Origin of the sequence: Streptomyces sp. NPDC005728 (assembly GCF_040630895.1) — a bacterium.
Classification (GTDB): domain Bacteria; phylum Actinomycetota; class Actinomycetes; order Streptomycetales; family Streptomycetaceae; genus Streptomyces.
The window spans coordinates 1-53671 of sequence record NZ_JBEXYL010000025.1 but is presented as its reverse complement, the minus strand read 5'-3'; the positions used below and the strand labels follow the sequence as shown (position 1 = coordinate 53671).

The 53671-nt window shown below is 71.6% G+C and carries 58 protein-coding genes and 3 pseudogenes (1 of these 61 cut by a window edge); 26 read left to right on the top strand and 35 right to left on the bottom strand.

Features of this window, described 5'->3' with window-relative positions; genetic code table 11:
* From ABZ471_RS19000 to ABZ471_RS18990, 3 genes are all read right to left on the bottom strand, one after another.
* Positions 1–9, bottom strand: the start of a protein-coding gene (locus ABZ471_RS19000; RefSeq protein ID WP_359067912.1) for a fused MFS/spermidine synthase. 837 nt of this gene lie to the left of the window's left edge; only the first 9 of its 846 coding nucleotides appear in the window; it begins with the start codon at positions 7–9; the stop codon falls past the left edge of the window.
* Positions 10–147: 138 nt separating this feature from the next.
* Positions 148–1320 carry an elongation factor Tu gene (gene tuf / locus ABZ471_RS18995; protein WP_359067911.1) on the bottom strand — a complete coding sequence of 391 codons (1173 nt, stop codon included), beginning with the start codon at positions 1318–1320 and terminating at the stop codon, positions 148–150.
* Positions 1321–1601: 281 nt separating this feature from the next.
* On the bottom strand, positions 1602–2324 hold the full coding sequence (locus tag ABZ471_RS18990) for a DNA alkylation repair protein (RefSeq protein ID WP_359067910.1): 723 nt from the start codon (positions 2322–2324) through the stop codon (positions 1602–1604).
* A 49-nt stretch (positions 2325–2373) separates the two neighbouring features.
* Here ABZ471_RS18990 and ABZ471_RS18985 point away from each other — a divergent pair, with 49 nt between their 5' ends.
* On the top strand, positions 2374–3153 hold the full coding sequence (locus ABZ471_RS18985) for a VTT domain-containing protein (protein ID WP_359067909.1): 780 nt from the start codon (positions 2374–2376) through the stop codon (positions 3151–3153).
* 4 nt (positions 3154–3157) lie between these two features.
* Here ABZ471_RS18985 and ABZ471_RS18980 read toward each other — a convergent pair whose 3' ends face one another.
* Complete coding sequence (locus ABZ471_RS18980; protein WP_359067908.1) at positions 3158–4327, bottom strand: thiolase family protein; 1170 nt, start codon at positions 4325–4327, stop codon at positions 3158–3160.
* Between the two features lie 107 nt (positions 4328–4434).
* Between ABZ471_RS18980 and ABZ471_RS18975 the strand changes: the two genes are divergently transcribed.
* On the top strand, positions 4435–4905 hold the full coding sequence (locus ABZ471_RS18975) for a helix-turn-helix domain-containing protein (RefSeq protein ID WP_359067907.1): 471 nt from the start codon (positions 4435–4437) through the stop codon (positions 4903–4905).
* Between the two features lie 69 nt (positions 4906–4974).
* On the opposite strand, the gene ABZ471_RS18970 is transcribed toward ABZ471_RS18975, so the two are convergent.
* Genes ABZ471_RS18970 through ABZ471_RS18960 form a run of 3 tightly spaced genes read right to left on the bottom strand, consistent with a single transcriptional unit; the run spans position 4975 to position 7822 of the window.
* Positions 4975–5697, bottom strand: coding sequence for a cupin domain-containing protein (locus tag ABZ471_RS18970; protein WP_359067906.1), 723 nt, complete (start codon positions 5695–5697; stop codon positions 4975–4977).
* Positions 5691–6620: a PmoA family protein gene (locus tag ABZ471_RS18965; protein WP_359067905.1), complete on the bottom strand. Its 930-nt coding sequence runs from the start codon at positions 6618–6620 to the stop codon at positions 5691–5693. The genes ABZ471_RS18970 and ABZ471_RS18965 overlap by 7 nt, the downstream gene beginning before the upstream one ends.
* On the bottom strand, positions 6617–7822 hold the full coding sequence (locus tag ABZ471_RS18960; protein ID WP_359067904.1) for a Gfo/Idh/MocA family oxidoreductase: 1206 nt from the start codon (positions 7820–7822) through the stop codon (positions 6617–6619). The genes ABZ471_RS18965 and ABZ471_RS18960 overlap by 4 nt, the downstream gene beginning before the upstream one ends.
* 222 nt (positions 7823–8044) lie before the next feature.
* Between ABZ471_RS18960 and ABZ471_RS18955 the strand changes: the two genes are divergently transcribed.
* The 7 genes from ABZ471_RS18955 (at position 8045) to lnt (ending at position 14410) form a co-directional block, all read left to right on the top strand.
* A complete protein-coding gene (locus ABZ471_RS18955) occupies positions 8045–8920 on the top strand; it encodes an undecaprenyl-diphosphate phosphatase (RefSeq protein WP_359067903.1) in 876 nt (291 codons plus the stop codon).
* Between the two features lie 20 nt (positions 8921–8940).
* Positions 8941–9462: a DUF1877 family protein gene (locus ABZ471_RS18950; protein ID WP_359067902.1), complete on the top strand. Its 522-nt coding sequence runs from the start codon at positions 8941–8943 to the stop codon at positions 9460–9462.
* A gap of 92 nt (positions 9463–9554) precedes the next feature.
* Entirely contained in the window at positions 9555–9734 is a 180-nt protein-coding gene (locus ABZ471_RS18945; protein WP_359067901.1) for a hypothetical protein, read from the top strand.
* Positions 9735–9963: 229 nt separating this feature from the next.
* A complete protein-coding gene (locus ABZ471_RS18940; RefSeq protein WP_359067900.1) occupies positions 9964–10662 on the top strand; it encodes a hypothetical protein in 699 nt (232 codons plus the stop codon).
* 47 nt (positions 10663–10709) lie between these two features.
* Entirely contained in the window at positions 10710–12104 is a 1395-nt protein-coding gene (locus ABZ471_RS18935) for a hypothetical protein (RefSeq protein WP_359067899.1), read from the top strand.
* A gap of 172 nt (positions 12105–12276) precedes the next feature.
* A complete protein-coding gene (locus ABZ471_RS18930; protein WP_359067950.1) occupies positions 12277–12759 on the top strand; it encodes a nuclear transport factor 2 family protein in 483 nt (160 codons plus the stop codon).
* Between the two features lie 76 nt (positions 12760–12835).
* The gene (lnt, locus tag ABZ471_RS18925; protein ID WP_359067898.1) at positions 12836–14410 is read left to right on the top strand and encodes an apolipoprotein N-acyltransferase; all 1575 of its coding nucleotides are present in this window, start codon (positions 12836–12838) and stop codon (positions 14408–14410) included.
* On the opposite strand, the gene ABZ471_RS18920 is transcribed toward lnt, so the two are convergent.
* On the bottom strand, positions 14328–15239 hold the full coding sequence (locus ABZ471_RS18920) for a Gfo/Idh/MocA family oxidoreductase (RefSeq protein WP_359067897.1): 912 nt from the start codon (positions 15237–15239) through the stop codon (positions 14328–14330). The two genes, lnt and ABZ471_RS18920, sit on opposite strands and share 83 nt — an antisense overlap.
* A gap of 318 nt (positions 15240–15557) precedes the next feature.
* On the opposite strand from ABZ471_RS18920, the gene ABZ471_RS18915 reads away from it, so the two are divergent.
* Positions 15558–16070: a DinB family protein gene (locus ABZ471_RS18915; protein ID WP_359067896.1), complete on the top strand. Its 513-nt coding sequence runs from the start codon at positions 15558–15560 to the stop codon at positions 16068–16070.
* 115 nt (positions 16071–16185) lie between these two features.
* The gene (locus tag ABZ471_RS18910; protein WP_359067895.1) at positions 16186–16650 is read left to right on the top strand and encodes a hypothetical protein; all 465 of its coding nucleotides are present in this window, start codon (positions 16186–16188) and stop codon (positions 16648–16650) included.
* 84 nt (positions 16651–16734) lie between these two features.
* On the opposite strand, the gene ABZ471_RS18905 is transcribed toward ABZ471_RS18910, so the two are convergent.
* The 7 genes from ABZ471_RS18905 to ABZ471_RS18875 form a co-directional block, all read right to left on the bottom strand.
* Positions 16735–17256 carry a hypothetical protein gene (locus ABZ471_RS18905; protein ID WP_359067894.1) on the bottom strand — a complete coding sequence of 174 codons (522 nt, stop codon included), beginning with the start codon at positions 17254–17256 and terminating at the stop codon, positions 16735–16737.
* Positions 17257–17373: 117 nt separating this feature from the next.
* Positions 17374–18057 carry a uracil-DNA glycosylase gene (locus tag ABZ471_RS18900; RefSeq protein ID WP_359067893.1) on the bottom strand — a complete coding sequence of 228 codons (684 nt, stop codon included), beginning with the start codon at positions 18055–18057 and terminating at the stop codon, positions 17374–17376.
* 82 nt (positions 18058–18139) lie between these two features.
* Positions 18140–19717, bottom strand: coding sequence for an ABC transporter substrate-binding protein (locus ABZ471_RS18895; RefSeq protein WP_359067892.1), 1578 nt, complete (start codon positions 19715–19717; stop codon positions 18140–18142).
* 199 nt (positions 19718–19916) lie between these two features.
* Positions 19917–20681: an SDR family oxidoreductase gene (locus ABZ471_RS18890; protein ID WP_359067891.1), complete on the bottom strand. Its 765-nt coding sequence runs from the start codon at positions 20679–20681 to the stop codon at positions 19917–19919.
* Positions 20682–20710: 29 nt separating this feature from the next.
* Entirely contained in the window at positions 20711–21472 is a 762-nt protein-coding gene (gene fabG, locus ABZ471_RS18885) for a 3-oxoacyl-ACP reductase FabG (protein WP_359067890.1), read from the bottom strand.
* 124 nt (positions 21473–21596) lie between these two features.
* Positions 21597–22046, bottom strand: coding sequence for a DUF3037 domain-containing protein (locus ABZ471_RS18880; RefSeq protein WP_359067889.1), 450 nt, complete (start codon positions 22044–22046; stop codon positions 21597–21599).
* A complete protein-coding gene (locus ABZ471_RS18875; RefSeq protein WP_359067888.1) occupies positions 22043–22807 on the bottom strand; it encodes a HipA family kinase in 765 nt (254 codons plus the stop codon). The genes ABZ471_RS18880 and ABZ471_RS18875 overlap by 4 nt, the downstream gene beginning before the upstream one ends.
* A 171-nt stretch (positions 22808–22978) precedes the next feature.
* Here ABZ471_RS18875 and ABZ471_RS18870 point away from each other — a divergent pair, with 171 nt between their 5' ends.
* Positions 22979–23473, top strand: coding sequence for a Rieske (2Fe-2S) protein (locus ABZ471_RS18870; protein WP_359067887.1), 495 nt, complete (start codon positions 22979–22981; stop codon positions 23471–23473).
* 6 nt (positions 23474–23479) lie between these two features.
* On the opposite strand, the gene ABZ471_RS18865 is transcribed toward ABZ471_RS18870, so the two are convergent.
* Entirely contained in the window at positions 23480–24124 is a 645-nt protein-coding gene (locus tag ABZ471_RS18865; protein ID WP_359067886.1) for a cysteine hydrolase, read from the bottom strand.
* A 150-nt stretch (positions 24125–24274) separates the two neighbouring features.
* On the opposite strand from ABZ471_RS18865, the gene ABZ471_RS18860 reads away from it, so the two are divergent.
* Positions 24275–24742 carry a pyridoxamine 5'-phosphate oxidase family protein gene (locus ABZ471_RS18860; RefSeq protein ID WP_359067885.1) on the top strand — a complete coding sequence of 156 codons (468 nt, stop codon included), beginning with the start codon at positions 24275–24277 and terminating at the stop codon, positions 24740–24742.
* Between the two features lie 36 nt (positions 24743–24778).
* On the opposite strand, the gene ABZ471_RS18855 is transcribed toward ABZ471_RS18860, so the two are convergent.
* The gene (locus ABZ471_RS18855) at positions 24779–25258 is read right to left on the bottom strand and encodes a PPOX class F420-dependent oxidoreductase (RefSeq protein ID WP_359067884.1); all 480 of its coding nucleotides are present in this window, start codon (positions 25256–25258) and stop codon (positions 24779–24781) included.
* 84 nt (positions 25259–25342) lie between these two features.
* The gene (locus ABZ471_RS18850) at positions 25343–26245 is read right to left on the bottom strand and encodes a LysR family transcriptional regulator (protein WP_359067883.1); all 903 of its coding nucleotides are present in this window, start codon (positions 26243–26245) and stop codon (positions 25343–25345) included.
* A gap of 74 nt (positions 26246–26319) precedes the next feature.
* On the opposite strand from ABZ471_RS18850, the gene ABZ471_RS18845 reads away from it, so the two are divergent.
* Positions 26320–27261 (top strand): DMT family transporter, encoded by a 942-nt coding sequence (locus ABZ471_RS18845; protein WP_359067882.1) that lies wholly within the window; start codon positions 26320–26322, stop codon positions 27259–27261.
* 48 nt (positions 27262–27309) lie between these two features.
* Here ABZ471_RS18845 and ABZ471_RS18840 read toward each other — a convergent pair whose 3' ends face one another.
* Positions 27310–28641, bottom strand: a complete 1332-nt coding sequence (locus ABZ471_RS18840) for an aminotransferase class I/II-fold pyridoxal phosphate-dependent enzyme (protein WP_359067881.1) — start codon at positions 28639–28641, stop codon at positions 27310–27312.
* Between the two features lie 35 nt (positions 28642–28676).
* Here ABZ471_RS18840 and ABZ471_RS18835 point away from each other — a divergent pair, with 35 nt between their 5' ends.
* Entirely contained in the window at positions 28677–29360 is a 684-nt protein-coding gene (locus ABZ471_RS18835; protein WP_359067880.1) for a pyridoxamine 5'-phosphate oxidase family protein, read from the top strand.
* A gap of 17 nt (positions 29361–29377) precedes the next feature.
* Here ABZ471_RS18835 and ABZ471_RS18830 read toward each other — a convergent pair.
* The 3 genes and pseudogenes from ABZ471_RS18830 to ABZ471_RS18820 form a co-directional block, all read right to left on the bottom strand.
* Positions 29378–29863, bottom strand: a pseudogene (locus ABZ471_RS18830) (DMT family transporter); the annotation flags it as partial.
* A gap of 160 nt (positions 29864–30023) precedes the next feature.
* Positions 30024–31028, bottom strand: a complete 1005-nt coding sequence (locus ABZ471_RS18825) for an EamA family transporter (protein ID WP_359067879.1) — start codon at positions 31026–31028, stop codon at positions 30024–30026.
* Between the two features lie 75 nt (positions 31029–31103).
* On the bottom strand, positions 31104–31715 hold the full coding sequence (locus ABZ471_RS18820) for a Clp protease N-terminal domain-containing protein (RefSeq protein WP_359067878.1): 612 nt from the start codon (positions 31713–31715) through the stop codon (positions 31104–31106).
* A 205-nt stretch (positions 31716–31920) separates the two neighbouring features.
* On the opposite strand from ABZ471_RS18820, the gene ABZ471_RS18815 reads away from it, so the two are divergent.
* Positions 31921–32349, top strand: a complete 429-nt coding sequence (locus ABZ471_RS18815; RefSeq protein ID WP_359067876.1) for an SRPBCC family protein — start codon at positions 31921–31923, stop codon at positions 32347–32349.
* A gap of 90 nt (positions 32350–32439) precedes the next feature.
* On the opposite strand, the gene ABZ471_RS18810 is transcribed toward ABZ471_RS18815, so the two are convergent.
* Positions 32440–33075, bottom strand: coding sequence for a PadR family transcriptional regulator (locus ABZ471_RS18810; RefSeq protein WP_359067874.1), 636 nt, complete (start codon positions 33073–33075; stop codon positions 32440–32442).
* Positions 33076–33199: 124 nt separating this feature from the next.
* Positions 33200–33565, bottom strand: coding sequence for a MerR family transcriptional regulator (locus ABZ471_RS18805; protein ID WP_359067872.1), 366 nt, complete (start codon positions 33563–33565; stop codon positions 33200–33202).
* Positions 33566–33658: 93 nt separating this feature from the next.
* Here ABZ471_RS18805 and ABZ471_RS18800 point away from each other — a divergent pair, with 93 nt between their 5' ends.
* Positions 33659–34102: a hypothetical protein gene (locus ABZ471_RS18800; RefSeq protein WP_359067870.1), complete on the top strand. Its 444-nt coding sequence runs from the start codon at positions 33659–33661 to the stop codon at positions 34100–34102.
* Positions 34103–34147: 45 nt separating this feature from the next.
* Positions 34148–34960, top strand: a complete 813-nt coding sequence (locus tag ABZ471_RS18795; protein ID WP_359067868.1) for a PhzF family phenazine biosynthesis protein — start codon at positions 34148–34150, stop codon at positions 34958–34960.
* A gap of 16 nt (positions 34961–34976) precedes the next feature.
* Here ABZ471_RS18795 and ABZ471_RS18790 read toward each other — a convergent pair whose 3' ends face one another.
* Both ABZ471_RS18790 and ABZ471_RS18785 read right to left on the bottom strand, forming a co-directional pair.
* Complete coding sequence (locus ABZ471_RS18790) at positions 34977–35771, bottom strand: type II CAAX endopeptidase family protein (RefSeq protein ID WP_359067866.1); 795 nt, start codon at positions 35769–35771, stop codon at positions 34977–34979.
* A 102-nt stretch (positions 35772–35873) separates the two neighbouring features.
* Positions 35874–37391 carry a glutamate--cysteine ligase gene (locus ABZ471_RS18785; RefSeq protein ID WP_359067864.1) on the bottom strand — a complete coding sequence of 506 codons (1518 nt, stop codon included), beginning with the start codon at positions 37389–37391 and terminating at the stop codon, positions 35874–35876.
* Between the two features lie 567 nt (positions 37392–37958).
* Here ABZ471_RS18785 and ABZ471_RS18780 point away from each other — a divergent pair.
* Together ABZ471_RS18780 and ABZ471_RS18775 are read left to right on the top strand one after the other, a co-directional pair.
* Positions 37959–38543: a hypothetical protein gene (locus tag ABZ471_RS18780; protein WP_359067862.1), complete on the top strand. Its 585-nt coding sequence runs from the start codon at positions 37959–37961 to the stop codon at positions 38541–38543.
* A 364-nt stretch (positions 38544–38907) separates the two neighbouring features.
* Positions 38908–39114, top strand: a complete 207-nt coding sequence (locus ABZ471_RS18775) for a DUF5999 family protein (protein ID WP_359067949.1) — start codon at positions 38908–38910, stop codon at positions 39112–39114.
* 122 nt (positions 39115–39236) lie between these two features.
* Here ABZ471_RS18775 and ABZ471_RS18770 read toward each other — a convergent pair.
* The 7 genes and pseudogenes from ABZ471_RS18770 to ABZ471_RS18740 form a co-directional block, all read right to left on the bottom strand.
* Positions 39237–39643, bottom strand: a pseudogene (locus ABZ471_RS18770) (hypothetical protein); the annotation flags it as partial.
* 30 nt (positions 39644–39673) lie between these two features.
* On the bottom strand, positions 39674–40465 hold the full coding sequence (locus tag ABZ471_RS18765; protein ID WP_359067948.1) for a carbohydrate ABC transporter permease: 792 nt from the start codon (positions 40463–40465) through the stop codon (positions 39674–39676).
* Positions 40466–40497: 32 nt separating this feature from the next.
* Positions 40498–41496: a sugar ABC transporter permease gene (locus ABZ471_RS18760; protein WP_359067860.1), complete on the bottom strand. Its 999-nt coding sequence runs from the start codon at positions 41494–41496 to the stop codon at positions 40498–40500.
* Between the two features lie 6 nt (positions 41497–41502).
* Positions 41503–42798: an extracellular solute-binding protein gene (locus ABZ471_RS18755; RefSeq protein ID WP_359067947.1), complete on the bottom strand. Its 1296-nt coding sequence runs from the start codon at positions 42796–42798 to the stop codon at positions 41503–41505.
* 167 nt (positions 42799–42965) lie between these two features.
* A complete protein-coding gene (locus tag ABZ471_RS18750) occupies positions 42966–44456 on the bottom strand; it encodes a glycoside hydrolase family 43 protein (RefSeq protein ID WP_359067858.1) in 1491 nt (496 codons plus the stop codon).
* A 178-nt stretch (positions 44457–44634) separates the two neighbouring features.
* On the bottom strand, positions 44635–45975 hold the full coding sequence (gene lysA / locus ABZ471_RS18745) for a diaminopimelate decarboxylase (RefSeq protein WP_359067856.1): 1341 nt from the start codon (positions 45973–45975) through the stop codon (positions 44635–44637).
* A complete protein-coding gene (locus tag ABZ471_RS18740) occupies positions 45972–46334 on the bottom strand; it encodes an SAV_915 family protein (RefSeq protein ID WP_359067854.1) in 363 nt (120 codons plus the stop codon). Before ABZ471_RS18740 ends, lysA begins: the two co-directional genes overlap by 4 nt.
* Before the next feature lie 318 nt (positions 46335–46652).
* Between ABZ471_RS18740 and ABZ471_RS18735 the strand changes: the two genes are divergently transcribed.
* From ABZ471_RS18735 to ABZ471_RS18725, 3 genes are all read left to right on the top strand, one after another.
* On the top strand, positions 46653–47183 hold the full coding sequence (locus ABZ471_RS18735; RefSeq protein WP_359067852.1) for a universal stress protein: 531 nt from the start codon (positions 46653–46655) through the stop codon (positions 47181–47183).
* A gap of 123 nt (positions 47184–47306) precedes the next feature.
* Complete coding sequence (locus ABZ471_RS18730; protein WP_359067850.1) at positions 47307–47864, top strand: hypothetical protein; 558 nt, start codon at positions 47307–47309, stop codon at positions 47862–47864.
* 694 nt (positions 47865–48558) lie between these two features.
* Positions 48559–50511 carry an amino acid transporter gene (locus ABZ471_RS18725; protein ID WP_359067848.1) on the top strand — a complete coding sequence of 651 codons (1953 nt, stop codon included), beginning with the start codon at positions 48559–48561 and terminating at the stop codon, positions 50509–50511.
* Positions 50512–50578: 67 nt separating this feature from the next.
* On the opposite strand, the gene ABZ471_RS18720 is transcribed toward ABZ471_RS18725, so the two are convergent.
* On the bottom strand, positions 50579–51175 hold the full coding sequence (locus ABZ471_RS18720; protein ID WP_359067846.1) for a DUF1707 domain-containing protein: 597 nt from the start codon (positions 51173–51175) through the stop codon (positions 50579–50581).
* A gap of 125 nt (positions 51176–51300) precedes the next feature.
* Here ABZ471_RS18720 and ABZ471_RS18715 point away from each other — a divergent pair, with 125 nt between their 5' ends.
* Both ABZ471_RS18715 and ABZ471_RS18710 read left to right on the top strand, forming a co-directional pair.
* Entirely contained in the window at positions 51301–51696 is a 396-nt protein-coding gene (locus tag ABZ471_RS18715) for a helix-turn-helix transcriptional regulator (protein WP_359067844.1), read from the top strand.
* 87 nt (positions 51697–51783) lie between these two features.
* Positions 51784–52110 (top strand): annotated as a pseudogene (locus ABZ471_RS18710) (aldehyde oxidase); the annotation flags it as partial.
* Here the strand turns inward: ABZ471_RS18710 and ABZ471_RS18705 are convergent.
* Complete coding sequence (locus ABZ471_RS18705; RefSeq protein ID WP_359067842.1) at positions 52025–52513, bottom strand: molybdopterin-dependent oxidoreductase; 489 nt, start codon at positions 52511–52513, stop codon at positions 52025–52027. The pseudogene ABZ471_RS18710 and the gene ABZ471_RS18705 sit on opposite strands and share 86 nt — an antisense overlap.
* Before the next feature lie 203 nt (positions 52514–52716).
* Here ABZ471_RS18705 and modA point away from each other — a divergent pair, with 203 nt between their 5' ends.
* On the top strand, positions 52717–53538 hold the full coding sequence (gene modA / locus ABZ471_RS18700) for a molybdate ABC transporter substrate-binding protein (protein WP_359067840.1): 822 nt from the start codon (positions 52717–52719) through the stop codon (positions 53536–53538).
* The last annotated feature ends 133 nt before the right edge of the window (positions 53539–53671 follow it).

The window sequence follows — 53671 nt, the reverse complement described above, 5'->3', positions numbered from 1 at the left end:
TTCACTCACGAACCCATTGTCGCCGGTACGGGCCGTCACCGGGCGCAGAGACGTACTTCACGGGCGCGGGGCGGTATCGATCTGCGGCTCCGCCGCGTGGGCGCGACCGGCCACAACCGGCCCGCAGTTCCCCACGCACCTCAGCCTCTACGAGCCGACGGAGACGACCGTCCCGGCGCCCACAGTCCTCCCGCCCTCACGGATGGCGAACCCGAGCCCCGGCTCCAACGGCACCTCCCGCCCCAGCTCAACGGTCATTTCCACCGTCTCCCCGGGGCGCACGACCGCCACCTCGCCGAGGTCGACGTCCCCGACCACATCCGCCGTACGGATGTAGAACTGCGGCCGGTACCCCGTGGACACCGGTGTCGTACGACCGCCTTCGCGCCCGGACAGCACGTACACCCGCGCCGTGAAGCGGCGACTGGGCACGACACTGCCCGGCGCGGCCACCACGTGCCCCCGCCGGACGGCGTCCCGCGGCACTCCCCGCAGCAGCACCGCCACGTTGTCCCCGGCCTGCGCCTCCTGCATCGGCTTGCCGAAGGTCTCCAGCCCGGTGACGACGCTCTCCATGTCGGCGCCGAGCACCGACACCCGGTCCCCCAGACGGAGCGTCCCTCGTTCCACGGCACCGGTGACGACCGTGCCCCGCCCGGTGATGGTGAGCACGTTCTCCACCGGCAGCAGGAACGGCGCGTCCAGGTAGCGCTCGGGCATCGGCACGTAGGTGTCGACCGCGTCGAGCAGCGCCTCGATCGACGCCGTCCAGCGCGGGTCGCCCTCCAGGGCCTTCAGCCCGGAGACCCGCACGACGGGCACGGCCTCCCCCGGGTACCCCTGCGCGGTGAGCAGGTCGCGGACCTCCAGCTCGACCAGGTCGGTCAGCTCCTCGTCGCCGGCGTCGGCCTTGTTGAGGGCGACGACGATGTGGTCGACGCCCACCTGCCGGGCGAGCAGCACGTGTTCGGCGGTCTGCGGCATGATCCCGTCGAGCGCGGACACGACGAGAATCGCCCCGTCGAGCTGCGCGGCGCCGGTGACCATGTTCTTGACGTAGTCGGCGTGGCCCGGCATGTCGACATGGGCGTAGTGCCGGGTGTCGGTCTCGTACTCGACGTGCGCGATGTTGATGGTGATGCCACGGGCGGCCTCCTCCGGGGCCCGGTCGATGCGGTCGAACGGTACGAAGGTGCCGGTGCCGCGCTCGGCGAGGACCTTGGTGATGGCGGCGGTCAGGGTGGTCTTGCCGTGGTCGACGTGACCCATCGTGCCGATGTTCAGGTGCGGCTTGGTGCGCACGTATGCCGTTTTGGACATGGCGGTACCTCGAAGCCTCTCAGGCGTACGGAAGGACGGGACCCCGAGTACCGGCCGACCCTCCCCCTGCGGGGTCCGCCGGACAATCCGGAGAGGGTCAGCTTCGGGCGCCGTCGACAGCGGCCAGGAGGATCGGGACGGCAGCCTTCGGGGCATCCGCGACCGCGGATGCTGCGAGGAGGAAGGCGTACCGGAACATGTCGACGATCATCGCCGACGGTTTGTCCGGCGTCGAATGGTTTTTCGCGGTACGCGGGTCGAGGACCGCCGGACGAGGTCCCTCAGGAGCCGATGTTCTTCAGCGCCTCGCGGACCGTCAGCGGGGCGAACCGGCCCCGCTCCCGCGCCACGAAGCTCCGTACGGCCTCGGGGTCGGTCTTGGCGTACTCGCGCAGGGCCCAGCCGATGGCCTTGCGGATGAAGAAGTCGGGGTGCCCGGACTGCAGCAGACAGTAGGCGAACAGCCGGTCGGCGTCGGTGCGTTCCTTGTGGCCGAGCTGGTGCAGCAGGGCCGTACGCGCCACCCAGAGGTGGTCGTCCGTGATCCAGGCGTCCATGTCGGCCGTGAGCCCGGGGTCGGCCGCGACCAGCGCGCCGACGACGTGCGCGGCGAGCAGGTCGACGGTGTCCCACCACGGGACGGTGGTGAGCAGGTACCGGGCGACGGGCAGGAAGGCGGAGGAGCAGCGGGCCGTGTGCCGGCGCAGGTAGTCGACGGCGAAGTACTGGTACTCGCGCTCGGGCAGCCACCAGCAGCGCAGGGCGATCGCCGTGCAGTCTTCCTCGTCCGGACGGGGCGTACCGGCCAGCACCGTGCGCGACAGGGCGCGGCGGGCGGGGGTGGGGATGCCGAGGAAGGGCGCCACGTCCTTCATGTACGCCCGCATCGCGACGGCCCGGTCCGCATCGGCCGCGGCCGCGTACGTGGCGGTCAGCCGCTCCAGCACGGCATCGGCGAGAGCGCTGCGCGGCACGTTCGGCGGGGCCGCCCCTGTGACGGTCATGAGACGAACCATACGGCGATCACACACGCTCGTCGGCTACTGTCGCCGGATGCTCGATGCCAACCGCTCTGGCACCGCCACGGCCCCGCCACGGGCCGCCGCCACGGAGCTGGCCGTCCCCGCGGCCGTACCCGTCCTGTCCCTGCCCCGCGCAGGGTTCGCCACCCGCTGCACGCGCGCACTGCTGTCGCCGTACGCGCGGCTGTCGCTGCTGCTCGCGCTGCTCGCGGGTGCGGCGAGCTGCGTGCTGCTGTTCGAGCCGCAGCAGCTGCTGACGCACGGCTGGCCGCCGCAGCTGGGCGGGGCCGCGGCGGCGGTCGTGTTCGCGGTGGCGTACGGGCTCTGCACGGTGGCGTTCGTACCGCGCCCGCTGCTGAACCTGGCCGCGGGTGCGCTGTTCGGCTCCCAGCTGGGTCTGGCGACGGCGCTGGCGGGCACGGTGCTCGGGGCCGGGGTGGCCTTCGGGCTGGGCCGGCTGCTGGGGCAGGACGCGCTGCGGCCGCTGCTGCGGGGCCGCTGGCTGAAGGCGGCCGACGGGCAGCTCAGCCGGCACGGGTTCCGGTCGATGCTGGCGGCGCGGCTGTTCCCCGGTGTGCCGTTCTGGGCGGCGAACTACTGTGCCGCCGTGTCCCGGATGGGCTGGCTGCCGTTCCTGCTCGCCACGGCGCTCGGCTCGATCCCGAACACGGCCGCCTACGCGGTCGCCGGCGCCCGTGCCTCGGCGCCGACGTCGCCCGCCTTCCTGATCGCGATGGCCTGCATCGCCGCACCGGCGCTCGCGGGCACGGTGGTGGCCTGGCGCAAGCGCCACCACCTGCGCGGCCACTGAGCGGTCAGACCCCTTCCAGGATCATCGCGTTGGCCAGGCCGCCCGCTTCGCACATGGTCTGCAGGGCGTAGCGGGCGCCGCGCTCGCGCATCGCGTGGACCAGTGTGGTGGTCAGACGGGTGCCGCTGGCGCCCAGCGGGTGGCCGAGGGCGATGGCGCCGCCGTGCACGTTGACCTTGGCGAGGTCGGCGCCGGTCTCCTGTTGCCAGGCGAGGACCACGCTGGAGAAGGCCTCGTTGATCTCGACGAGGTCGATGTCGTCGAGGGTCAGCCCCGCCCGGCCCAGGACCTTCTCGGTGGCCGGGATCACGCCGGTGAGCATCAGCAGTGGGTCGGAGCCGGTGACGGCGAAGCTGTGCAGGCGGGCGAGCGGGCGCAGGCCGAGCCGGGCCGCGGTCTCGCTGGAGGTGATCAGCACGGCGGAGGCGCCGTCGTTGATGGGGCTCGCGTTGCCCGGGGTGACGTTCCACTCGATCTGCGGGAAGCGCTCGGCGAAGCCGGGGTCGTAGTAGGCGGGCTTGAGGCCGGCGAGGATCTCCGGGGTGCTGCCGGGCCGTACGCACTCGTCGCGGGTGACGCCGTCCAGCGGTGCGACCTCGGCGTCGAACAGGCCGGCCTGCCACGCGGCGGCGGCCTTGTGGTGCGAGGAGACCGCGAACTCGTCCATCCGCGCGCGCGTGAGGGACCACTTGGCGGCGATGAGTTCGGCGCTGATGCCCTGCGGGACCAGACCCTCCGGGTAGCGCTCGGCGACGCCCGGGCCGAAGGGGTCCTTGCCGGCCGGCACGTTGGACCACATCGGGACCCGGCTCATCGACTCCACGCCGCAGGCGACGACGAGGTCGTAGGCGCCCGAGATGACGCCCTGTGCGGCGAAGTGCACGGCCTGCTGGGAGGAGCCGCACTGGCGGTCCACGGTGGTCGCCGGGACCGTCTCGGGGAGGCCGGCCGCGAGCACGGCGTACCGGGTGGTGTTCATGGCCTGCTCGCCGACCTGGTCGACGGTGCCGCCGATGACGTCGTCGATCAGCGCCGGATCGACACCGGAGCGGTCGACGAGGGTCCGCAGGGTGTGGGCGAGGAGTTGCACGGGGTGGACGTGGGCGAGGGAGCCGTTCGGCTTGCCCTTGCCGATGGGGGTGCGTACGGCTTCGACGATGACTGCGTCTCGCATGGTGCGGGCCTCCCGCGATGACCGGAGCGATTACTGGTGAGTAGGAAATCCGAACTCACCATAACTCCATGCGTTGGAAAATCAAACCCTCCTCTAGACTGACCCGCATGGCCGCCACGAAAGACCCGCGCCCCTGCTCCATCGCGGACGCCCTCGCCCTGGTGGGCGAGAAGTACTCCCTGCTCGTCCTGCGCGAGGTGTGCCTGGGCAACAGCCGCTTCGACCAGCTGGTGCGCAACATCGGCGCCCCGCGCGACGTCCTGGCCACCCGGCTGCGCCGGCTCGTGGACGCGGGGATCCTCACCAAGCGCGCCTACAGCGAGCGCCCGCAGCGCTTCGAGTACCGGGCCACGCAGGCGGGGCTGGAGCTGGAGCCGGTCCTGATGACCCTCAAGGAGTGGGGCGACCGGCATCTCCGCAAGGGCGCCGACCTTCCCATGGTCGTCGAGCACAGCTGCGGCAACGAACTGGTCCCCCAGGTCATCTGCCGCGCCTGCGGCGACCCGGTACGGCACGAGGACCTGACGGCCCACCCCCAGGCCCCGGGCTGGACCGTGTCGGGACCGACGGCCGTCTAGCGCCTGTCCGACGGTTCACGCCGCCGACGGATCACGTCACTGACGGACACGGACCACGTCACTGACGGATCACGCCTCCGGCGCGTACACGTCCAGCCGCCCGCACATGCCGAACCTCCCCCGTTCCGAGGGGCGTCGAGCGTGCACCCGGGCCTCGGCCAGGTGCGCACCGTCACCCCGTTCGAGCCGGTCGAGATGGTCGCCCGTGGTCTCCGCAGCGGCCAGGGCACCCCGCTGCCACCGCTCGCGCCACTCGGCGATCCGCGGCCGTACGAGCGTCGCGGCGGCCCGGTGGAAGGCGGCCAGCGGCTCGGGGCCGGCGGCCTCGCGCAGGGCGCGGTAGCCCTCCAGGGCCAGGTCGCGCCGGGCGCGGGCGATCCGCTCGCGCTCCGCCCCGGGCGCGTCGGCCGGGACGGTGGTCGCGGCGGCGTAGGTCTGCGGATCGGTCAGGTACTCCGGGGGCAGCGTGAGCACCGCGTCACCGGCCTCCGGCAGCCCACTGTTCTGCATGAGGACGGTGATGCGCAGGTCCTCCTCGTTCACCAGCCGGTGGACGGTGCCCGGCGTGAACCAGGCGACGGTGCCCGCCTCCAGGGGCGTGACCTCATACCCGGACGCCGTCAGCGTCTGGACGGCGCCGGTCCCGCCCGTGACGACGTACCCCTCCGAGCAGGCCAGGTGCAGATGGGGAGTTCCGCCGCGGACCCCGTCGGCGGCGGGCCAGTCGTAGACGCACAGCCGCGAGACGGCGACCCCGCCCGGCAGGCCCGTGAAACCCCCGGCGCTCACCACGGATGCGCCTCCAGGTAGGCGGCCACGTCCTCCCGTTGCCAGGCACCGTCGGCCACGACGACCCGGTAGCGCCGGCGCAGTGTCTCGCCGGGAGCGAGTGCCAGCTCCTCGAAGAAGGCCCAGGAGGGGGCGACCGCGGCGAACGGGTCGTTGCGGACGAACCAGTGGGCCGGGTGGGCGCCCCGGGTGCCCGCGTGGTCGTTCTCGGGGGCGTGCTCGAAGACGAGGGTCGCGCCACCGTCGGCGCCGTCGTGCTCGCCGCTGAAGGCGAGCCAGGACGCCTGGGTGCCCATCAGCTCGGGCCCCTCCCCGTCGGGCGCGATGATCCGCCCGTCCCGGAAGGCGCGCGGGCCGCGCCAGAACAGGCCGGTGTACCCGGCGAGTTCACGCCCGGCCGTGGTCGGACTGCCGAGACGGAGCGGCTCGTCGCGCCGGTTGGTGACCGCACTGGTCCAGGTCAGCGCCCAGGAACCGGACCCGGGGTCGACGTCGTGGACCTCGATCCGCCGCTCCTCGTCCGCCCACAGCGCACCGTCGTACGGATGCCAGGTCAGCCGCTCGGCGATGACCGCTCGCCCCTCGGCGGCCTCGACCTCCTCGAAGCCGGCGTGCCGCATAGAGCCGACCCGCTCGGGCAGCTCGAGGTACCCCTGGCCGTGCACATAGCTGTTGCCGCCCCACAGGTTGGCACCGGACAGGTGGGAGGCCGTCAGCGACAGGCCCTTGTGCCAGCGGTGGTCGTTGGGCCGGTAGTCGGTGACCACGTCACCGGCGAGGGTGCGGACCGGGTGCAGGTAGGGCTTGGGCGCCTCCCAGGCCGCCTCCGGGCGGTAGACGTAGGCGAACAGCTCGACGCCGGTGGCCGCCTCGGTCACCGTGATCCGGTCACCGTGGGCGTGGACGAGACGCAGTCCGCCGCTCATGCCGGGACCTCCTCGGCCGCGCCGGGCGCCCAGCCGGGCGCGCCGCCGTGCAGGGCCGTGTAGTACGGGTCGCCGGGTCCGATCTCGCCCGCCCGTACGGTCGTGTCGGTGAAGGCCGACTTGTACAGCGCGGTGATCAGCTCCAGGCTGGTCCGCCCGTCCGCCCCGCTGCTGCGCGGCCGCTCCCCCGCGCGCATGCTCGCGATCAGCTCCCGCAGCTGTTCGAGGTGGCTGCTGGGCACGTCCGGTCCGAAGTCCCGCCAGGTGTCGGCCTGTTCGGATGGCACGTCCGGGGCCGGGGTGATGTGCCAGTTGTCGTTGGCGTGCCCGTACAGGTGGGTCAGCTCGACCGTGGCGCGCTCGCAGTCGATGCGGATGCGGCTGACCTCGTCGGGGCTCAGCACGCTGTTGACGACGGTCGCCAGCGCGCCGTTCGCGAAGCGGACCAGCGCGGTGGAGACGTCCTCGGTCTCCACGGCGTGCACCAGCCGGCCGGCCATCGCCCGCACCTCGCTCCACGGGCCCAGCAGATCGAGCAGCAGATCCATCTGGTGGATGCCGTGCCCCATGGCCGGACCGCCGCCCTCGGTGTGCCAGCGGCCCCGCCAGGGCACGGCGTAGTAGGCGGCGTCCCGGTACCAGGTGGTCTGGCAGTGGGCCACCAGCGGGCGCCCCATCGCCCGCTCGGCGAGCAGCCACCGCACATGCCGGGATCCGGAGCCGAAGCGGTGCTGGAAGACGATCGAGGCGTACGGCCCGCCCTCGGTGCCCTCCTCCGCCTCGATCGCGTCGAACTCGGCGAGCGAGGGGACGGGCGGCTTCTCGCACCACACCCAGGCCCCGGCGCGCAGCGCGGCCACCGTCTGCGCGCGGTGCAGCGTCGGCGGGGTGCAGACGGTGACCAGGTCGGGCCGCTGTTCGGCGAGCATCAGATCCAGGTCGGTGTAGGCGTGCGGGATGCCGGCCTCGGCGCAGAACGCCGTCACGGCGTCCTTGTCGACGTCGACGGCGGCCACGACCTCGGTCTCGCCCTCCTCGGCGAGCCGGGCGAGCGCGGGCAGATGCGATCCGCGCCCGATGGCGCCGGCGCCGATGACGGCGGCCCGGATGCGCCGGCCGGCGAACGGGGCTGCCGGGCGAGGGGAGCCGGGCTCGGCCGGGAGGGGAGAGAGGGGCCTGGGCGGGAGGGGAGAGGGGGGCATGGGCGGGTTCAGCACTCCTCCGGGGACGGCGGCGGCGCGGTGCGGCGGGTGCAGCAAGCGCTTTCTCCTGCGCTGCAACGTAAGCGGCGGCGACGGTGCAGGTCAACACCGGCGGAGCGCCGTCCCCGGAACCCCTGTGCCCGGCCGGTCTTCCGGGCCCGCTACGCTGCTTTCGTCACATGATCACCACGTATCCCATCAGCGCTTGGACGCCTAACCTTCATGTCTTGGTTTGAATCCCTCGTCCTCGGACTCGTCCAGGGGCTGACCGAGTTCCTCCCCGTCTCCTCCAGCGCCCATCTGCGGCTGACCGCGGCCTTCTCGGGCTGGAAGGACCCCGGGGCCGCCTTCACGGCGATCACCCAGATCGGCACGGAGACGGCTGTCCTCATCTACTTCCGCAAGGACATCGGACGGATCATCTCGGCCTGGTTCCGGTCCCTGTCCGACAAGGCGATGCGGCGCAACCACGACGCCCAGATGGGCTGGCTGGTGATCGTCGGCTCGATTCCGATCGGCGTGCTCGGCGTGACGCTCAAGGACCAGATCGAGGGGCCGTTCCGCGATCTGCGGATCACGGCGACGATGCTCATCGTCGTCGGCGTGGTGATCGGCATCGCCGACCGGCTGGCGGCCCGCGACGAGACCGGCGGGCGCCACCGTGCGCCCCAGCAGCGCAAGACCTTGGAGAACCTCGGCGTCAAGGACGGCCTGATCTACGGCCTCTGCCAGGCGTGCGCCCTCGTCCCGGGCGTCTCCCGGTCCGGCGCCACCATCAGCGGCGGCCTGTTCATGGGCTACAAGCGCGAGGCCGCGGCGCGGTACTCCTTCCTGCTCGCCATCCCGGCGGTGCTGGCGTCCGGGGTGTTCGAGGTGAAGGACTCGGTGGGCAGCGGTGACGTGGCGTGGGGCCCGACCCTGTTCGCGACGGTGATCGCGTTCGCGTCCGGATACGCGGTCATCGCATGGTTCATGAAATGGATCTCCAACAAGAGCTTCATGCCGTTCGTCTGGTACCGCATCGCCCTCGGCATCGTCATCATCGCGCTGGTGACGGCGGGCGTCCTGAGCCCGCACGCGGCGGAATCGGCGAGCTGACCGGATCGGGACCCGGTCACATGGCCGTCACCCAGCAGTTCGCCCGGGTCACCCCGGACCGACTGGAGCGCTGCCGGGCGGCGGCGCTCGCCTCCCCCGGCGCGGGACCGGACTGGGACCCGCCGGCGGACGACACCCTGGACACGGACTGGGCACTGTGGGGCCTGCTCCGGTACTGCCGCGACCGGGTCCCCGACCCCGATCCCCGGCCGATCGCTCTGCTGGACCGGGCGATCCACGGTGATCCCGGCGGAGACATCGGCTTCCTCGACCACCCCGACTTCTACGACGGCATCGACGGCCCGCCCCGGCTCCTGGTCCCCGCCGTCGTTTCGGACATCTCCCGCGCGCTGGACGGCGTGGACCTGGACGAGGTCCTCGCCGAACTGCCGACGGACTCCGCCGAAGCGGCCGTGGCCTGCGGATTCGGCGGCTTCTCCGGGGACGTACGGGCGTATCTGGTCCGGCACTTCACCGCCGCCCGCACCTTCTTCCACGGGGCGGCCCGGCAGGGCATGTGCGTCGTGGTCTGGTGCGACTGAGCACCCGACCGGTGCTCGCGGTGACCAACCCCATACGTTCCGAGTAGCCGCGCGGTAGCGCAGTGTCAGTGCTTGCCCCTAGGCTGGTCCGCATGTCCCCCGATTCCCTGCCCCCTGGTTCCGTGCGGTCTGCTGCCGAGGTGAACGAGCAGATCCGGGCGCTGTGGCTGCGCGCAGGCGGCATCCTGTCGGCCCAGGAGCGCGCGGAGTACGAGCTGTTGGTGGTCGAATGGGCGGCGGCGATCCGCGGAGAGATCATCGAGGCGGCCTGAGCCAGGAGCTCGCGGCGCGCCCGGAAACGGCCCACCCCCCGATTCGGCCCTCGTCCGCAAAACCGGTCCCGTCTCCCCGGCAGACGATCTACCCTGCTGCTCAGCGCTGTGAGCCGGGGCGGACGGCTAGGGCGGAGCATCCGAGCCGGCGGGGACCTGCCCGCGCTCAACCATCACACGGGCGGGGAAGACAGTGGTTCACCGATCACGGGCCGGTACGACTATTGCCATGCTCATGACCTTCTCGACGCTCGCCGCATGCGACTCCGGGCAGGAGTCCCGGGCAGGCGCAACGTCGGAACAGACCGAGAAGGCCGGCGCACAGGAGAAGCCGTGGAGCAAGGGGGACCTGGAGCGGGCGGCGATCACGGACACGGATCTCGACGGCTACGAAGTGAACCGGATTCCGGCTGCTCCCTCGGCCTCCCGCAGGACGGCGTCTCCTGCCGAATGCACGCCCGTGGCCCAGGCACTGGGCGGAAGCAGTGGCTTCACAGCGACCGCACGCACCGGCCGGATGATCTCCTCGAAGAAGCACGGCCCCGGAGCATCCATGATCCTGTCGTCACACAGCGCCGGCGATGCCGCGCGGGTGATCGACGCACTCCGCACGGCCGCCGAGCGGTGCAAGACCTTCAAGGACATCCGGGCGGACTTCCGCTACGACGGGACCGACCTGCGGCCCGACCCCGGCTACGGCGATGAATCCGTGTCCCTGCGGCTCACCCAGCTCGCGGCGGACCGCGAGGACGAGGAGCCCGTCCGGGTTCCCTACGCCGTGGTGGCCGTTCGGCAGGAGACGACGATCGCCGTGTTCTACGCGTTCAACCTCCCCGCAGGGCCACGGGGCAAAGACCCGGCTGTCGTACCGGAAGCGATCATCAAGACACAGCTGAACAAGCTCGGCAGGCTGACGGGTTCCGAGTGACGGCGGTCGCCTTGACCACAGCGATCGTCATTCCAGGGAGGGGCACCATGCGTGGAGATCACCGCCATCGCGAGACCGTTGCGGCGATCGCGCGAAATCCTGCGGCGCCGGCCGAGGTACTGACCAGGCTGCTGTGCGAGGAAGCCGTCGCGGCGTGGGACACGATCACCTGGCGCGCTCTTCCGGACGAGGTGGTCGACGCGATCGTCAGGCATCCCGACCACGGGCTGCGGGCCGCGTTCGCCGCGAACGTCGGTGCGACGGCGGAGCAACGCGCCCGGCTCGTGGACGATCCCGATCCCCGCGTCCGCCGGTCTCTGGCCATCGGACCCGATGGGTTCCGCATCACCGCACAGCCGCTGCCCCTGTCCGCCCAGCAGCGCCTGCTCGCCGATCCGGAACTTCCGGTCCGCCGAAGCGCAGCCTTCTGCCGCCACACAGCTCCAGGCCTGGTCGCCGGGCTCGCCGACCACCAGGACGCGGACCTGCGGCAGGCAGCCTGCCGCCAGTGGGCCTTGCTGTCCGAGGACACCCGGAGCCGTCTGCTCCGCGATGCTGACGACGAGGTCCGTCAGGCGGCCATGATGGAGGCCTGCCACGAGGACGCGGCATACACGGACCTTCTTCTCGACGCGGGAATCGGCCGCTTCCACCGGCAGGAGGTGATCCGGTACGGCGCCATGAGCACGGCGACCGCCCAACAGCTCGCAGCAAGCGCCGAGGACGAGGACCGGCGGGAGCTGGCGGCCAACCTCAACGTTCCCCTCGACATCGTCAGGACGTTGGCGCACGACGACGCGCACAGCGTCCGGCTGGCGGTGTCGGTACGACCCGAGCTGACGGAGACCGAACGTACCGCCATCGACGTCACCATCACGCCGTCCGACCGGCTCTATCCCGTCGAATGGGTTCGCCTCTGCGCCGATCCCGACGTCCTGCGCCGGTGCGCCAGGTCGGCCAACACCCTGCTGCGGCGCAGCGCCGCCTACAGCCGGCACCTGCCTGCCGACGCCATCGACCTGCTCTCGAAGGACGACGACTACCCGGTTCGGCTCCTGCTGTGCGAGAACCAGCCGACCGTCGACGGCGAGGTGGTGCTTCAGACCTATCTGGACTGCCAGGTCATCACCAAGGGCGATCTGCTGCGCCACCCGAACTTCCCGGCCGCGGGCAGCGGACGACGCTTCGCCGACGACCCGGATCCGGAGAAGCGACGGCTGGTGGGGCTCGACTCCGAAGCACCCGTCGACGCCGTGGTCCGGTTGCTTGCCGACCCCGACGATCGTGTACGTGCCATGGCAGCCGCGCACCCCGCACTGCCGGTCGATCTCATCCTCCAGAGCTGCGGGAATCCGGAGACCTCCTCCCCCGCCCTCAGCAACCCGAGCCTTCCCACGGAAGCCATGCACCGATACCTGGACGATGCGGGCATCCCTCGCTGACGCGGAATCCTGGTACCGGGGCGTGGGCATGGACCACGCCCTCGATCCGGGCCACTTCCTCGACAACCCGGTGCAACTGGCAATGCCCCCGGCCAAGGCGCTGACCGAGGCTCCTGTCGGAATGTTCGGCACGCCTCTTGGCACCTCGCCGTCGGTGACCAAGACTTGGCCGATGACACAGCGTGTGGAACTGGCTACCGTGATGGACCGGCTGGCCGTGGACGAGCTGGTGACCGAGTACGCGGTGGCGGTGGACGACGGCGACTGGGCGGCGTACCGGCGCCTGTTCACGGCGGACGGGCGGGCCGACTACCGTTCGGCCGGCGGCATCGAGGGCGAGGCCGGCCGGGTCGCCGGGTGGCTCGCCGAGAACCTGGAGCTGTTCGCGATGCGGCAGCATCTGATCGTCAACCGGCGGCTGCGGTTCGGAGTCCTGGACCACGACACCGGGGACACCGCCCGGGTGCGGGCGGACTACCTCAACCCGATGCGGTTCGCCGGCGACGGCGGCTCCGGCGCGCCGGACCTGGTGTGCGGCGGCCGGTACGACTTCGGGCTGCTGCGCACGCCGGACGGCTGGCGGCTGCGCGAGGTCGTGGTGCACGAGAAGTGGCGCCGGATGCCCGAGCGCAGCCCGGCGGTTGTGCCCGAATGAGCCGCCCGGGCGCCCCCTGTCGGAGATCGCTTCCGGCGCGCACACTGGAGTCAGCCCCGGGGTAGGGAGACTCCGTATGAGGACGTTCGACCGCTGGCTGGCCCCCTCCTGGCGACGCTCCGTGGTCGCCGCCCTCGCAGGCGCCCTGCCCGTGCTCGCGTTCCCGGCGCCTTCGTTGTGGTGGTTCGCGTACGTGGCCCTGGTGCCCTGGATCCTGCTGGCGCGGTCGGCGCCGACCGGGCGGCGGGCGGCGTACGACGGCTGGTGCGGCGGCTTCGGCTTCGTGGTGGCCGTGCACCACTGGCTGCTGCCGAGCCTGCACGTGTTCATCTTCCTGATAGCCGCGTTGCTGAGTCTGCTGTGGGCGCCCTGGGGATGGCTGGTCCGCAGGTTCCTGGGCGGGGTGCCGTCGCTGCGGCGGGGCGCCGCCGCTCTGCTGGTGCTGCCGTCGGCGTGGCTGGCGGTGGAGCTGGTCCGCTCCTGGCAGGCCCTCGGCGGACCCTGGGGCATGCTCGGCGCCAGCCAGTGGCAGGTGGGACCGGCGCTGCGGCTGGCCTCGGTGGGCGGGGTGTGGCTGCTCAGCTTCCTGGTGGTGGCCGTCAATGTGGCGGTCGCGATGCTCGTGTCCGTGCGCGAGTCCCGGGTGCCCGCGGTGGCCTCGCTGGTCGCCACCGCTGCCGCGACCTCGGCCGCCTGGGCGTGGGCGCCCCGCCCGGACGTCGACGGCCAGGTGCGGATCGCTGTCGTCCAGCCGGGCATCGTGGACGGGCACGACAGCGCGGAGAGACGGTTCGACCGCGAGGAGCAGCTGACCCGGCGGCTCGCCGGGCAGGGCGTCGATCTGGTCGTCTGGGGCGAGTCCAGCGTCGGCTACGACCTCGACCGCCGGCCCGACCTGGCCCGGCGGATCGCCGCGCTGTCCCGGCAGACCGGCGCCGACGTGCTGGTCAACGTGGACGCCCGCCGCTCCGGCCGGCCCGGCATCTACAAGAGTTCGGTGCTCATCGGCCCGAACGGAGCGACCGGTGACCGCTACGACAAGATGCGGCTCATCCCCTTCGGCGAGTACATACCGGCCCGCTCCCTGATGGGCTGGGCCACCTCGGTGGGCAAGGCGGCCGGCGAGGACCGGCGACGCGGCACCGAGCAGGTCGTGATGAACGTCGGGCACGGCCTGCGGATCGGCCCGCTGGTGTGCTTCGAGACGGCGTTCCCGGACATGAGCCGCCATCTCGCCGAGGACGGCGCGGACGTGCTCCTCGGCCAGTCCTCCACCTCGACCTTCCAGAACAGCTGGGCTCCGGAGCAGCACGCCTCGCTGGCCGCGCTGCGGGCCGCCGAGACCGGCCGCCCGATGGTACACGCCACCCTGACCGGCGTCTCCGCCGTCTACGGCCCGAGCGGGCAGCGCCTCGGCCCCTGGCTCGGCACCGACACGAGCACCACGCACGTGTACGACGTACCGCTCGCGCACGGTGTCACGCCGTACGTCCGCTTCGGTGACTGGCCGGTGCACGGCGCGCTGCTGGTGCTGGCCGCGCTGTGCGCGACTGAGGGGATACGGGCGTTCAGACTGCGCCGGTCCGGTCCAGAACCGCTCGTACCACCCGCTCGCACAGCTCATGGGTCGCCAGTGCGTCACGGGCGCTGAGCACCTTGCCCGCGCGCACCGCGTCCAGGAAGGCGAGGACCGCCTGCTCGATGCCGCGCTGCCGGGCCACCGGAACCCAGTCACCGCGCCGGCGCACCGTCGGCTGCCCCTTGTGGTCGATCACCTCGGCGAGGTTGAGCACCTGACGCTTGGTGTCCTGCCCGGAGACCTCGAGGATCTCCTCGGCCGAGCCGCTGAGCCGGTTCATCATCCCGAGCGCGGTGAAGCCGTTCCCGGCGAGCTGGAGCACGACGTGGTGCAGCAGCCCGTCCTCGGTGCGGGCGCGCACGGTCACGTCGTCGACCGGGCCCGGCACCAGGAACCGCAGGGTGTCCACGACATGGATGAAGTCGTCCAGGATCATCGAGCGCGGTTCCTCGGGCAGCCCGATCCGGTTCTTCTGCATGAGGATCAGCTCGCGCGGATGATCCTGGCACTGCGCGTACGACGGCGCGTAGCGCCGGTTGAAGCCGACGAAGAGCGAGACGTCGCGCTGCTCGGCGAGGGCCACGAGGCCTTCGGAGTCGGCGAGTTCGTAGGCGAGCGGCTTGTCCACGAAGGTGGGTACGCCCGCTTCGAGCAGCCGGGTGACGATCTGCGGGTGGACGTGGGTGGGCGCGTGCACGAAGGCGGCGTCGAGGCCCGCGTCGAGCAGGGAGTCGAGGGTCGTGTGCCGCCGGTCCTCGGACAGGTGGAGCGAGTCCGCGACCCGGGCGAGGGTGGCGGGCGTACGGGTCTGCAGGTGGAGGTCGACCCCGGGCTGTGTGCTCAGCACCGGCAGGTAGGCCTTCTGCGCGATGTCACCCAGTCCGATGCAGCCGACCTTCACGTGCTCTCCCCTACCGGTTGCCTGCGTGTGCCTCCTCGGAAGGATACGGGGGCCGCCGGTCGGCGATGCCGTCGAAGCCGCGCGGGATCAGCGCCGGACCGGCCTTGGAGAGGGACATCCAGCACCCGCCCGGGGTACGCAGACCGCCGTCACCCTGCCAGGCCGCCAGATCGCGGATCTCGTCGCCGGCCGGTTCCTTCAGCGCGGAGGTGCCGAGCCTCGCAGAGGTGCGCCAGGGGCTGCTGGAGCTGCTGACGGGGATACTGGGCCGCTGAAAAGGGCTGGTGACGGCGAGCGCGGTGTTGCGAGGATGCGGGGATGACGACCGAACGCCATGAGCCCGCACAGAACGCCGGTGAACGCGCCATGCTGGAGGGGTGGTTGGACTACCACCGCCAGACCCTGGCGTGGAAGTGCGAGGGCCTGACCGACGAGCAGCTGCGCACCGCGTCCGTGCCGCCCTCCCAGCTGTCCCTCATGGGCCTGGTGCGGCACATGGCCGACGTGGAGCGGGGCTGGTTCCGCAAGGTCCTGATGGGCGACGACCCCGGGCCGATCTACTACAGCGACGAGGACCGGGACGGCGAGTTCCGCCTCACCGACTCGGACACCTGGAAGGAGGCGTACGGCACCTGGCAGGCGGAGATCGAGACGGCCCGGCGCAACGCGGCCGGCTTCGGGCTCGACGACCTCTCCCGGGGCAGGAGCCGGTCCACCGACGAGCCGTTCAGCCTGCGCTGGATCTACACGCACATGATCGAGGAGTACGCCCGGCACAACGGCCACGCGGACCTCGTCCGCGAGCGGATCGACGGCGCCACCGGCGACTGAGCGTCACCCTCGGGGCCAGAAGGTCACCCGTCAGGGGCGCGAGATCACCCGTGCGGGGGCATCGGCCTTCGGTGCACGGTGCCAAGACGGGGGCCGACCCAGCAGAGTTGCGCGGGTGCATCGAACGACGACCACCGCAGCGATCCTGATCACCGTGGCCGTCTCGGCCCTCTCCGGCTGTGTGACGGTATCGGGCCCGGCGATCCCCGGGCCCGTGCCGGACACCGCGCGCTCGCACCCCTCGGCGCCCCGGCCCGACGGCACCTCGGAGTCGCGGGTGGTACAGGCTCCGGCGCGGGAGGCATTGGCAATGGTCGGCCCGTCCAGGCATCCGCACCCCACCGAGCCGGCCCCGCACCGCACGCCGGCACCGCCGCCGGCCACCCGCCACCCGTCGGCGCCGCCCGCACACCGCCCGCGGCCGCACCCGGACCGCCCCCGGCGGCCGCGCGCCGGTCTCCCGGACGTGTCGCAGCCGGTCCCGCAGACCCCGGACGTCTGCGCCCTCGGCAAGAAGTACGGCGGCTGGCGCCGAGACAGCCCCGAGGCGCTGATCTGCGAGCAGACGTACGGCCACTGACCCGGACGTACCGGCGTGCGCCCTTGGGCCTGTCCTGCTGATCAGGCACCGTCACCCACCTGCGAACCGACCGCCGGACAGGAGCTAGCCGCTGGGCCGCTGCCGCGGTGGGCCCCAGGGGTCGCCGCCCGGGGAGCCGTCCTCCCCCAGACGCAGCTCCAGGCGGCTGATCGCCGCCCGCACCCCGTCGCCGTAGCCGTCGTCGGACAGGGAGCCGGCGGCGCGGCGGGCCCGGCGCAGATGGCTGCGGGCGGCCTCGGCGCGGCCCAGCTTCACGTAGTCCGCGGCAAGGTTGAGGTGCAGGGAGGGGAAGAAGCCGCGGACGCTCAGCGGGTCACCGGCGCCGCGGCCGTCCGCCAGCTCCTCCGCCGCCGACAACGCCCTCAGGTCCCAGGCCAGTTCGTCGGACGGGTCGTTCTGGGTGTCGGCCAGGTAGTGGGCGAGGGTGCAGCGGTGCAGCGGTGCGCCCTGCTCGCCGATCTCCGCCCACAGCTGGAGGAAGCGGCGCTGGGCCTCCTCGCGGTCGCCGCCGTGATGCAGCATGACGACCTGCCCGATCCGCGTCAGCACCGCATCCGGCGCCGTCTGCTCCTGTCGCTCCGCCACCACGTCCTCCGAGCCGTCGTCGGCTGTCTGGTCAGCTGCCTGTCCCGACGCTAACGGGCGGCGGCGGCAATCCCGGGCAGGCGGACCCGTACGACACCGGGCCGCCTGCGGGGCGGGTCAGCCCAGGTTCGGGATCTTCCAGTCGACCGCCTCGTGGCCCTGCGCGGCGATCGCCTCGTTGATCTGCGTGAACGGGCGGGAGCCGAAGAACTTCTTGGCGGACAGCGGCGAGGGGTGCGCGCCCTTGACCACGACGTGCCGGGTCTCGTCGATCAGCGGGAGCTTCTTCTGCGCGTAGTTGCCCCACAGCACGAAGACCGCCGGGTCGGGCCGGGAGGCCACCGCGCGGATGACGGCGTCCGTGAACTTCTCCCAGCCCCTGCCCTTGTGCGAGTTGGCCTCGCCGGCCCGGACGGTGAGCACCGCGTTGAGCAGCAGCACGCCCTGCTCGGCCCACGGCATCAGATAGCCGTTGTCCGGGACGGGCAGACCCAGCTCGTCCTGCATCTCCTTGTAGATGTTCCGGAGGGAGGGCGGAGTCTTCACGCCCGGGCGGACCGAGAAGCACAGGCCGTGGCCCTGGCCCTCGCCGTGGTACGGGTCCTGGCCGAGGACGAGGACCTTGACCTTCTCGTACGGCGTCGCCGCCAGCGCGGCGAAGACCTCCTCGCGGGGCGGGTACACGGGACCGTTCGCCCGCTCCTCCTCGACGAACTCGGTCAGCTCCTTGAAGTAGGGCTGCTGCAGTTCGTCACCCAGAACCCCGCGCCAGGACTCGGGCAGCATGGCGATGTCGGTCACGTCAACGTCCTCACGATGTGCGATCACTTGCAGGTCTCAGAACCTACAGGCGACCACTGACAACCGGTGCCACACCGTGGATTCACCAGCTGGTCTTGCGGTGCAGCTCCCACATCATCATGATCGTCGACGGGTCGAGGGCCCGCTCGCCGCCCGAGAGGTCGTCGCTGGCCGCCACGAACTGCCGCCCCTGCCACAGCGGGAGCAGCCGGGCGTCGTTCACCATGATCTGCTGGGCCGCCTCCAGGTCCTTGACCACCTTGCCGCGGTCGCTCTGGCTGCGCGAGCGGGGCAGCAGCACCGAGGTGATCTGCTTGGACGGGTAGGGCGTGCCGAGCGCGTTGTGCTCGCCGACGAACGGCGCGATGAAGTTGTCCGCGTCGGGGAAGTCCGGGAACCAGCCGCGGCCGAACACCGGGTACTCGCCCTTCTGGTAGCCGACCACATAGGTCTTCCAGGGGCGGCTCTTGAGGGTGATCGTGAACAGGCCGGAGTCCTCGAGCTGCCGCTTGAGTTCCTTGAACATCACGGCCGTCTCGGAGCCGTAGCGGTCGGTGGTGTACCAGAAGGTGAGCGGGACACGCTGGGTGATGCCCGCGTCCAGGAGGATCTTGCGGGACTTGGAGACGCTCGGGTCGCCGAAGTCGTCGAAGAACGAGGTGGTGTGGCCGGTGAGGCCCTTGGGGACCATGGAGTACAGCGGGTCCACGGTGTCCTTGTAGACCTTGTGCGCGATGGCGCCCCGGTCGACGACCTGGGCGATGGCCTTGCGGACGGCGGGCTGCTTGGCCCACGGGTCCTTCGGGTTGAACACCAGGTAGCTGATGTCCGTGCCCGCGCCGTCCACCAGCTGCAGGTCGGAGGTGCCGTGCTGCTGCAGGGTGATGATGTCGTCGGCGGCCAGACCGCGGTAGGTGACGTCGATCTGCCCGTCGCGCAGCGCCTTGACCATGCTGGACGAGTCCTGGAAGTAGCGGATGGTCACTGCGTCGTTCTGCCGCTTGGCGAAGCCGTCGTAACGGTCGTTGCGGACCAGGACGGCCTTCTTGCCCTCCTCGTAGGACTGCAGCTCGTACGGCCCGGAGCCGAAGACCTTGTCGTCCTTGCGCAGCGAGTTCGCCGGGTAGTCGTCGGGGTCGACGATCGACATGGCGGGGGTGGCCAGCACGAACGGGAACGTGGCGTCGGACTGGTTGAGGTGGAAGACCACCTCGCGGTCGCCGACCGTGTCCACGCTGTCCAGGCTGCCGAGCAGTCCGGCGGGCCCGCCGGGGGCGTCGATGGTGCGGATGCGGTTGATGGAGTGCTGGACGGCCTGGGCGTTCAGCGGGTCGCCGTCGGCGAACTTCATGCCCTCGCGCAGCTTGCAGCGGTAGGTGCGGCTGCCGGAGTCGGTGAAGGAGCAGCTCTCGGCGGCGTCCGGCTGGGGGGTGGTGGCGCCGTTCGGGTAGGCGAGGAGCGTCTGGTAGATGTTGCGGAACAGCTCCCAGGAGCCGTCCCAGGCGGCGGCGGGGTCCAGCGTGCTGGGGGCACTGGTGGTGCCCACGACGATGGGGCCCTTGCTGTCGGGATCGCCGTCGGACAGCAGACCGCAGCCGGCCACCAGGGATATGGACGCGATCGCCGCGACTCTCCGCAGGAATCGGTTCCGGTTGAACACGCGCACGCTCCTCGATCTGCCATACCAAGGGTCGGCAGACCATACCGCAGCGTTCGGCCCTCTGGACCTCCCCGGGGCAGGCGTTCTTGATCGATTGTGCTATGACGACGTTGTCATTCCGCTGTGCGGAACCCGTACAGCGTTTCGGGCGCCGTTCCGCTGGGAAACGGCGCCCGAAAAAGACGACCGGCAGAGCGGGTCAGGCACCCACGCCGGCGTTGAGGAAGATGCCGCCGTCCACGACGAGCGTCTGACCGGTGACCCAGTCGGACTGCGCGGAGGTGAGGAACGCGGCCGCCCCGCCGATGTCGGAGGGCACCCCGAGCCGGGCGAGCGGGTAGGCGGCGGCCGCCTCCTGCTCCCGGCCCTCGTACAGGGCCTGGGCGAACTTGGTCTTCACGACGGCCGGGGCGATCGCGTTGACCCGCACCCGGGGCGCGAACTCGTGCGCCAGCTGCTGGGTCAGGTTGATCATCGCGGCCTTGCTGACGCCGTAGGCACCGATGAACGGCGAGGGTGCGAGGCCCGCGATCGAGGCGATGTTGACGATCGCGCCGCCGTTGTCCTTCTGCCAGGCGTGCCAGGTCTTCTGGGCGAAGCCGAGCGCCGAGATCACGTTGGTCTCGAACACCTTGCGCGCGACGTCGAGGTCGAGGTCGGCGATGGGCCCGAAGACCGGGTTGGTGCCCGCGTTGTTGACCAGGAAGTCGACGCGGCCGAAGGCCTCCATGGTGCGCTCGACGGCCTCGGTCTGGTGGCCGAGGTCGTGGGCCTTGCCCGCGACGCCGATGACCCGCTCGGCGCCGAGCCGCTCGACGGCCTCCTTGAGGGCGTCCTCGTTGCGGCCGGTGATGCACACCCGGTCGCCGCGGGCGACCAGCGCCTCGGCGATGCCGTAGCCGATACCGCGGCTCGCGCCGGTGACGAGCGCGACCTTGCCGGAAAGGTCAGGAAGTTCAGTCATGTCCGTGTTCCCCAATGTCCCCGAGTTCCCTAGTTCAGCGGTCCGCCGGCGACGTACAGCACCTGGCCGGAGACGAAGCCGGCCGCCTCGCCGGTGAAGAAGGCGATGGCGTTGGCGATGTCCTCGGGCTCGCCGACGCGCTGCACCGGGATCTGGGTCGCGGCGGCCTTCTTGAAGTCGTCGAAGCCCATGCCGACGCGGTCGGCGGTGATCTTGGTCATCTCGGTGGCGATGAAGCCGGGGGCGACGGCGTTGGCGGTGATGCCGAACTTGCCCAGCTCGATGGCGAGGGTCTTGGTGAAGCCCTGCAGACCCGCCTTGGCGGCCGAGTAGTTGGCCTGGCCGCGGTTGCCCAGGGCCGAGGAGGAGGAGAGGTTGACGACCCGGCCGAAGCCCGCGTCGACCATGTGCTTCTGGACGGCCTTGGTCATCAGGAACGAGCCGCGCAGGTGGACGTTCAGGACGGTGTCCCAGTCCGAGACGCTCATCTTGAACAGCAGGTTGTCGCGCAGCACGCCCGCGTTGTTGACCAGGATCGTCGGGGCGCCCAGCTCCGCCACGATCCGGGCGACGGCCGCCTCGACCTGCGCCTCGTCGGATACGTCCGCGCCGACCGCGATGGCCTTGCCGCCGGCCGCGACGATCTTCTCGACCGTGTCCTTGCAGGCGGCCTCGTCCAGGTCGATCACGGCGACCGCTCGGCCCTCGGCGGCCAGTCGTACGGCGGTGGCGGCGCCGATGCCGCGCGCCGCGCCGGTGACTACCGCGACCCGCTGTTCTGTGGTGGACATTGCTGCTTCTCCTCGCCCTTGAGAGAATCTGTGTGCGGTGAGCGACCGCTTAGTACCTTCAGCACCCGTGACGCTAGAAGCCCTGGCACCCGGTGTCAACGGGACACCCGGCGGGTGTGATCCATTACCTCACCAGGAGGTCGAGCAGGCGCTCCGTTTCGGCCGCCGGGTCGGTGGTGAGTCCGGTGTGCACGGGGCCGGGCTGGACGACGGTGGAGCGGGGGGCGATCAGCCAGCGGTAGCGGCGCCCGGCGTCGTCGCGGGCCGCCTGTCCGGCCTCCTCCCCGCCCGCGCAGTGACGCTCGATCGCGCCGAGGGCGGCCCGCACCCCGGCCACGTCGGCGTCCGGGTCGAGGGCGAGGAGCCGGGCCTCGTCGAGGTGGGTACGGGCGCCGACGTAGGTCTGGGCCCGGCAGTAGACGACGACGCCCGCGTTGATGCACTCGCCGCGCTCGACGCGGGGCACGACCCGCAGCAGGGCGTACTCGAACACGTCCCGGTCGCCGCCCTGGCCGGCCCGGGTGATGTGGCGCTCGGTCACATGGCCGGCCATGTGGATGTGGGTCTCGCTCACTTGCCCTCCTCGATGCCGGTGATGCGCTCGGCGATGACGGCCGCCCGGGCGAGCAGGGGCCGCGCGTAGGCCCGCCTGAGGTCGTCGGGGGTGTCGAAGCCGGGTTCGTCGGCCAGCCAGGCGTCCGGGATCTCGGCGGTGACCTCGGCGAGCAGGTCCTCGGTGACCCGGGGGGCCAGCGCGGCAGCGGCGGCGGTCACGTCCGGGGCGAACCCGGCAAGGGCGTGGTCGGAGGCGTCGTAGGGGCGGGCCGCGGAGGCCTCGACGGAGGGCCAGTTGTGGTGCCAGATCATCGTGGCGCCGTGGTCGATGAGCCACAGCTCGCCGCGGTGCAGGAGGAGGTTGGGGTTGCGCCAGGAGCGGTCGACGTTGTTGATCAGCGCGTCGAACCAGACGATTCGCCCGGCCTCCTCGGGGCTCACCGCGAAGGCGAGGGGGTCGTAGCCGAGGGCGCCGGAGAGGAAGTCCATGCCCAGGTTGGTTCCGCCGCTGGACCGCAGCAGTTCCTGCACCTGCTGCTCGGGCTCGCCGAGCCCCAGGACGGAGTCCAGCTGGACGGTGACCAGGCGGGGCATCCGGAATCCGAGCCGGCGGGCGAGTTCGCCGCACACGACCTCGGCAACCAGTGTCTTGCGGCCCTGTCCGGCACCGGTGAACTTCATGACGTACGTCCTGAAGTCGTCGGCCTCGACGAGCCCCGGCAGCGAGCCGCCCTCGCGCAAGGGCGTGATGTAGCGGGTCGCGGTGACTTCCTTGAGCATCGACCCAGGTTACTGGGGCAGCAGCGGACCCGCCGACAGCTGCTCGACAGCTGTGGCTTACGGCCGCCTCATGCCCGGAACGCAAGGATCTGGTTGCCGTCTGAACAGGTGGTGCCCCAGGACCGTACCCCTGGACGGATCACGAACAGCTCCGCGGAAGGGAACGCCCACATGACCAGCGCATCGCCCCAGCCCGAAGCGGGACCCGCCCGTCGTACCGTCATGGCGGCGGCCGGAGCGGCCGGGCTCGCCGCCGCGCTGACCGCCTGCGGTTCGGGCGACGACTCGTCCAACTCCGTCACCACCGGGTCCGGTACGGCCGGGTCCACGGGCTCCACAGGGTCCACCGGCTCCTCGGCCGCGGGCGGCTCGGGAGGCGGCGCGGCCCTCGCCAAGACCTCGGACATCCCGGAGGGCGGCGGCAAGATCTTCAAGGACCAGGGCGTGGTGGTCACACAGCCCACCGCGGGCACCTACAAGGCGTTCTCCTCGAAGTGCACCCACCAGGGCTGCGCGGTGGGCAGCGTCGCGAACGGCGTGATCGTCTGCCCGTGTCACAACAGCCACTTCTCCGTCGAGGACGGCAGCGTGAAGCAGGGGCCCGCGACCCAGCCGCTGCCGGCCGAGAAGATCAGCGTCTCCGGCGACCGGATCACCCTGGCCTGAGCCGCGTCACGTCCGCCGGCGCGGCTGTTTGAAGCAGTCGAGCACCTCGTCCGTGGAGCTGATCGTGGCGACCAGGGCGAGAGTGTTGCGGATCATCACGGGCGTGTAGTCGGCGGGCACGCCCGCGATGGCGTCGGCCGGGACGACGGCGGTGTAGCCACGGTTGACGGCGTCGAACACCGCGTTGGGCACCGCCACGTTGGCCGAGACGCCGGTGACGATCAGGGTGCGGCAGCCGAGGTTGCGCAGCAGGGCGTCGACGTCGGTGCCCTGGATCGGCGACAGGCCGTGCAGCCGTCGTACGACGAAGTCCTCCTCGGTGACCTCGATCGGGGGCGCCACCCGCACCGCCGTGGTGCCGGTCAGCTGCTGGACGGGGAGTCGCTCGGCGGCGCGGAAGAGGCGGGCGTTGCGGCTCGCGCCGCGGCCGTCCGGGCGGCGCTCGGCGATGGCGTGGATCACCTGCACCCCGGCCTCGTGTGCGGCGGCGACCAGGCGGGCCACGTTGCGCAGGGCGCCGGAGGAGCGGGCCTCCCGGGCGAGTTCGGGCAGCGCGCTGTCCGGGCCGACCACTCCCTGCTGGCACTCCACGGTCAGCAGGACCGTGCTTGCGGGATCGAGCAGTTCGCCCAGCTGTTCGTACGACGGCATGGCGCCTCCATTCGCCGGGGGGCGGGGCGGTGACAGTAGCCACCTCCGGGCACGAGGGGAAGACGACCCATTCCCTTTTCTGACGTGATGTCAGAGGATCACTCCAGCACGGAAGTTCCTCTGGCACGACGTGGGAGAAGAGGGGGCCGTATGACCGTCACTCAACAGCGCCGGGGCCGGAAGATCATGATGACGCCCGGTGAGCTGGACGAGTTCCTGACCACCCAGCGCACCTGCCGGGTCGCGACCGTCTCGGCGGACGGCACACCGCACGTCAGCGCGCTGTGGTTCGCCTGGGACGGCACCTCGCTGTGGCTGTACTCAGTGGTGCGCAGCAGGCGCTGGACCCAGCTGCGCCGCGATCCGCGGGTGGCGGTCGTGGTCGACTCCGGCGAGGAGTACGACCAGCTGCGCGGTGTCGAGCTGTCCGGGCGGGTGGAGTTCGTCGGCGAGGCGCCGAGGATCGGAGAGCTGTGCGCCGAACTCGACACGGCGGAGACGCTGTTCGCACGCAAGAACTTCGGCCTGGACGAGATGCCCCACGACGGCCGCCACGCCTGGGCACGGCTGACCCCGGAGAAGATCGTGTCCTGGGACTTCCGGAAGCTCGGCGCCTAGGGCGGACCCCGGATCCTCCGGACGAGATCCCGCGCTTCATTGCCGTGGCCTGTACGCGTCCCGGCCATGCGTGGACGGGGCCCCCGACCCGGGTGCGCCCGGCGGGAGGGGTTCGACGCCGGTCACGTGCCGTACCTTCGTCGGCTCGACGAGCGCGATGACACGCCGTTCGCCCGGGATTCCCCACTCGAACCGCTCGGTGCCGACGTACTTGGCCGCCAGCCGGTCCATGTTCCGGTCCGCCTCCGGGCCCTCGACGAACCGGACCACCCGGCCGCGGATCTGTACGCGGTCATACGGGTCGGCCCGGTGCGCGTGGGACAGGCACACGCGCGGATCACGGCGGAGATTGCGTTCCTTGATGCGTCCGACGGCCGTGTTGAAGAGGACCAGGTCGCCGTCGAGGCCGACCCACATCGGGCTGACATGGGGCGCGCCGTCGGCATCGACCGTGGCGACGAACCAGATGTCCGGGGCCTCGATCCGCTCGCGGATCTCCTGGGAAAGGGCAGTCATGGGGCCGTCCTGCCCTGCCGTGACACCCGTCAAGCACGGCGCGGGGAATCAGCCGTGCCGGCAGGGGCGAAGCGGGGGCGGGCCTCAGCCCAGCTGCCGGGCGGATGTCCGCAGCGCCTCGACCGCCGCGCGGATCGAGGGACGGCGGTCGGCGTCCGCGCGCCAGACGACGTAGACATGCCTGCGCACGCGCTGTCTGAGCGGGACCATGACGATGCCCGGCGGCACCGGGTGACGGCCCAGCAGCGGTGCGATGCACACACCCAACCCGGCGGCGACCAGGCCGAGTTGGGTGTGTGTCTCGCCCGCGCGGTGGCCGACGATCGGCTCGATGCCCTTCGAGCGCAGCGTGAACATCAGCCACTCGTGACAGAACTCGCCCTCGCCCCAGGTGATCCACTCGTCCTCCGCGAACTCGGCGAGCTCCACCTCGCCCCGGTCCGCGAGCCGGTGCCCGGCGGGCAGGGCGACGTCGGCCGGATCGTCCAGCAGAGGGGCCTTGACCAGGCCGTCGGGCACGGGCATCGGCTTGTTGTACCAGTCGAGGACGACCGCGAGGTCGAGGTCGCCGCGTACGACACCGGCGATGCCCTGCTCCGGTTCCAGTTCGCTGGAGCGCACGCGCAGCCCCGGGTGCTGGGCGCGCAGGGTGCCGAGCGCGACCGGGAACAGACCGCGGGCGGCGGTCGGGAACGCCGAGAGGCGGAGTTCGCCGACGACCTGGCCCCGGTGCGCCTCCAGGTCGGACTGTGCGAGTTCGACCTGCGAGAGGATGCGGGCCGCATGCTCGGACAGCAGCCGCCCGGCGTCCGTGAGCCGCACGCCCCGCCCGTTCTTGGCCAGTAGCTGCTGGCCGACCTCCCGCTCCAGCTTGCCCAGCTGCTGGGAGACCGCGGACGTGGTGACGTGCAACGCGTCGGCGGCGCCGCTGACCGAGCCGTGCCGGGCGAGGGCGTCCAGGGTGCGCAGGCGCTCCAGGTTCAACATGTAAGCAATCCTACGAGGTACCGCTTGGAAATTCTCGATTGTGCTACGAGGTTGAGTCCAGCATCGTTGAGGTCATGAGCACGGTCACCCCACCCAGCACCCGGTCCACCGCCACTGCCCCTGCCCCCGCCCACCCCCGGGCCCGCCTCGACTGGCGGCTGCGCTTCGGCGTCCTCTCCCTGATCTGGGGATTCAGCTTTCTGCTGATCAAGGTGGGCACGGAGGGCTACGCACCCTTCCAGGTCACGCTGGGCCGGCTGGTCTTCGGTACGGCGGTACTGGCGGCGGCGATGGCCGTGAAGCGGGAGCGGCTGCCGCGGGGGAAGCGTGTCTGGGCTCATATGGCGGTCGCCGCGTTCTTCCTGAACGCCCTGCCGTTCTCCCTCTTCGCCTACTCGGAGCTGACCATCCCGTCCACCCTGGCCGGCATCTGCAACGCCACCTCGCCGCTGTGGGGCATGGCCCTCTCCCTGGTCGCCCTCTCCGAGGACCGGCCGACGCGGGTGCGCTTCGCAGGCCTCGGCCTCGGATTTCTCGGGGTGCTGACGGTGCTCGGCGCCTGGCAGGGCTTCCACGGGCTCGATGCCACGGGTACGGCCATGGCGCTGCTCGCCTCGCTGAGCTATCCGGTCGGCTGGATCTACGTGCGACGGACGCTGACGGGCACGGGGAACTCGCATCTGTCGATGACGGGGGCGCAGTTGCTGCTGGCCACGGCCCAACTGGCCGTCGTGACACCGCTGTTCACCCAGTGCTCCACGCGCGTGTCCTTGGTTCCCTTGCTGGCGATCGCCGCGCTGGGGGCCCTGGGGACCGGGCTGGCGGTGCTCATTCAGTACGGGCTCGTCGCCGAGGTCGGGCCCACCACGGCGCAGATGGTCACCTATTTCATCCCGGTCATCGCCACGGCCGCGGGCGTGGCGATTCTCGGGGAGTCGCTGCGGTGGACCACGCCGGTGGGAGCGGTGATCGTTCTTGCGGGGGCGGCGCTGACCCAGGTCCGGCGGAGCGCCTGACCCTGCCGGCGTCGCACCGCCCCACGAGACGCCTCGCGGAAGCCCTCCCTACACATAGGTCCTGACCGGTACCGGGCCCACCGCCGCCGCTACCGCCTCGGCCAGCGGACCGGTCTCCTCCGCGCTCAGGGCCGACACCGTGATGCGGATCCCCGGGGGAGCGTTCAGCCGGAAGCGGGCGCCGGGGGCGACCGCCCAGCCTGCGTGGAGGAGACGGGCCACCACGCCCGTCTCGTCGGGGACCGGCACCCACACGTTCATGCCGCTGCGTCCGTGCGCCGCCACGCCGCGCTCGGCCAGCGCCTTGATCAGGGCATCCCGGCGGCCGCCGTACGAGGCCGCCACCTCGCGCTTGTCCACCGCGCCGTCACGCCACAGCCGTACGACGGCCCGCTGGAGAAGCCGGCTCACCCAACCGGGACCCAGCCGCTGCCGCCCGCGCACCCGGTCGATCGTGACGGCGTCCCCGGTGAACACGGCCAGCCGCAGGTCCGGGCCCCAGGCCTTGGCCACGGACCGCGCGAAGACCCAGTGACGGGTGACCCCCGCGAGCGGGTGCAGCGGTACGTCGACGATGCCGTGACCGTGGTCGTCCTCGATCAACAGCGTCTCGGGATACTCCCGGAGCACCGACCGCAGCGCACGCGCACGCGCGGCGGTGACCGCGGCGCCGGTCGGGTTCTGCGCCCGGTCCGTGACGATCACGGCACGCGCCCCGGACTCCAGCGCGCGGCGGACGTCGTCGGAGCGCGGTCCCTCCTCGTCGACGCCGACGGGCACCGTGCGCAACCCGAGCGCCGGGACCAGATCCAGCAGGCTGCCCCAGCCCGGGTCCTCCACCGCCACCTGGTCGCCCGGCTTGAGATGCGCCATGAGGACCCGCTCGATGGCGTCCAGGGAGCCGGAAGCCACCATGACGGGGCCGTTCGGCACGCCGTCGGCGTCCAGGGCTGCGCGGGCAAGGCGGGCCAGCTCGGGCTCCACGGGGTCGTGCCCGTACAGCACGGGGTCCCGGTCGCTCTGCGCGGCGGCCGCCGCGAACGCCTCCGCGAGGCGCGGCAGGAGCGCGGGGTCCGGGTTGCCGTTGGACACGTCCCGCACGCCCTCCGGCACCGCCACCCGCATCTGCGCGCGCCCCGTCGTGGCCGGCTTGGGCCGGACCCGGCTGCCCCGGCGCCCGGCGGTCTCGATCACCCCGCGCTCGCGCAGGGTGCGATACGCGGCCGCGACCGTGTTCGGGTTCACTCCCAGCCGGACCGCCAACTCCCGCATGGGAGGCAGCGGTTGGCCCGGTTCCAGCTCCCCGGCCCCGACCGCACGTTCGACACTGGCCGCAATCTCGGCTGCGCCCTGCCCCTGAATCGGATACTCTCCTAGCACAAAAGCAATTATGCACTAGCGCAATGGAGAATGCCATGCAGGGGACCCAGGAGACTGCGCCGCAGTCCGTCGCCTACGCCCAGACCGACCGCACGGTCCCCACACGTTCCGCGCACCGGGCGTCGTACGACAAGGACGTGGTCCACGCGATACTCGACGAGGGCTACGTCTGCCACCTCGGCTTCGTCCGTGACGGTGCCCCGGTGGTGCTGCCGACGCTGTACGGCCGGGTCGGCGAGCGGCTCTACGTCCACGGGTCCACCGGTTCGCGCCCGCTGCGGATGACCGGCGAGGCGGACCCGGGCCTCGCGGTCTGCCTGACGGTCACCCATGTCGACGCACTGGTGCTGGCCCGCTCCGCCTTCCACCACTCCATGAACTACCGCTCCGTGGTGGTGCACGGCATCGCGCACGAGGTCACCGACCCCGGGGAGCGGCGGCTGGCCCTGGACGCGCTGGTGGACCACGTCGTACCGGGCCGGGCCGCCGACTCCCGGCCCGCGAACAAGAAGGAGTTGGCCGCCACCGCGGTCATCCGCCTCGACCTCGACGAGGTCTCGGCCAAGATCCGCACCGGCGGAGCGAACGACGAGCCCGAGGACCTCGCCCTGCCGCACTGGGCCGGGGTCGTCCCGCTCCGCAAGGGCTACGGCACGCCCGTCGCCAACGCCGACCTGGAGCCCGGCATCGAGGTGCCGGACTACCTGGCGGCGCGGTGACGTACGGGGGGCGGGGGTCAGGCCGGGACCGGCTCCCGGCGCCCCCAGGTCTCGCCCGGCGCCAGGCCCGCGACCGCGCCGAGCATCAGCAGGGTGCCGGTCACCGTGGCCGCCGTGAGGGGCTCGCCGAGCAGGACGACGGCGAACACGACCGCGGTAACCGGCTCCAGCAGCATGATCACCGAGACGGTGGCGGACCGTACTACGGCTGGGCTCGCGCAGTACAACGCGTAGGCGAGGGCCGTCGGCGGCTGCTGGTGCTCCTCGTGTACATCGCCTCGGGCGTGCCGGGCGCCGAGCGCGATGAGGACGGGCCCGGCACCGAGGGCGACCACCGTGGCCGCGGCGAGCCCGGCCGCGAAGCAGGCGGTCGGGAGCACGGCGAGCCCGACGCCGGCGGCGAGGGCCTTGCCGGCCCGGCGGCGCAGGGGTTCGGGGGCGGCCGGGTGAAACCGGGAGCGCAGCAGACGGCCGGCCGGCAACGGCACGAGTCCGGCGGCGCAGCCTCAGGCGGCCGGGGGCGGAAGGACGAGTGCGTTCGACGGCATGAGCGGCACCTTGGGGCCTGTCCGGCGGGTCATGCCGGAATCGCGGGGCATGGCACGCCCATCTGCGCTGACGAGGCACCGTTGACCGAAGAAGGCCTGATCCGCCGGAAAGGCCCTAGGCGGCCGTACTCCGCGCGGACAACTCCCTTTCCGTGCCGCCCGCGGCCACCGGCTCGGCGGAGGCCTTGGCGGGCGCCGAGGACTGGGCGATGAACGCGCCGACCAGGACGACCGCGCCGCCCAGCACCTGCGGCGCCGACAGGTGCTCGCCGAGCAGCACCCAGGCCAGGACGGTCGCGATGACCGCCTCCAGGCAGGCGACGACACCCGCGACCTGCGGGGACAGCCGTCGCACGGACAGTACGCCGGTGATGTATGCGACGACCGTGGCCACCAGGACGATCCAGCCGAGCAGGGCGGCGGCCGGGACGGCGGTGCCGTTCATGTCCGCTGAGCCGGCCAGCACCGACCAGTCCATGCTCCAGGGGCGGGCCACGACGGTCAGCACGGCGGCGCCCACGAGCAGGCCGTAGGCGATGACGCCGAGCGGGTCCGGCGCCTGGTCGCCCGCCTCGCTGCCCTGGTCGGACAGGACGAAGTAGCCGACCTGGCAGCAGGCGGCGCCGAGCGCCAGCAGGAGGCCGAGCGCGTCGAAGCTCAACCCCGACCACACCTCCACCACACAGGCGAGGCCACCCGCCGCGAGGACCACGCCGAGCGCGGCGGCGCGCGACACGGGCCGCCGCTGGACGAACCGCACCCAGCCGAGCACGAGTGCGGGGGCCAGGTACTCGACGAGCAGCGCCACGCCGACCGGGATACGGGAGAGCGCGGCGAAGTAGCACGCCTGCACACCGGCGACGGCGAGCAGTCCGAACCCGGCGAGCAGCGCGGGCCTGCGGCGCACCAGGGCGCGGTGCCGCACGGCGAGCGGCAGCATCACCAGGGCGGCGCCCGCCACCCGCAGCCACACCACGTGGAGCGGGTCGAGTCCCGCCTCGATCAGCGGCTTCGCCGCCACTCCGGACCCGCCGAAGGCCAGCGCCGAAGCGAGCGCGAGACCGAGCCCGACGCCCTTGCCGTAGCTGCCCTGACTGCTCTCAGACGTATGCACCGGCACATGATGACAGGCGATGACAGGAGCGTCATCCCCGTTGACACCTGTCTCAGGGGATGGACGCCCGGGCGCCCGGTTTCAGGGGGCGACCGGAGGCATCGGCAGGGCGGGCGGGTTCTCGACCCGGGCGCGCAGCTCGTGGGCGGGGACACCGGCACGCTCGAGGACCTCGACGGCCCGGGACTGCGGGTCCACGACGAGCGCGGCGAGCAGATCGGTGCCGCGGGCGAGGGACTCGCCGCGCTGCCGGGCGCGCCGGCCGGCGTCGCGCATCGCGGCGGCCGCCAGCGGCGACCAGCCCCCGGCTTCCTTGGGTTCACCGCCGTACCGGGCGGGGTCCGCCACGACGGCGATCGCACCCGAGTCCTCCACGCTGCCCTGCCAGCGCAGCCCGTAGCCGATGCTGCGCTGCACGAGGTAGCCGAGCAGCCGGGCGAGCTGCGGGGCTGCGCCGACGACGGCGCGGGTCTCGGGGTCGGACTCGAGGAGCGAGTGGAGCAGATGGGCGGTGTCGATCTGCCGGTCCCCGTCGCGCACGGCCCTCCGCCGGGCACCGGCGACCACCGCCGCGAGCTCGGCACTGAGCCCGGCGTCGTCGTCCGTGCGCGGTCCGTCCTGGTCTTGGCCGGCCCGGCGGGCTGTACGGTGTTGCACATCCTCTACCCCATCAGCCCCAACCGGCCGCGGCATCCGCGGGGGGAACCATTTCCGCGTCCCACACAGAGTGGACATCACCGGCCGGGATCTCATCCTTACGGAGGAGATCAGGCCCTCCCCGCCATCGACGGCAGCAGCACGCGGCGACCACAATTTCTGACGGTTCATCAGTATTGAATGTTCGAGACCCTGCGGCTACGTTCCGCGACACCGTAGCCCGACACGAAGGGGTGGTCGCATGGCCGAAGTCAGCGCGGAGGCACACATCCAGGCACCGGCCGAGAAGGTGTGGACCCAACTCACCGACTGGTCGGCGTACGGCGAGTGGAACGCGACCCACACCAGCTTCCCCAAGGGCGGCCCCGAGACCCTGGCGGTGGGCGGGACGTTCCAGGAGAACATGAAGCTGATGGGCTTCCCGGCGGAGGTCGACTGGACCATCGAGGAGCTGGAACCGGCGCGGGTGTTCGCCATCCGCGGCAAGGGTCCGATGGCGGTGACCGTGGCCACCCGCTACACACTCACTCCCGACGGCGAGGCCACGACGGTCCGCATCGACGGCGAGTTCACCGGCGCCGCGGTGTCCCTGATGGCGGGCAAGCTCAAGGACTCGGCGACCGCCGCCCTGAACGAGTCGCTGCGCAAACTGGGCGGACTGGTGGACTGAGCCCGGGCCCGCGCCCTCGCCCGGATCCGAGGACGGACACGCAATGGCGCCCCGCGGAGCCTCCGCGGGGCGCCTCGGTCGCCGTGGGTCTCAGTCCTCGTCGGCGAGGATGAGGTACAGCTTCTTGCGGGCCTCGTTGACGACCGTCAGCGCCTTGTCGCGCTGCTCCTTGGTGCCGGTGTTCCAGACCTGCCCGAAGGCCTGCATCAGACCGAAGCCGGCCTGCCGGATCTCGGTGACGGCCTCCCAGTCGACGCCGCGCGAGGCCTCCTCCCAGGGGGCGTCCGGGCCCTCGTCGGCGGCGCTGCGACCGCTGTCGGTCAGGGAGAACAGTTTCTTGCCGCCCTCGCTCTCGCTGGTGATCAGGCCCTCGTCCTCCAGCAGCTGGAGGGTGGGGTAGACCGAGCCGGGGCTGGGCTTCCACGCGCCGCCACTGCGCTCGGCGATCTCCTGGATCATCTCGTAGCCGTGCATGGGCCGGTCCTTGAGCAGGGCCAGGATCGAGGCGCGCACGTCACCGCGCCGCGCCCTTCCCCGCGGGCCGCCGCGTCCGCGCGGCCCCCAGGGTCCTGGTCCGAAGCCGGGCCCGCCGGGCCCCCATCCGGGACCACCCGGCCCGAAGGGACCGAAGGCGGCACGGCGCCCTTCGAATCCACCGAACGCGCCCCGGCCGTGCCGGCCCGGGCCGTCCTGACGATGTCCACGCTCGAATCCGTGGGTACGCATCGCGATCACTCCATTCCATCGTTGATCAGTCACGTATCAATCGCGTTCCTTACGCGATGCCTCAACGATATATCGGTACCGATTCTATGACAAGCCCCTCCCGGGGATGAGGCATGCGTGCTGGTCAGCTGTCCGTTGCGGCCGGCCGCAACGGACAGCCGGTGCCGACACGGGAGGTGAGATCGGCGCGCAGGGCCGCCAGTTCGGCCATGCGTTCGTCGATGATTCGAATCTTGTCCGCGAGCAGCTGGGACAGCTCCTCGGCGCTGTCGGGGGCATCGCGCAGGTCCGCACCGTGCCGGGCGATCTCCGCGAGCGTGAAGCCGAGGGTCTGTGCGGTGCGGACGTAGTGCAGCCAGGTCAGTGTCTCGGGCGGGAAGTCGCGGTAGCCGTTGGACAGGCGGCGGCCCTCGATCAGCCCGATGCGCTCGTAGAAACGAACGGTGTCCTTGGACAGCCCCGCTCGCGCGGCCAGTTCTCCGATGCGCACGACTCCCCCATCGCTCCCCGGACTTGACCTTGGAGCGTACTCCGCTGTTTAGCGTGAGCCGCGACTCAGCCGAGCCCACCCGAGGAGCCCTCCGTGAGCCTTTCCACCCCCTCCCGCCCGGCCTATCTCCGCCTCGTCCGGTCGAGCGGCTGGTACGACCTGCTGGTCACCGCCGGCTTCGCGACGCCGTGGACGTACGCGCTGGTGCACGACCTGCTGTCGGTGGCCGGGGACGCTGCCGGGCTGGGCACCTTCCCCGCGCCGGACCCGATGCAGACCCTGTACGCCAACCTGATGGGCTCGGTCGTGGTCGTCTGGTCCGTCCTGCGCGTGGTGCGGCCGCTGCCGCTGCACGGCCTCCTCGACGGAGTCGCGCGCACGCTCTTCGCCCTGGGGCAGGCGTACGCGCTGGCACACGGCGGTCCACGCATCCTGTGGCCGTTCCTCGTCGTGGAGGTGGCGTTCGGCGTGGCCCAGCTCGTCCCCTGGGTCGCAGCCGGCCGCGCCGCCGCCGCGAAATCGGTCCAGGGTTCGTGAATTGGCCTTGGCCACCGGCTTTCCCACGGCTCTAGCGTCGGCGCCATGCGCATCCGAATCGTCGACGCCTTCACCGACCGCCCCTTCGCCGGCAACCCGGCCGGAGTCCTGCTCCTGGACGACGCCTTCCCGAATGACGACCGGCTGCAGAACGTGGCCCTCGAGGTGAACCACGCCGAGACGGCCTTCGCCCACCCGCTGCCCGAGAGCGGCGAGGCGGACTGGGCGCTGCGCTGGTTCACGCCCGTCGCCGAGGTCGCGATGTGCGGGCATGCCACCCTTGCCACCGCCCACGTCCTGCACAGCACCGGCGCCCACGAGGGAACGGTCCGGTTCGCCACCCGCAGCGGGGTGCTCACCGCCACGCCCGGTGCGGACGGCTCGATCACCCTGGACTTCCCGACCGCGCCGCTCACCCCGGCCGCGATCCCTGCCGGGGTCGGCGAGGCGCTGGGCGCCGAGCCGGTGGCCGCCCACGACACCGGCCCCTCCGTCGGAGACCTGCTGGTGGAGCTGGCCGACGAGCAGACGGTCCGCGGACTCACCCCCGACCACAAGGCCCTCGGGGTCCACTCCGCGCGCGGCATCATCGCCACCGCCCGCGCCGAGGACCCGTCCCGCGGCTACGACTTCGTCTCCCGCTGCTTCTTCCCGAACGTCGGCATCGACGAGGACCCGGTCACCGGCAGCGCCCACACCGCGCTCGCCCCGTACTGGTCCGCGCGACTGGGCCGGGACGACCTCACCGGTCTGCAGGCCTCCCGCCGCAGCGGGCTGGTCCGCACCGGACTGCGCGGCGACCGCACGCTGCTCACCGGCCGCGCCGTCACGGTGATCGAGGGCGAACTGCTCGCCTGAGCGGGCGGGCCGGTCCTCAGGCCGTCGGCAGCCAGCCCACCTTGCCGGCGAGCACGGCGTAGCCGACGAACGCGCCGATGTCGAGCAGGGAGTGCGCGACGACCAGGGGGCCGACCCGGCCCCAGCGTCGGTACAGCCAGACGAAGACCACGCCCATGACCATGTTGCCGATGAAGCCGCCGACGCCCTGGTAGAGGTGGTACGAGCCGCGCAGGACCGCACTGGCCACCAGCGCGGTCCCCGGGGTCCAGCCCAACTGTCCCAGTCTGCGCAGCAGATAGCCGACGACGATGACCTCTTCGAGGACCGCGTTCTGGACCGCGGAAAGGATCAGCACCGGGTACTTCCACCACACGTCGGGCAACGCCTCGGGCACCACGGTGAGGTTGAAGCCGAGGCCGCGGGCGGCCAGGTAGAAGGCGATTCCGGTACTGCCGATCACGGCCGCGACCCCCGCGCCCCGGCCGAGGTCCGGCCAGGGGCGGGTGCGGTCGAAGCCCAGCGTCCGCAGGCTCCCGCCCTCGCGCAGCAGCAGGTGGGCGACCAGGGCCACGGGGACCAGGGCGCTGGCGATGCCGAAGAGCTGCCAGGCGAGGTCGAGCCAGGGGCGACCGGGCGCGGCCGAGGCGTTGAGGGTGGCCGCCTGATCCTTGAGCCCGCCCGGTTTGGTGACCGACCCGACGAAGCTGATCAGCGCGGACACTCCGCTCGCGCCGAGCGAGAGCCCCAGAACGAGCAGCGTCTCGTCCCGGAAGATCCGCCGCGAGAACCGCTCCCGCGGACAAGCATCGGCCACCGGGTCAGCCACCACGTGCACTCCTGCCGTCGAATCCGGTCATGCGAGGTCACAGCATGCCTGATCGGCCTCCGGAGTGCTTGCCCGGGCGGGGCTCGCCGCATGGACCGGCGGTCCTCAGCCCAGCGGCACCGGCTCGGGCAGCCCCACCGGCCAGGTGTGGACGGGTTCCCCCACCTGCATCAGCTCGGCGTAGCGGCGTGTCGTCGCGGCGAGGGCCGCCTCCCGGCTGAGGCCCTGTTCCAGGGCCCGGTGGAAGGTGGCCGCCTGCCAGGACGCCCCGTTGACCCGGCGTCGGCACCGCTCCTCGATGACGCCCAGGTAGAGATCCCGGTCGGCGGCCTCCACGCCCCACGCGTCGAGGCCCGCCGAGGCCAGCGGCAGCAGCTCGTCACGGACCAGGGTGACCGCGTCGACCTCGCCGGTGCCGCCGTAGCGTCCGCGCCGCGGCCAGACGAAGCGCGCGTCGATGCCGTCCCGGCACGCCGCGTCGAAGTTGGCCTCGGCCGCGGCGAACGGCAGCCGGGTCCACACCGGGCGCGACTCCTCGGCGAGCGCGCGCACCAGGCCGTAGTAGAAGGCCGCGTTGGCGATCACGTCGGTGATGGTGGGCCCGGCCGGCAGCACCCGGTTCTCCACCCTGAGGTGCGGGACGCCGTCCGCTACGTCGTACACGGGCCGGTTCCAGCGGTACACCGTGCCGTTGTGCAGGACGAGTTCGGCCAGCCTGGGTATGCCGCCGGCGTCGAGCACCTCCAGCGGCTCCTCCTCGTCGCAGATCGGCAGCAGGGCCGGGAAGAAGCGCAGGTTCTCCTCGAACAGGTCGTAGGCGGAGGAGATCCAGCGCTCGCCGAACCAGGTGCGCGGCCGCACCCCCTGGGCCTGGAGTTCGGGCGGGCGCGTGTCGGTGGCCTGCAGGAACAGCGGCGGCCGGGACTCACGCCACAGCTCGCGCCCGAACAGGAAGGGCGAGTTGGCGCCGACGGCGATCTGCGCGGCGCACGCCGCCTGCGCCGCGTTCCACACGTCGGCGAAGCGGGCCGGGGTGACCTGGAGGTGCAGCTGTACCGAGGTGCACGCGGCCTCGGGGACGATGGACTTGGAGGTGCAGGTCAGATGCTCCACGCCCGCGATGTCGAGCAGGAAGTCCTCGCCCCGGGCGGCGACGATCTGGTCGTTGAGCAGGGTGTAGCGGTCCACCGCGGAGAGGTTGGCCGAGACCAGGTCGTCACGGCCGAGCGTGGGCAGAATGCCTATCATCACGATTCCGGCGTCCACCTCGCCGGCCTTCCGGTCGGCGTAGGCCAGGGAGGTGCGCAGTTCCTCGGCGAGCCGGTCGAATACCCGGCCACCCAACCGGTGTGGGGCTATGTTCACTTCCAGATTGAACATGGCGAGTTCTGTTTGGAAATCGCGGCTCGCGATGCGCTCGAGTACCTGCCCGTTCAACATTTTCGGCGAGCCGTCGGGGCCGGCGAGATTCAATTCGATCTCCACCCCCATGAGGTTCTTCGGGCGATCGAACCGCTTCTCGACCAGCAGCCGCTCCAGTCCCGCCAGACACTTTCGGAGCTTTTCGCGGTAGCGCTGGCGATCGGACAGATCGAACCGCCCCGCCACGACCTTCTCCCCCATCGAAGTGTCCCTCCTCGGATGGGCGCGCCGCAGATCCGGCCGCCGGGGTCCCGGGTCAGGTGGGATGATGCCCAGCCGAAGCGATCGATAACGTCTCCTGCGGGCCCGGCACCCGCTACTCTGTCGGAATGTTCCCTGCGGCACATTCACGAGGCATGCCGCACCACGCACCTTCGGGTGCCCAGATCGTCTCGTGAAAAACGCCGACGACATTCGGCCGACCGCAGTGATGGTGTATTCCGAGGTCAGCAGCGCGGCCCAGGCGGGAACCCGGGATGATGAGCGCGAATCATCGGCCGAATGACACCTTGCCCGGCCCACCGGAATGCGATAGACGAAACTTCGTCTGAACACGTGTCGTATAAACTTCGCGATGAAGGCCTAAGGTTGGGGCCCGCGGTCCCGGTTCCCGTCGTGTTTCTGCCGTCAAGGTGATGGACGGCAGGCCTCAGCCGTACCCTCGTTCACCGATCCGGGCCCCATCTCTCAGGCCACCCGTGAGCAGACAGCGCCGTCCGCCCCACCCTCCTCGCGCCGCCGCGCCTGTCGAACGAGAGGCGACCCACCATGCCGCTGCACGTGCCCCCTGCCCCCGCGCCCGCCCTGCGCTCCGTCCTCACGGCCCTCGGTTCCCCCACCGCGGTCCGCGAGGCCAAAACCCCCTCCCTGCGCGCCGCACAGGGACCCGCGACACCCGAACTGCCGCTGCCCGTACATGTGTTGGACCGAATCACCGCGCAGGGCCTGTCCGCGACCCGGCTGGCCGGATGGCGCTTCCTGATCCGCTGCGGCGACCGCGCGGTGGCCGCGGCCGACACCATGCTGACCCCGGACGGCTGGGCCTTCTCGCACTTCTTCGAGGGCCCCTACGTCGTCTCCACCGAGCGGGCCGTGCAGCAGGCCGAGGCGCTGCAGCAGCCGTACCAGCCGCGCCTGTTGTCGGTACCCGGCCTGTACATGCTCACCCTGTGGCTGCACGGCGAGGTCGCCGCCGACGCCGCCGAGGGCCATCCGGCCGCCACCGACCTGCTGATACCACTGGCCCCGGCACCCCCCGGCATCTCCGCCCACCGGGCCCACCGGGTCTCCGAGTTGCTTCCGGTGCTGACCCACCGGGCGACCCCGGTCCCGCTGCTCGGCTCGCACGCCTGACGGCTCCCGCGTACCCCGCTACCCGGAAGGGAAGCGGGGTACGCCTGTTTGTTCCGGGATACGGATACTTTTCCGCGGCGGCGGAGGCCAGAGGGAATAGAATGCGCTCGTACGAGCAATTACCCGCTCCTACGAGCCGAGAAGGAATCTCTTCCGTCCGGACTAGCCCTATCCGGCCCCCCAGAACCACCCAAAGGGACAGTGCAGTTGAAATGAACCGTCCGCGCGGGTGACGCGTCATGAACCTGTGAGAAGCGGTGCCGCGAAATCCCTGCGGAATGACGCCCAGAGGGCAACACTGGGTTCCGACCGACAATCACCACGGGGGACGGACATGACCACGACAGAGCGAGAGATCCCACCCATGTGCCAGCACCAGCCGCCGTGTCCCACCGCAGAGTCCGCCGACCGGGAGTCCGCCCGTCACGTGGCGCACCACCCGGAGCAGGGGTGGAGCCTGCTGTGCAACGGCGTCCTGCTCTTCGAGGACACAGGTGAGCTGCTGCCCGACGGCCGCGTCATCGCCCCGCACCGCCCGCTCGGTGCGGACCGGGTGATGACCGCCGCCTAGCAGCACCCCGGGCGGTCCGCTGTACCGCCCGGTGACCCCAAGGGGCCGGCCGCACACGCATGGTGCGCACCGGCCCCGGCGTGTCTCCGTGGGTGGCTACTGCCCGTAGCCGGGTGCTGTCGCAGCGCCTCCCGCAGTGCGGAGCAGGCCGGCTTCGGGTTCAACTGCTCGTCCCACGGCAGGGGCGCCCCCGCGCCCGGGAACAAGGCCGGGATCCAGGGCGTCGCTCTTCGGGCCGACGGCCTCGATGTTGTAGTCGTTGAGGTGGAGCCGGGCGTGCGGGTCGGCCTGGTGGGCCCAGCGCAGCGCGTCGGCGTTGCGGCGTTGCAGCCGGGGCGCGCTGCCGAGGATCTTCGTGTAGGCGCAGTCGGTGAGTTCGGGGTTGTCGGTGGCGCTGCCGAAGTACCGGCCGTGCCGCTGCGCGAGGTCGGCGAGGGTGGGCTGCCGCTCGTGGGCCTGGGCGGCGGGGGCCGGTGGCGAGGCCGGCGGCCACCAGGACACCGACGAGTCCGCGGCGCCTCATGGGCATGGTGCGACTCCTGTTTCTCGAAGGGTGTGCTCAGCCCTTGGTCGCGCCGGCGGTGAGGCCCCCGACGAGCTGGCGCTCGGCGACCGAGTAGAAGGCGAGGGCAGGCACCATGGCGAGCACGAGATAGGCGAAGACGCGGGCGTACTCCGTCGAGTACTGGCCCTGGAACTGCTGGACGCCGATGGGCAGGGTCCACCACTTCGAGTCGGTGAACACCAGCAGCGGCAGGAAGAAGTTGTTCCAGCTGGTGACCACGGCGAGGACGGATACGGTGCCGAGCGCGGGCCGCGCCATGGGCAGCAGCACCCGCCAGAAGAACCCGAAGGAGCTGCAGCCGTCGAGGGTGGCCGCCTCCTCCAGCTCGCCGGGGATGTCCCTGAAGAAGCCGCGCAGGATGATGATCGTCATAGGCAGCCCGAAGGCGGCCTGCGGAAGGATCACGCCCAGCGGGTTGTCCAGCAGGTCCAGGTGGCGCAGCAGCAGGAACAGCGGCAGGGCGGCCACGGCGAAGGGGAACATCAGCCCCATCGTGAAGACGGTGAACAGCACCTCCCGCCCGCGGAAGGCGAACCGGGCGAAGGAGAAGGCCGCGAGCGCGGACACGGCGACCACGAGCACGGTCGTGCCCACCGCGATCAGCGTGCTGTTGCCGACCAGCCGCCAGAAGTCGCCCGAGCCGAGGATGCCGGTGTAGTTGCCGGTCAGCCAGTGCTCGGGCAGTCCGAACGGGTTGCTGGAGAGTTCGTCGGTGGACTTGAAGCCCGAGAGGACGGCGTACACCAGGGGTACGGCCATCACCGCGCCGACGGCCACGAGGATCATGTGCAGGGGCAGGGTCCTTGCGGTCTTCCGGTTCACTTGCCGTCTCCCCTCATCGTCGTGGTGGCGCCTTCGAGGTCGCGGCGCAGCACGAACCGCTGGTAGGCGAGGGCGAAGACCAGGCAGATGCCGAACATGACCACGCTGATCGCGCCGGCGTAGCCGACCTGGTAGCGCTTGAAGCCGTACTGGAACATGGTCACGGCCATCGTCTCGGAGTGGTGGTCGGGGCCGCCCTGGGTGACCACCCACACCAGGTCGAACAGCTGGATGGACCCGATGACGGACAGGAAGACGCTGATGCGCAGGGTGGGCGCGAGCAGCGGCAGGGTGACGTTGCGGAAGCGCTGCCAGGGGCCGGCGCCGTCGATCAGCGCCGCCTCCGTCAACTCGGCCGGGACGGCCTGGAGTCCGGCCAGGTAGAGCATCATGTGGAAGCCGAAGTACTTCCACGTCATGACGAGGAAGAGGGTCGCCATGACGGAGGAGGGGTCGGCGAACCACTCCCCACCCAGACCGTCCAGGCCGATGCCGCCGAGGACGTGGTCGGCGAGTCCGTCGTCCGGGGCGAAGACCATGCTGAACAGCACGCCGGTGATGGCCTCGGACAGGACGTACGGCGCGAAGAACAGCATCCGGTACACGGCCCGCCCGCGCAGCCGCTGGTTGAGCGCCACGGCCATGGCGAGCGCGAAGGGCAGTTGCAGGGCGAGCGACAGGACGACCAGGACCAGGCAGCGCCACAGGTCGCCCAGGAAGACCGGGTCCTGGAAGAGCCGGGTGAAGTTGTCCGTGCCCGTGTAGTCGGAGGGCATGCCGAAGCCGCCCCAGCGGAAGAAAGCGGCGTACAGCGCGAACAGCATCGGGAGCAGCACCAGCGCGATGAACAGCACCAGTGCGGGCACCTGGAAGCCGATCGCGGTGAGCCAGTTCAGGGTGCGCCGCCGCGCCCGCCCCCGGGCCGCAGATGCGGCCGGGGACGGCAGGGCGACATCGGGACCCGACCGCTTGTCCGGGAGAAAGGGGGAGGTCATCGCCGCCTACTGCTCTTCCTTCGCGGTCCTGGTGATCGACTGCGCGACCTGCTCAGGGGACTTGGAGCCGGCGATGAGCGCGGCGACGCTGTCGTTGACCTCCTGGCCGACGGCGGGCGCGTACGCCTGGTCGAGGTAGAGCTGGAAGCCGGTGGCGCCCGTCAACTGGGCCTGCACGGCCTTGGTGTTGGGGTCGGTGAGGGCGCTCGCGGCGGCCGGTACCACGGGGAGGACACCGGTCTTCTTGACGAGTTCGACGTCGGTGGCCTCGGAGGCGAAGAACTCCAGGAAGTCCACGGCCGCCTGCGGGGCCCCTCTGCGCAGGGCGTGCCCGCCGCCACCGCCGAACACCTCGGTGATGGTGCCCTTGCCGCCCTCGACCGCGGGGAACGGGAAGAAGCCGAGGTTCGCGCCGAGTCCCTTGCCCGCGTCGGCCTCCACGACCGGGGCCCACTGGCCCATGAGTTCCATGGCCGCCTTGCCGTTGCCGACGGTCGCGGCCTGTCCGGTGGGCGTGGAGTACGCGGCGCCGAGGAAGCCCTTCTGGAACGGCTGGAGCGCGACGAGGTCCTTGAGGTGCTGTCCGGCCTCGACGAATCCGGACCCGGTGAAGTCCTGGGCGTCGTAGGCCTTCTGCAGGGCGTCGACGCCTGCGGTGCGCATCGCGAGGTAGGCCCAGTAGTACATCCCGGGCCACTTCTCCTTACCGGCGAGGGCCAGAGGGGTGATGCCCTTGGCCTTCAGCCTGCGTACGGCGTCCAGGAAGCCGCTCCAGGTGGTCGGGGGCGTGCTGATCCCAGCCTGCTTGAAGAGAGCCTCGTTGTACCAGAAGCCGATCATGCCCATGTCGAACGGGATGCCGTACACCTTGGCGTCGAGGAGGTACGGCTGCTTGGCCACCTCCTGGAGCCCGCCCGCCCACGGCTTGGTGCGGTCGGTGAGGTCCTCGACCAGACCCGCGTCGACCTGCTGTCTGAGCACACCGCCGCCCCAGGTGTGGAAGATGTCCGGCAGCTTCCCGGATGCGGTCAGGGCGGTCATCTTCGACTTGTAGGCGTCGTTCTCCAGCTGGACGATCTTCACCTTCACCCTGGGGTTCTGGGCCTCGAACTTCTTGGCAAGGCTGGCCCAGACGGTCCTGGTCGGCTCCGTGGTCGAGATGTTCCACCACTCGATCGTGGTCGTCCCCGAGGACGACCCTCCGTCCGAGTCGCCGCCGCAGCCGGTGAGTGCGGTCGCACCGAGACCGGCGGCGACGGAGGCCGCCAGGAAGCCGCGGCGGGACAGTGCAGGGTCGCCCATCATGCGCTCCTTCGAAACTTTCGGAGTTGCTTCGGAGAGGGTCCCGACAAGAAAAAGCGGGCCCACCGCATGCCGACGGATCGTTGACCGCATTCCGGCGGGCCGAAACATTCGACTCAAGCTCCGAACGTTCCGAACGGCGACTCTAGGAAGGCGTGTGGGGAGCGTCAAGGTGTCGTGCACGAGCCGATGGGCTCGTAGTCGAACCAGTCGAAGGCCGCGCGTCCCTGGGTGACGTACATGCCGAGGACACGGCCGGTGAACCCGCCGGCCACCTCGGTGGAGACATAGCGGCCGTCCAGTTCGGCCAGCCGGACGGACCCTTCGGAAGTTTCGACCGAGAAGGCGACGGTGTCGGGTCCGGTCAGCGGTGCCGGCTGCCCGGTCGCGCGGATGTCGACGGCCAGGGTGACCGGGCCCGCGGGCACCGGGTGTTCGGCGATCCGCTGCCGCACCGGGCCGATCCGCAGGACCACGGCCGCCACTCCCCCGGCCACTTCGAGGTCGTAGTGATGGGCCTCGTCCAGGCGCACGGACAGCCCGGCCCTCGACGACGGTCCGGGTTCCATCAGCACGGCGGCCCGGCAGTCGTGGTGCTGCTGGCGGCGGCCGACGAGCGTGTGCCCGGGCCGGTCGAGGCTGTCACCGGTGGCCGTCAGCGTCAGCCGGCCCGGCTGCTCGTCCAGGGACCAGCAGCCGTCGGGCCGGCGGTGCGGGGACACCCAGTGCGGAGCGAGAGCCCGGTCGGTGAAGTCGTCCCGGACGGGCGTGGGCCGGCGGGGCGCCCAGGCCGCCGGCGCCGGGTGCCGCTCCCGCACCGGCCCCACCCGGGGCCAGCCGTCCGCCCACTCCACCGGTACCAGGAAGGTCTCCCGGCCGAGGACATGGAACTCCGGGAAGTAGCCGCGCGGCCGGGTGCCCAGCAGCACCATCCACCAGCCGCCGTCGGCCGCCTGGACGAGATCGGCGTGGCCGGTGGACTGGACGGGCAGGCCGGTGCCGCGGTGGGACAGCAGCGGGTTGCCGGGCGCCGGTTCCCAGGGGCCGCGGGGTGAGCGGGCGCGGGCGGCCGCGACGCCGTGGCCGAGCGCGGTGCCGCCCTCGGCGAGCAACAGGTACCACCAGTCGCCGATCCGGTACAGGTGCGGCGCCTCGGGGTCTTTGTACCCGGTGCCGGACCACATCGGCAGCGGTCCTTCGAGCACCTTCCCGGTCCGCGGATCGATGCGGGCCACCGTGACCCCGGCCATGGCGCACCAGCACCGGCCCTCCTCGTCCCAGGCGAGGTCGGGGTCGATGCCGGGCAGGTCGATCCACACCGGGTCCGACCACGGACCCTCGGGACGTTCGGCGGTGACGAGGAAGGTGCCTCCGGCACCCACGGCGGTGGTGACGACGTGGAAGAGCCCCTCGTGGTGCCTGATGGTCGGCGCGTAGACACCGCCGGAGGCCGGTACGTCGTCGGGCAGCGCCAACTGCCCGGGCCGGTCGAGGACGTTGCCGATCTGACGCCAGTGCACCAGGTCCCGGCTGTGGAACAGCGGGAGGCCGGGGAAGTACGCGAAGCTGGAGCAGACCAGGTAGTAGTCGTCCCCCACGCGGCACACGCTCGGGTCGGGGTGGAAGCCGGGGATGACGGGGTTGTCGTACGTCAGCATGTACGCCTCACAAGGTGTCGAAAGTTTCGAACCTGGCGGCGAATTTTACTGACAGCCTACGGTGGGGCTCAGGAGAACGGAGCGGCAACAAGGCCCGGGCGGGCCGGTCGGCGAGGGAGGGAAGACCGGTCCGCCCGGGAGTCCGGTGCGCGGCGTAGCGATGCCGGACGGGGTGGTGTCAGACGCCCACGTCCCGGCTGCTCAGGTCGGCCAGCGACTCGCGGCGGACCAGCAGGCGGGCTCGGCCCGCGTGCACGGCGACGACGGGTGGGCGGCCGACCAGGTTGTAGGCGGAGGCCATGGCGAGCTGGTACGCGCCGGCCACGGGGACCGCGAGCAGGTCGCCGGGGTGTACGTCGGCGGGGAGTTCGGCCTCGGCGAGGACGTCACCGGCCTCGCAGTGCCGGCCCACGACGGTCACCGGGGCCAGGGGCGCGGTGACCGGCCGACCGATCAGGCGGGGCGCGTAGCGGACGCCGTACAGGGCGGGCCGCGGGTTGTCGCTCATGCCGCCGTCGACCGCCACGAAGGTGTGGTCGCCGGTGCGTTTGACGGCGAGGACGTGGTAGACGGCGATGCCGGCCGGGCCGGCGATCGCACGGCCGGGCTCGATGATCAGGCGAGGTACCGGCAGGCCGGACGCCGCGCAGGCCGCGATGAGTTCGGCGCGGACCCTGCGGGCCAGGACGGCCGGGTCGAGGGCCGGTTCGCCGGGACGGTACGCGATGCCGTGGCCGCCGCCGAGGTCGAGTTCGGGCAGGACGAGGCCGTGCTGGTCGCGCAGCCGGGCGAGCAGGCCGACCATGCGGCGCACGGCGGTGACGTACGGCTTCACGCTGGTGATCTGTGAGCCCAAGTGGCAGTGCAGGCCCATGAGGTGCAGCTGCGGCTGGTCGAGTATGCGGGCGATGGCGTGCTGGGCGTGACCGTCGGAGAGGGAGAGGCCGAACTGCTGGTCCTCGGTGCCCGTGCGGATCTTCTCGTGCCCGCCCGCGGCGACTCCGGGCACCACCCGGACCAGCACCTGCTGCCGGCCGTCGGGCCCGAGGGCGGCGGCCAGCCGGGCGATCTCCACAGGGCTGTCGATCACGATCCGGCCCACGCCGAGACGCAGCGCCGTCTCCAGGTCGCGCGGCGACTTGGCGTTGCCGTGCAGCACGATCCGCTCGGGCGGGAACCCGGCGGTGACCGCAAGCTCCAGCTCACCGGCCGAGCAGACGTCGAGGCCCAGCCCCTCCTCGTCCGTCCAGCGGACCATGGCCCGGCACAGGAACGCCTTGGCCGCGTACAGGACTTCGGCGTCGGGGAAGGCCTGCCGGTAGGTACGGCAGCGCTCGCGCACCTCGCCCTCGTCGAGGACGTAGACGGGAGTGCCGAACCGGTCCGCGACCTCGGCGAGCGGGACACCGCCGACGGCCAGGTCGCCGGGGTGGGGCTCGGTGGCGGAGGCGGGCCAGACGGAGAGGCCGGCGGGGGCGGCGGGTGCCGTGGTGACGGCGGCTTCGTGCAGGGTGGTCATCGGGTGCTCCCCTCCGTGACCCGGACGGCCGGAGACGGCACGGTCGGCGCCGCGGGTGCGGGGGCCGGGGCCGGGGCCGGGGCCGAGAGCGTCGGGTCGACGGTGACGGTGGTGGCGCCGAGCGGGGCGCTCAGCGCGCGCAGCGCGGGCTCGGCGAGCCGGATCCACGGCTGGTCGGGGCCGAGCGTGCCCGCCAGCCGGCGGACGGAGGTGAAGGCGACGGCCGTGCGGTCGCCGAGCGGGGTGCGGAACAGGCGGGCCACGCACCCGGCGGGTCCCGGCCGGACGGGGACGAACAGGGGTCCGGCCGGGGTGCGTTCGGAAGGCTCCGGGTCGTCACCGCAGACGAGTTCGGTCATGGGTTGCCTCCTGGGTACAGCTCGGTGGTCTTGAGTGCCCCGGACGCGGGGAGGCGGACCGGGGCTGTCTCGACGCTATGCCCGACCGGGCCGGTGCTCCGACGTCTCATGACGCGTTGCTGACGCGGAACGGGACGACGCTGACGGGATGCTGACGGGGGCGGACGCCTCGGCGGCCGGGGCCGTCAGGGACCTGCCAGGAAAGGGGTTCGCCGGCTGGTCGAATCGCCTGCACGGGAGTGGGATGGGAGGGAGGCCCTGCGCACGGGCCCACCCGCGGGGGTCGCCCGCGGGCATGCGCGAGAAAACGGTGGAGTCATGTCCGGTTACGACGCCTCGGTGGCCGCCCGTGTGGTGGTCGGCGTGAGCGGTTCTCTGGGCAGCGTCACGGCCCTGCGCCGGGCCACGGCGCTTGCCCGGCGCCTGGGAGCGGAGCTGTGGCCGGTGCTGGCCTGGGAGCCGCCCGGCGGCGATCCCGCCGCACGCCGCTCCCCCGCTGCCGGTCTGCTGGTCGAGGAGTGGCAGCGGCTGGCCAAGCAGCGGCTGGCCTCCGTGCTCGACGAGATCTTCGGCGAGGACGGGCCGGGGGTGCCGATGCACGCCGTCATCGTCCGCGGCACACCGGGCAGGGTGCTGGTGGCGACCGCCGACCGTGAGGACGACGTCCTGGTCGTCGGGGCCGGCCGGCGCGGCCTGCAGCGCGCCTTCTCCGGTCGGGTCTCCCGGCACTGCCTCACGCACGCGGGCTGCCCGGTCCTCGCGGTGCCGCCGTCGCCGCTGGAGTCCGACCTGGTGGCGGTCCACCGCCGCAACGCATGGCATCTGCGCATGGACACCAGGGGCCTGTGAGGGATGGCCGACGGGGGCCCGGCGCTGCGGGCGCGTCAACAGACCCCGTCGTGCCGTCAGGTTCCCGTCAACGAACGGCACAGCCAGGTCCCACCCGGCCCGCTCGTCTCTACCGTCGAACCCATGGAGCATCGCGACGACGCCCGCCCCGAGGTGACGGCACCGCACCCGCACGGCACCGGTCCGGTCGCGTACGACCGCCAGTACGCCCCGGACCTCCTCAGCTCGGTCCGCTGCGCGGCCGTACTGCTCGGCCTGCTCCTGCTCGTCGACCTGGTGGCCGGCACGCTCAGCTGGTGGCGCTCGGCCCTGTGGGTCTCGCTGGCCCTGCTCCTCTTCCTGGTGCTGGTGCCCGCCCGCGTCTCGGCCGGCGAGGGCTGGCTGGCCTCCCGTCGCCTGCTGCGCACCCGCCGGGTCCGCACCGACCTGCTGGTCGCGGTGCGCCCGCTGGGCGGCGTCGCCCAGCGGCTGGTCCTGCGCGACGCGTTCGGCAGCCGGGTCGAGATCGACCCCGACGTCCTGCTCCACAACCCCGACCTCTGGTACCACCTCGCCGAGGCAGCCCGCACCGCCCAGAGGTCCGGCACCCTCCTCTGCGGCACCACGGCCCTGCGGCACCTGGCAGAACGCATCGACCGCGAAACGGCCCGGACGGTGTTCAGGACGTCGGGCCTGGACTAGGGCCTGTCCGGCGGATCATGCCGGAATCGCTGGGGGCTGGCACACCCTCCCCCGGAGGGGGTACGGCCAGCCGCGTTGTCGTCACTCGCCGACTCCCCCACGCTCGGCTGCGCTCGCACGGAGGGACCCCCATCGCGTCGCCGCCCTCCCCGCCTTGCAGCTGCACGCACCAGACCCCGCTCACCTGCGCTGATGAGTCACCGCTCGCTGAAGCCGGCCTGATCCGCCGGACAGGCCCTAGGCGTATCGACCCCGGGCGGCCGTGACGGGCGGCTGTCCGCCCCCTCCCCGTCGAGCGGGCCCAGGCCGACCCCGTACCTGCACCCGCACCCGCACCCGCACCCGCACCCCACGCCGGAGGCCCCCTGGTTGCGGCTGCGATTCCCGTTCGGGCGGAGCAGCATGGAGGGAGTGTGTCGTGCGCGATGACGCTCGGTGTCCGGACTTCCGTATGACGCTCGGTGTTCAGTATTCCGTCGTACGGCTGCCCTCCCCCATACAGCCCAACACGCCCCATCGGCCTCCGGGCCTCCCACTCTTGATGCGTCACCTTGCCCCGTCGGGTCTTTCTTAACGCAAGATTGACGCCCCGGCGCCCCGGATGCGCGGGCCCAGGCGTCACTCTCTGCTTACGCTGGTGCCGCCGTCCGCGTGATGGCCTGAATCAGCTGAGCCGCACACCAGGAGCACGCCGATGGCCACGACCGAGCACCCTCCTCCCAGTCGCCTGCGCACCTGGATGCTGGAGGGGCTGTCCGACATGAGCAAGAGCGGTCATGCCGGACCCGCGGCCGAGCCGGAGCCCGCGCACAAAGGCCAGCGCTGGTGGCGCGTGATGTGCCTGACCGGCGTCGACTACTTCTCCACCCTCGGCTACCAGCCGGGCATCGCGGCCCTGGCGGCCGGTCTGCTGTCGCCCGTCGCGACCATCGTGCTCGTCATAGTCACCCTGGCCGGCGCCCTGCCGGTCTACCGCCGGGTGGCCGAGGAGAGCCCCCACGGCGAGGGCTCCATCGCGATGCTGGAGCGGCTGCTCTCCTTCTGGCAGGGCAAGCTGTTCGTCCTCACCCTGCTGGGCTTCGCGGCCACCGACTTCCTGATCACCATCACCCTCTCCGCCGCCGACGCCTCCACCCACCTCGTGGAGAACCCGCACCTCACCAGCACGCTCCACGACCATCAGGTGCTGATCACCCTCTTCCTGGTGGCCCTGCTCGGCGCGGTGTTCCTCAAGGGCTTCCTGGAGGCCATCGGCGTCGCCGTCGCCCTGGTCGGCATCTACCTCACGCTCAACCTCGTCGTCGTGATCGTCGGCCTGTATCACGTCGTCACCGCCGGGCACGTGATCACCGACTGGACCAGCGCGCTGACCACGGAACACGGCAACGTCTTCGTCATGATCGGCGTGGCCCTGATCGTCTTCCCGAAGCTCGCCCTCGGCCTGTCCGGCTTCGAGACCGGCGTCGCCGTCATGCCGCACGTCCAGGGCGACGACGACGACACCGAGGAGCGCCCGACCGGCCGGATCCGGGACACCAAGAAGCTGCTGACCACCGCCGCCCTGATCATGAGCGTCTTCCTGATCACCACCAGCTTCATCACCACGCTGCTGATCCCGGCGGACGAGTTCAAGTCCGGCGGCCAGGCCAACGGCCGTGCGCTCGCCTATCTCGCGCACGAGTACCTGGGCGGAGCCTTCGGCACGGTCTACGACGTCTCGACCATCGCCATCCTGTGGTTCGCCGGCGCCTCCGCCATGGCCGGCCTGCTCAACCTCATGCCGCGGTACCTGCCCCGCTACGGCATGGCCCCGCACTGGGCACGTGCCGTCCGCCCGATGGTCATCGTCTTCACGCTCATCGCCTTCCTGGTCACCTGGATCTTCGACGCCGACGTCGACGCACAGGGCGGCGCCTACGCCACCGGCGTGCTGGTGCTCATCAGCTCCGCCGCGATCGCGGTGACCATCGCCGCCCGCAAGGCGGGCCAGCACGGCTGGACCATCACCTTCGCGATCATCTCCGTGGTGTTCCTGTACACGACCGTCGTGAACGTCATCGAGCGCCCCGACGGTGTGAAGATCGGCGCCTGCTTCATCATCGGCATCATCCTGGTCTCGCTGCTGTCCCGGCTGGCCCGCGCGTTCGAACTCCGCGTGACCAGCGTGACGATGGATCCGATGGCGGAACGATTCGTCAGGGATATGGCCAGCCGCAAGATCCGGTTCATCGCCAACGAGCCCGATCAGCGAGACAAGGCCGAGTACCGCGACAAGATCGAGCAGATCCGGGCCGACAACGAGATGCCCGAGCAGGAGGACTTCGTCTTCGTCGAGGTCACGGTCACCGACCCCTCCGAGTTCGAGGCCGGCCTGACCGTACGCGGCGAGGTCCTGCACAACCGCTACCGCGTCCTGACCCTGGAATCCGCCTCCATCCCCAACGCCCTCGCCGCGCTCCTCCTCCACGTCCGGGACGTGACGGGCTGCACGCCGCACATCTACTTCGAGTGGACCGAGGGCAGCCCGTTCGCCAACTTCCTGCGCTTCTTCCTGTTCGGGCAGGGCGAGGTCGCCCCGGTCACCCGCGAGGTCCTGCGCGAGGCGGAACCTGACCGCGCCCGGCGCCCCCGCGTCCACACCGGCTGAGGCGAACGCCGCCGGACCGGAAGACGGCGGGCGCCGCAGGCCCCTCGGCAGGAGTACGGCTTGCGCCTCAGCCCGTCGCCGTGCTCCTGCCGAACAGCCGCCGCGGCGGCCGCACCTCCAGCCGGCCCATGCTCAGCCGCCCGTGTATCTCCACACGCAGCACGACCGATGTCCCGGGCTCCCCGGCGGGCCGCACCTTGGTCTTGCCGTAGCCGATCACCAGGGAGTCGGTGTCCACGACCACGCCGGGCCGGGTGATCAGCCGAAGGGTGCCGCCGCACAGGTCCACGTCGATGTGGAGGGTGTCGTGGGTGATCACCGCCTGGGTGAGATCGAGGGTCACATCGCCCCATTGCGACCGGATCTCCATCCGGCGCGGGACCGACCAGCCCGCGCCACGCGTGGCCGAGGAGCCCTGCTGCTCGATGCGGACGATGTCCTTGACCGGCGCCGCCCCGGCCCCGTCCGGCAGGTCGGCCGTCAGGTCCGCGAGTTCGCCGAGAGTGCGGGCGGACAGGGCTGCCGCCACCCGCTCCTCGTGCTCCTCGGCGGTGAGCCGACCGTCCCCCGCGGCGGCCGTCACCGCGTCGACCACGCGGTCCCGGTCCGCGTGGGAGGCTCGCAGCCCGGACGGCACATCCGTACGCAGCAGTTCGGCCGACATACCTTCACCCCGATTCAGACGCCCCCGCAGGGAACCCGCCATCACACACTAACGCTATATCGCGTTATACCCAACGGCCAACCCCGTGTCCTTGGTTCCCCGGCCGTGGCCCTATCGTGACCCGCATGCAGTCCTACACGATCGGCCAGGCGGCTCGGCTGCTCGGCGTGAGCCCCGACACCACCCGCCGCTGGGCCGACGCGGGCCGGGTGGCCACCCATCGCGACGAGGCTGGGCGACGGCTCATCGACGGCAAGGACCTCGCCGCGTTCTCGGTCGAACTGGCCAAGGCGGGCGGCGGTGAGGAGGACGCCTCCTACACCTCGGTCCGCAACGCCTTCCCGGGTATCGTCACGGCCATCAAGCTCGGCGACGTCGCCGCCCAGGTGGAGATCCAGGCGGGCCCGCACCGGCTGGTCTCCCTGCTGACCCGGGAGGCCGTGGAGGAACTGGGCCTGGAGGTCGGCATGGAGGCCACCGCGCGCGTGAAGTCCACGAACGTGCACATCGACCGCGCCTGAGACCACCGCCGAGACCACCTCCGGGACCACGCCGGAGACCACCTCGGTGGCCGCGTCCGAACCAGCCCAGGTCGAGGGCGGGGCCCCCAGGCGCTCGGCGCCACGCTCGTCGAGCAGGTGCGGCTGGACGAGCGGGGCGCGGTGGACACCGCCTCCTTCCGCCGCTACCGGCTCGCCCAGTACGCCGACGTGCCGCGCACCGAGGTGCACTGCATGGAGACGGCCGACGCCATCGGTCCGCTGGGCGCCAAGTCGATGAGCGAGAGTCCCTGCACCCCGGTCGCTCCTGCCCTGGCCGACGCTCTGCGGGACCCGACGGGCGAACGGTTCACGGAGCTGCCGCTGCCGCGCGACCGGGTGCGGCCGGCGCTGGACCGTCGAAGCCGTAGCCCCCGTCCACCCGGATCGCCGTGATCCCGCTGATGTGCCGGGCCCCGCAGCGGTCCTGCGGCAGCACCAGCTGGGGGCCGGCCGCGTCCAGCGGGGTGCCGTCGATCGTGACGGCGAGCAGCACGGGCGCGTCGGCGAAGTCGGGGTCGATCTCGGCCCAGGACAGCAGAGCGTGATGGCCGTCGGTGCCGGTGACGGCGATGAGGAAGCGCAGCCGGTCCTTGCGCCGGACCGGGTCGAAGCCGGGCCCCGCATCGGCGAGTACGTCGTACAGGCGTGGTCCGGCGAACCGGTGGTGCTGGATGCCGCTGGTCGCGCACTCGAAGCTGACGTCCGCCCGGTGCTGCGGCCAGCCGAGCAGATCCGGCACGGTCAGCCGGGCCGGTCGAACGAGATCGCCGGTCAGGGCGAGTTCTGTGAGCGTCACCTGCGACCACCTCCCGCAGAACCGTACCCCTGCGTGAGCGCCGTACAAACGCACATGCAAGCTCTACGTCACAACTTCGCAGCTCATGCGATACGACAGGAGACTTCCACCTGGCAGATGCGGCAGAATCATCGCCGCACGGCCGATGCCCGGCCGCGGCAGGGCGCGACAGTTGTTCCACAGAACCCGAGGAGTAGACCGTGATGACCCGTTCCGTGCGCCGGACCCGGCGGATGCTGCAGCTGGCCGGTGCGGGAGCCGCCGCCCTGATGGCACTGAGCGCCTGCTCCTCCTCCGACGACTCGTCGACCACCAAGGCGGACCCGTCCGCCTCCGGCTCCCCGAAGCTGTCCGGCACGGTCACCGTGTTCGCTGCCGCCTCCCTCAAGGAGAGCTTCACGACCCTGGGCCAGGAGTTCGAGAAGGCGCACCCCGGCACCAAGGTCAGCTTCAACTTCGGCGGCAGCGACACCCTCGCCGCGAGCATCACCAGCGGTGCCCCGGCGGACGTGTTCGCCGCGGCCAGCCCCAAGACCATGAAGATCGTCACCGACAAGCAGGACGCGACCGGCACCCCGGCCACGTTCGTCCGCAACCAGCTGGAGATCGCCACCCTGCCGGGCAACCCCGACAAGGTGTCCTCCCTGAAGGACCTCACCAAGTCCGGTCTGAAGGTCGTCCTGTGCGACAAGACCGTGCCGTGCGGCGCCGCCGCGCAGAAGGCCCTGGACGCCAGCAAGCTGAAGCTCACCCCGGTCTCCTACGAGCAGGACGTCAAGAGCGCCCTGACGAAGGTCGAGCTGAAGGAGGCCGACGCCGCGGTGGTCTACAAGACCGATGTGAAGGCGGCGGGTGACAAGGTGGAGGGCGTGGAGTTCCCCGAGTCGGCCAAGGCCATCAACGCGTACCCGATCGCGCTGCTGAAGAACGCTCAGAACACCGAGGCGGCCAAGGCGTTCATCGAGCTGGTGCAGTCCGCCGAAGGCCAGAAGGTCCTGACCGGGGCCGGGTTCCTCAAGCCGTGACCTCGCTCCACAAGACCGGCGCCGCGGCCGACCCCCCCACGGGTGGGCCGCGGCGCCGTCGCGTCCGCACGGGAGCTGGTGCAGCCGGTATTCGCTCGACGCGAGGAGTCCGCATGTACGCGCGCGCAGGCGC

What these genes read in the sequence shown, in the direction of transcription:
- tuf (WP_359067911.1), bottom strand. Translation starts at nt 1,320, where the DNA reads ATGTCCAAAACGGCATACGTGCGCACCAAGCCGCACCTGAACATCGGC.
- ABZ471_RS18990 (WP_359067910.1), bottom strand. Translation starts at nt 2,324, where the DNA reads ATGACCGTCACAGGGGCGGCCCCGCCGAACGTGCCGCGCAGCGCTCTC.
- ABZ471_RS18985 (WP_359067909.1), top strand. Translation starts at nt 2,374, where the DNA reads ATGCTCGATGCCAACCGCTCTGGCACCGCCACGGCCCCGCCACGGGCC.
- ABZ471_RS18980 (WP_359067908.1), bottom strand. Translation starts at nt 4,327, where the DNA reads ATGCGAGACGCAGTCATCGTCGAAGCCGTACGCACCCCCATCGGCAAG.
- ABZ471_RS18975 (WP_359067907.1), top strand. Translation starts at nt 4,435, where the DNA reads ATGGCCGCCACGAAAGACCCGCGCCCCTGCTCCATCGCGGACGCCCTC.
- ABZ471_RS18965 (WP_359067905.1), bottom strand. Translation starts at nt 6,620, where the DNA reads ATGAGCGGCGGACTGCGTCTCGTCCACGCCCACGGTGACCGGATCACG.
- ABZ471_RS18960 (WP_359067904.1), bottom strand. Translation starts at nt 7,822, where the DNA reads ATGCCCCCCTCTCCCCTCCCGCCCAGGCCCCTCTCTCCCCTCCCGGCC.
- ABZ471_RS18955 (WP_359067903.1), top strand. Translation starts at nt 8,045, where the DNA reads ATGTCTTGGTTTGAATCCCTCGTCCTCGGACTCGTCCAGGGGCTGACC.
- ABZ471_RS18950 (WP_359067902.1), top strand. Translation starts at nt 8,941, where the DNA reads ATGGCCGTCACCCAGCAGTTCGCCCGGGTCACCCCGGACCGACTGGAG.
- ABZ471_RS18945 (WP_359067901.1), top strand. Translation starts at nt 9,555, where the DNA reads ATGTCCCCCGATTCCCTGCCCCCTGGTTCCGTGCGGTCTGCTGCCGAG.
- ABZ471_RS18940 (WP_359067900.1), top strand. Translation starts at nt 9,964, where the DNA reads ATGCTCATGACCTTCTCGACGCTCGCCGCATGCGACTCCGGGCAGGAG.
- ABZ471_RS18935 (WP_359067899.1), top strand. Translation starts at nt 10,710, where the DNA reads ATGCGTGGAGATCACCGCCATCGCGAGACCGTTGCGGCGATCGCGCGA.
- ABZ471_RS18930 (WP_359067950.1), top strand. Translation starts at nt 12,277, where the DNA reads ATGACACAGCGTGTGGAACTGGCTACCGTGATGGACCGGCTGGCCGTG.
- lnt (WP_359067898.1), top strand. Translation starts at nt 12,836, where the DNA reads ATGAGGACGTTCGACCGCTGGCTGGCCCCCTCCTGGCGACGCTCCGTG.
- ABZ471_RS18915 (WP_359067896.1), top strand. Translation starts at nt 15,558, where the DNA reads ATGACGACCGAACGCCATGAGCCCGCACAGAACGCCGGTGAACGCGCC.
- ABZ471_RS18890 (WP_359067891.1), bottom strand. Translation starts at nt 20,681, where the DNA reads ATGACTGAACTTCCTGACCTTTCCGGCAAGGTCGCGCTCGTCACCGGC.
- fabG (WP_359067890.1), bottom strand. Translation starts at nt 21,472, where the DNA reads ATGTCCACCACAGAACAGCGGGTCGCGGTAGTCACCGGCGCGGCGCGC.
- ABZ471_RS18875 (WP_359067888.1), bottom strand. Translation starts at nt 22,807, where the DNA reads ATGCTCAAGGAAGTCACCGCGACCCGCTACATCACGCCCTTGCGCGAG.
- ABZ471_RS18870 (WP_359067887.1), top strand. Translation starts at nt 22,979, where the DNA reads ATGACCAGCGCATCGCCCCAGCCCGAAGCGGGACCCGCCCGTCGTACC.
- ABZ471_RS18865 (WP_359067886.1), bottom strand. Translation starts at nt 24,124, where the DNA reads ATGCCGTCGTACGAACAGCTGGGCGAACTGCTCGATCCCGCAAGCACG.
- ABZ471_RS18860 (WP_359067885.1), top strand. Translation starts at nt 24,275, where the DNA reads ATGACCGTCACTCAACAGCGCCGGGGCCGGAAGATCATGATGACGCCC.
- ABZ471_RS18855 (WP_359067884.1), bottom strand. Translation starts at nt 25,258, where the DNA reads ATGACTGCCCTTTCCCAGGAGATCCGCGAGCGGATCGAGGCCCCGGAC.
- ABZ471_RS18850 (WP_359067883.1), bottom strand. Translation starts at nt 26,245, where the DNA reads ATGTTGAACCTGGAGCGCCTGCGCACCCTGGACGCCCTCGCCCGGCAC.
- ABZ471_RS18845 (WP_359067882.1), top strand. Translation starts at nt 26,320, where the DNA reads ATGAGCACGGTCACCCCACCCAGCACCCGGTCCACCGCCACTGCCCCT.
- ABZ471_RS18835 (WP_359067880.1), top strand. Translation starts at nt 28,677, where the DNA reads ATGCAGGGGACCCAGGAGACTGCGCCGCAGTCCGTCGCCTACGCCCAG.
- ABZ471_RS18820 (WP_359067878.1), bottom strand. Translation starts at nt 31,715, where the DNA reads ATGCCGCGGCCGGTTGGGGCTGATGGGGTAGAGGATGTGCAACACCGT.
- ABZ471_RS18815 (WP_359067876.1), top strand. Translation starts at nt 31,921, where the DNA reads ATGGCCGAAGTCAGCGCGGAGGCACACATCCAGGCACCGGCCGAGAAG.
- ABZ471_RS18810 (WP_359067874.1), bottom strand. Translation starts at nt 33,075, where the DNA reads ATGCGTACCCACGGATTCGAGCGTGGACATCGTCAGGACGGCCCGGGC.
- ABZ471_RS18795 (WP_359067868.1), top strand. Translation starts at nt 34,148, where the DNA reads ATGCGCATCCGAATCGTCGACGCCTTCACCGACCGCCCCTTCGCCGGC.
- ABZ471_RS18785 (WP_359067864.1), bottom strand. Translation starts at nt 37,391, where the DNA reads ATGGGGGAGAAGGTCGTGGCGGGGCGGTTCGATCTGTCCGATCGCCAG.
- ABZ471_RS18780 (WP_359067862.1), top strand. Translation starts at nt 37,959, where the DNA reads ATGCCGCTGCACGTGCCCCCTGCCCCCGCGCCCGCCCTGCGCTCCGTC.
- ABZ471_RS18775 (WP_359067949.1), top strand. Translation starts at nt 38,908, where the DNA reads ATGTGCCAGCACCAGCCGCCGTGTCCCACCGCAGAGTCCGCCGACCGG.
- ABZ471_RS18765 (WP_359067948.1), bottom strand. Translation starts at nt 40,465, where the DNA reads ATGATCCTCGTGGCCGTCGGCGCGGTGATGGCCGTACCCCTGGTGTAC.
- ABZ471_RS18760 (WP_359067860.1), bottom strand. Translation starts at nt 41,496, where the DNA reads ATGACCTCCCCCTTTCTCCCGGACAAGCGGTCGGGTCCCGATGTCGCC.
- ABZ471_RS18755 (WP_359067947.1), bottom strand. Translation starts at nt 42,798, where the DNA reads ATGGGCGACCCTGCACTGTCCCGCCGCGGCTTCCTGGCGGCCTCCGTC.
- ABZ471_RS18750 (WP_359067858.1), bottom strand. Translation starts at nt 44,456, where the DNA reads ATGCTGACGTACGACAACCCCGTCATCCCCGGCTTCCACCCCGACCCG.
- lysA (WP_359067856.1), bottom strand. Translation starts at nt 45,975, where the DNA reads ATGACCACCCTGCACGAAGCCGCCGTCACCACGGCACCCGCCGCCCCC.
- ABZ471_RS18740 (WP_359067854.1), bottom strand. Translation starts at nt 46,334, where the DNA reads ATGACCGAACTCGTCTGCGGTGACGACCCGGAGCCTTCCGAACGCACC.
- ABZ471_RS18735 (WP_359067852.1), top strand. Translation starts at nt 46,653, where the DNA reads ATGTCCGGTTACGACGCCTCGGTGGCCGCCCGTGTGGTGGTCGGCGTG.
- ABZ471_RS18730 (WP_359067850.1), top strand. Translation starts at nt 47,307, where the DNA reads ATGGAGCATCGCGACGACGCCCGCCCCGAGGTGACGGCACCGCACCCG.
- ABZ471_RS18725 (WP_359067848.1), top strand. Translation starts at nt 48,559, where the DNA reads ATGGCCACGACCGAGCACCCTCCTCCCAGTCGCCTGCGCACCTGGATG.
- ABZ471_RS18720 (WP_359067846.1), bottom strand. Translation starts at nt 51,175, where the DNA reads ATGTCGGCCGAACTGCTGCGTACGGATGTGCCGTCCGGGCTGCGAGCC.
- ABZ471_RS18715 (WP_359067844.1), top strand. Translation starts at nt 51,301, where the DNA reads ATGCAGTCCTACACGATCGGCCAGGCGGCTCGGCTGCTCGGCGTGAGC.
- modA (WP_359067840.1), top strand. Translation starts at nt 52,717, where the DNA reads ATGACCCGTTCCGTGCGCCGGACCCGGCGGATGCTGCAGCTGGCCGGT.